This window comes from Paenibacillus sp. FSL H7-0942, from assembly GCF_045040715.1.
In the GTDB taxonomy this organism is placed as follows: domain Bacteria; phylum Bacillota; class Bacilli; order Paenibacillales; family Paenibacillaceae; genus Paenibacillus; species Paenibacillus amylolyticus.
This window is the reverse complement of sequence record NZ_CP150279.1, coordinates 4,671,382-4,729,052: the sequence shown is the minus strand read 5'-3', so window position 1 is coordinate 4,729,052 and position 57,671 is coordinate 4,671,382. Positions and strand designations below refer to the sequence as shown.

The following is a 57,671-nucleotide window of genomic DNA, read 5'->3' as shown; positions in this document are numbered from 1 at the left end:
TCCTCGGGAGAATTTTCGATCTGCCCAAGCAAGTTGCGCTATCGGACATAGTCTATAGTGTACTTCGATGAAGAGGGGAGTGTCACTGATGAGCGAACTCAAAGGTACAGGTTACGGATATTGCGGAGGCTTCGGTGGTGGAGCATGGACATCAACAGGTGCAATTCTGGTATTGTTCATTCTGTTAGTTATTATCTCTCGCACATTCATTCTGTAATTCGGTCAAATCCCGGGACGGGGATCATGCTGCAGAGGCAGCGCCCGAATAAAAAATGACCTTTCCAAAGAGACGCCGGTATATCCCGGCGTTTCAGGGGAACGGTTTTTTGACGTTTCCAGCATACGTTAAGTAATTGAAAAAGCAAAAACCTGCCCCTGAATAAGGTCAGAAGCAGGAGAGAGCCTCCTGAGCCATTAGCTGCACAACAAGCAGCTTACACCACAACAGCAGTTTGATCCGGATTACTTAACGATTTCCAGGCGATATATAGCCCGATGGCGGCTGCAATTAAGGAGAGTATTGCTGCAACAATAGCCAGCTGATCCAGTGTGTTGGGTGAACTGGAGTTAAGAGAACGCTGATTAGCCGTCTTACCGGATTTGTTTTTGATATGGACAGATGTTCTGGAAAGCCTGGAAGCCGACTGTAACTGGGATGTGTGAGGACGCGTAGGTATCGATTTTTTCTTTGAGGGATTCAATAGTCAACCTCCTTATAACGGAGTTCAGTGCTTCCATCGTTCATACTATGTTATGTCGATTTTCAGATTGAGTTCGCAAAAATGAGTGAATCCCCAGCCCGTTAGATGTTGAACCCGTTCGCTAGTATCAGCGAAGCAGGTAACCCATTATACGCTCTGTTAATACAGGTCTAACAAACGGTGTTTATAGTAAGGATCATAGAGTGAAGCTTGAACACAGGAGGCGCTGGAATGAGGAACATGGAGATTATTGCCCATCGCGGTGCATCTGCCGTATGCCCGGAGAATACGATGAGCGCTTTTGAACGGAGTCTGGAGCTTGGAGCAACAGGCATTGAAACCGATGTGCAGATGACGAGTGATGGCAGACTGGTACTGATTCATGATGAGACGTTAAGCCGAACTGGCGGCGCAGAAGGCTGGGTTAAGGATACGACTTACGATCAATTGCGCACACGGGATGCGGGGTCCTGGTTCCATGCTGATTTTACCGGGGAACGTATTCCTTCTCTGGAGGAATTATTCAAGCTGGTACAGGGGAAAGGAACACTGCTTAATCTGGAATTGAAAAATGGTATTGTGAGTTATAAAGGGATGGAAGAGAAGGTCATACAGGCGATCCGGGATTGGAATCTGGAGCAACAGGTTGTGCTGTCGAGCTTCAATCATGCTTCGCTCGTGAGATGTAAACGTCTTGCCCCGGAGATTCGTACAGCACTTCTATATATGGAAAAGTTATATCGTCCCTATGATTATGCCGCCAAACTCGAAGCTACCGGCCTTCATCCCTACAAGCTGGCAGTCACACAAGAAGATGTTGCTGCTGCACTGGCACATGGCGTTGTTACCTATCCATTTACGGTGAATGATCCTGCCGAGATGCAGGCCATGATTGATATGGGTGTGCAAGGGATAATTACCGATGTTCCGGATGTCCTGGCATCCTTACTTACGGTACATGCCCGTTAAACGAGTCTGTATTTTACATGTTCTACATATGCAATGATAAGGCTGTGTTCGAGCTTTTTGGCTCTTGCGCAGCCTTTTTGCGTGTGAAATTGTGTGCAAATATTCATATATGCAATAAACATGTCCTATTTGTCCATTGCCAGAGCCGGTGGATTCACTTACAATGGTCTATGGGAATGAGAATCAATATCATTAAAGTTTGGTATTTATAGAGAGGTGATTGTTATGTACATAGGTTTGAGCAGCTCCACTCATAACGAGGGTGGGCGCGTATGAGTTCACAAGCTTCACCAGAAAAACATAATCCGGATTCACCCACAGCGAAGATACACACTCGTCCGTGGGCGGCCACACTTATTCTTACAGGGGGAGTTTTGCTACTCGCTCTGGGTATGGCGTTGTCCATTTCTTTTGGCGCTGCTGATATTAAGCTTAGTGTAGTCTGGAAGGCTATCTTTGATTTCAATCCTGAGTTGACTCCACATCAGATCATATGGGAGATTCGATTACCACGTATCCTTGGAGGAGCAATGGTAGGTGCATGTTTCGCTGTAGCTGGTGCGATCATGCAGGGCATGACTCGTAACCCGCTGGCCGATTCAGGTCTGCTTGGGTTAAATGCAGGAGCTGGATTTGCACTTGCAGTTTGTTTTGCCTTCTTCCCTGGCTTGCCATTTATGTATATCATCATGTATTCCTTCCTTGGAGCAGGGCTTGGTGTCCTGTTGGTGTATGGTTTTGGTGCAGCTTCCAAATCGGGTCTTACACCACTACGCCTTGTGCTTGCAGGTGCGGCTGTATCAGCGATGTTGTCGGCACTCAGTGAAGGGATTGCATTATATTTCAGGATTGGACAAGATCTGGCTTTCTGGACAGCGGGTGGTGTAGCCGGAACGAAGTGGTCTCAACTTGAGGTCATGTTCCCCTGGGTACTCGCGGCACTGATCGCAGGTCTTCTCATCTCCCGTTCCATTACTCTGCTTAGTCTCGGAGAAGATATTGCGGTGGGCTTGGGGCAACGTACTGGGCTGATCAAGCTCATAGGCCTGATTGTTGTACTGATTCTCGCGGGTACGGCTGTATCCGTGGTGGGTGCGGTCGGTTTTGTTGGACTCATTATTCCCCATCTCACGCGGAAGTTGGTTGGGGTCGATTATCGCTGGATTATTCCATGTTCCGCTGTGATGGGCAGTCTGTTGCTTGTATTTGCGGATCTGGCTGCACGTATGATTAACCCGCCGTACGAGACGCCAATTGGCGCATTGGTTGCCCTCATCGGGGTACCATTCTTCCTGTATCTGGCGCGTAAAGAAAGGAGGACTCTGTAACGATGGAATCCTCAACAATAGTTGGAGCAGAGCGCAAGAAGAGAACCAAGAGCACGATTGTCCTCATTGTGCTTGCCCTATTAATTATTACGGCTTTTGTGGTGAGCATGAACACAGGTTTTACCAAGCTTTCGCCGCTTGAGGTGATGCGAACCCTGTTTGGTGGAGGCACGGCGAAACAGGAATTGATCCTGTTTGAATTCCGTCTGCCACGTATTGTGATTTCGGTGCTGGTCGGGGCCGGACTTGCGTTATCTGGTTGTATTTTGCAGGGCGTATCTCGGAATGCGTTGGCAGATCCGGGGATCCTCGGGATTAACGCAGGTGCTGGTCTGGTCGTCATGTTATTTGTTTCCTTTTTCCCAACAACGACAGCAGCGCCGGTATTTCTTTTGCCAATTCTGGCCCTGATCGGTTCCGGTTTTGCTGCATTTCTGATCTACATTCTCTCTTACAAAAAAGGAGAGGGTATCCTGCCTACGCGTATGTTGCTTACAGGGATCGGGGTAGCGGCGGGAATCAGTTCTGCCATGATTGTGCTTACATTACGACTTAGTCCGGAAAAATATCAATTTGTAGCTACTTGGATGGCAGGTAGCATCTGGGGTTCGAACTGGAAATTTGTAACGGCATTGCTTCCGTTTCTAATCATTCTTGTACCGCTTGTTCTGTATAAGGCACGTGTACTGAACGTACTGAATCTGGGGGACCAGACGGCAAGCGGACTCGGGACTCCGGTTGAGCGTGAGCGACTGATCTTGCTTGCGGCTGCGGTAGGGCTTGCCGGTTCTTGTGTATCTGTGAGTGGGGGGATCGGTTTTGTTGGTCTGATCGGACCGCATTTGGCGCGTCGTCTGGTGGGTCCAAAACATCAATTCCTGTTACCCGCGTCTGCACTGATCGGTTCATTGCTCGTACTGGTTGCAGATACGCTGGGTCGTGTCATCCTGCAGCCTTCGGAGATTCCTGCGGGGATTCTGGTTGCCATTATTGGTGCGCCATACTTCCTGTATCTCTTAAGCAAGACGAAATAGAACGTAATCATCATTGTGTGATTGCATAAGGAGGACTTCAGTCCATGCTTCGCCGTTTCTTTGCCTATTATAGGCCTTACAAAAAGCTCTTTATTCTTGACTTCAGTTGTGCGATTTTAGTCGCCCTGCTGGAGCTGGCTTTTCCACTAGCGGTCAACCGGGTAGTCGATGATCTGCTGCCAGGCGGCCGCTGGGACTGGATTCTATGGGCGTGTCTGGCATTGCTTGGCATCTACTTATTGAATTCATTCCTGAACTTCGTGGTTACCTATTGGGGACATAAGCTGGGGATTAACATTGAGACGGATATGCGTAAAAGTCTGTTTAATCATGTGCAGAAGTTATCGTTCCGTTTCTTCGATAATACAAAAACAGGACATCTTGTGTCCCGCATGACTAACGATCTGATGGATATCGGTGAGATTGCCCATCATGGTCCAGAGGATGTATTTATTGCGGTCATGACACTGATTGGTGCATTCAGCATCATGATGAGCATTAACGGAAATCTGGCGGTGTTAACCTTTATTATCGTGCCGCTGATTATCTATCTGTCGCTCTACTTTGGTAGCAAAATGTCCAAGGCATTCAGTCGAATGTTCGGAGATATTGCGGACTTCAACGCTCGTGTAGAGAACAATATTACAGGTATCCGTGTTGTTCAGGCTTTTGCTAATGAAGAGCATGAAAAAGCACAATTTGCTGTGAACAACGGTCGTTTCCGTCAGACCAAACTAATCGCATACAAAATCATGGCCTGGAACTCCTCTGTCAGTTATATGCTGATGAAGCTGGTATCCCTCTTTGTCCTGGTATGCGGAACTTGGTTTGTCATTCAAGGCAGTATGACCTACGGTCAGTTCATTGCATTTATTATGTTGTCCAATGTGTTCCTGACACCGATCCAGAAGATCAACTCGGTTATTGAGACGTATCCAAAAGGGATTGCAGGCTTCAAACGTTATACGGAGTTGCTTGATATGGAACCGGATGTGGAAGATCGTCCAGGAGCCGTTACGGTATCCCATTTGCGTGGAGATATCCGTTATGAGCAAGTGACCTTTGGTTATTCGGATCAGGAGCCTGTGCTCAAAGGTATTGATCTAAATGTACATGCAGGTGAAACGGTAGCCCTTGTCGGTCCATCGGGGGCAGGTAAAACAACGCTATGCAGTCTGCTGCCACGGTTCTATGATGTGCTGGAAGGTCGCATCACGATCGATGGGCAGGAGATACAGGACATGACGCTGGATTCCTTGCGCAGCCAGATCGGTATTGTACAACAGGATGTATTCCTCTTCGATGGAACCATTCGCGAGAATATTGCCTACGGTAAGCTGGATGCATCCGAAGAAGAAATCTGGATGGCTGCCAGACGTGCACAGATGGAACCATTAATTCAGTCCATGCCGGAAGGGCTGGATACGTTAATTGGTGAACGTGGTGTGAAGCTGTCCGGTGGACAGAAACAGCGTTTGTCCATTGCCCGTATGTTCCTGAAAAACCCACCAATTCTGATCCTGGACGAAGCCACATCCGCTCTGGATACAGAAACGGAAGCAGCCATTCAACAATCGCTGGCTGAGTTGTCCGAAGGCCGGACCACCCTGGTTATCGCCCACCGATTGGCTACGATCAAAAATGCAGACCGCATTATTGTCGTTGCCGAACAAGGCATTACGGAGCAGGGACGTCATGAAGAATTACTCGCTGCAGGTGGGGTGTACAGCCGCCTTCACTATGCGCAGTTTGGCGCGTAACCTATCCTATCCTATGTGGATGTAACAATGTAAATATGAGAAGTAACGCCATCGTTCTTGACTTGGAAGGAGTCAGGACGGTGGCGTTATTTTCTTTTTTATGATTAGGTGTGGGTCAGGGGTACTGTGCTCTTATCTACCTGTGATCATGGATATGGAAACGGGTAATATAGTAAAGAGAACGCTTAACGTGTAGGATATGTTCATCATCTTGCAAGATGTAGGAGGTACACGATATGCAGTTGAACGATATGCTGAAAATTCTTATAACCTGTCTATTATTTATTCTGATTTGGTGGCTACTGACTCAAGGGATTCGCAAACTTTCCAGTACTCGTGCGGGGTCCGGTTTCCAACGCTGGGGTGGATGGTCCATTGGACTTTTCATTGTTGGCGCGGTGCCACTCGGTTTTTCACTATACACAGAGATCTTTGATAAGCGCCTGGATGCCAACATCGGGTTGGGGCTTGCCATGTTTTTTGTATGGGCTTATTGTGTGATCTTGTTGTGTGCGGCGTTGGTGGTATGGGGAAGGTACGTGTATAAAGGAAGGAAGGGAAATTAATTCCGTAGACAGGTCGTTGGCTGCTCAGCGCCTGGTTGAGCTGTGGACTGATCAGCATTTTTAAAGGAACAGTTCCGTATTTATATAAAAAAACATTTAAGTTGTATTATGTATTAATTTATATTATATGGATTAAAGTTATTATTTGTAATTAATAAAAAACCTTAATAAAAGGAGTATTATAGATATAGCAACTTGAAACTGCGAGCCGTAATAATGAGCAGTATACCTATGATAAAGAAGCCGGTCGTTTGACGATGCAGTCAGACAAGGAAATCAATGCTATCAGCAGTGAGTATCAATATGAAACCCCAAGTCACGCAGGGCACGAAACAAGTGGGTTATGAGTACAAGGCTGACAATCTGCTGGTAGAGCGTTCCGAAAATGGTGTGAGCATCCGTTAGTACTATGATGATGAAGCTCAGATCATCGCTGAGGCCGAGGTACGTAACGGCACACCAGAACAGAAAGCAAACTATATTCGTGCAGCCAAGATGAAAGCCATTGCATATGCAGATGGTAGAAAGGCATATGTCCAAACGAACGGACACGGGGATATAACCGACTGCGTGATGCCAATGGTGTCCTGCTGAACAAGTATGAGTATGATGTCTGGAGCAATTTAGGAATCGAAAGAAGAGAAGGTACGCAACCCATTCCTGTACTCCGGTGAGCTGTGGGATGATACAACGCAGGTGTAGTATTTGCGGGAGAGATGGTACGATCCAAACACCGGAAGGTTTACAATGAGGATTCGTATGAGAGTGAACTGAACGATCCGTTGAGCTTGAATTTGTACGCATATGTGAAGAATAATCCAGTATTCTGTTTTTTTACGAGGTTAATTTAAAATATGGGAATCAGTAATAAATCGGTTTTAAAGGCCACCTTCTTAATCAAGAATGAAGGTGGCCTTTGGTATTACACCATATTTACGAGGAGAAATTGTTATGTCTCATGTCGCCAATGTTGTCGTCAATTATTTCGCTGTGCAGCTCTTTTGTCTTGTTCACATGATGAGGATTAACAGCGACTTAAATCTCTTGTCCTTGCAAGGAGGGGCTAACGGGAACGAGTAGTTTCCAGTAGATAGGTTTTTTGTCGTTGGAACACCTATCCTGTCTTCTAGCCTTAGGACAAATTGACCGATATTGTCTAAGGTTGTCTTGATTCCACGTGGTAATATTTGTATGATAAAAGGGTGTCAACATTAGTGTGCTGTGTAGGTGAGTGACAAATAATTTATATTTAAAATGCAAGCAAAACTTTGTATTCTCGGGAAGGAAGCAAAAATGAACATTAACATCCATAATTGCAATAATATTGACTCGGGTAATATACATATTGAAAATGGAAGACTGAACATCAAATATGCTATCAATGGCACTGGGAAATCAACGATTGCTCAAGCCATATCTTTACATGTTTCAGGGCAGTCACTCAAAGACTTACGCCCGTTTAAATATCTGAATGATGGAGAAGACGATCATAATCCAAGTGTTATGATATCTGATACCCTTCAAAGGGTAGCTGTTTTTAATGAGAAGTATATTGAAACCTATGCTTATCAAAAGGATGAGTTAGTAGCAAATAGTTTTGAGATATTTGTGAAGACGCCCAAATATGAAGAGCATATGCGAGCAATCTCTGAATTAATCTCAGGCATACAAACTGCTTTTCGTGACGATCCAGAACTTGATGCCCTAATTAATGATTTGACAACCTTTATTGAGGGCTTTGGTAAAACACAAAATGGATATTCAAAAACAAGCGAACTGGGCAAAACTATCGGAAAAGGTAATAAACTAGAAAATGTGCCTTCTGAACTTGCTCCATATGCTCCATATTTAAGAACCGTCGGAGTGAATTTGAAATGGTTGAAGTGGCAAACCGAAGGGAAAGACTACTTGGAGATTACTGATAAATGTCCTTATTGCGTATCCACTATTTCAACGCCTAAAGAAACAATTTTAAAAGTAAGTCAAGAGTATGATACTAAATATCTTTCTGCGTTAAGTAAACTGCTTGATGTGTTTACTTCTTTAGAAGCTTATTTTTCAGAATCCACAAAAGAAGCCGTTCAAATTATATCAAGAAATGCTACTGGTATAACACCAGAGCAAGTTGAATTCCTTAAACGCTTAAAAGAAGAAGTAATTACATTAAGAGATAAATTAATAGGTCTAAAGAACCTAGGTTTTGCTTCATTAAGCAATGTGGATCGTGTAGCTGATGCATTGCGTGAAAATAAAATTGAATTAGCCTTTTACCCTCAGTTAGAGAGTGACTATACAAAATCTAAAATAGAAACAATTAATGCTTCACTAAACGATGTAATTACTGTTGCAGGCCAGTTACAAGGACAGGTTGCTCAGCAGAAAATAGAAATAAGAAAGACTATAGAAAAACATAGTAAAGAAATAAATGGGTTTCTTGAATCCGCAGGTTATCAATACAAAGTTTCAATTGTTCAATCAACAGGAGAAACTTATCGGTTAATTTTGACTTTTACAGATCAAAGTAGTGGTATTCAAAATGTTAAAGACCATTTAAGTTATGGAGAGCGGAATGCTTTCGCCTTGGTATTGTTTATGTATCAAACGCTCAAAGAGAATACAGATTTCATTATATTGGATGACCCTATATCTTCTTTTGACAACAATAAAAAATTTGCAATTATTTCTATGCTTTTTAGAGGTGCAAATTCATTTCAGGGAAAAACCGTATTAATGTTAACTCATGATTTCGAGCCAATCATTGATATTGTTTGTACTCTGCGACATATCTTCTCACCTGCAGCAAAAGCATACTTCATTTCAAATATTAACGGAACGCTAGATGAAAAAGGTATTACAAATGCAGATGTCAAATCTTTTGTGTCAGTATGTGAAAGTAATATTGCTGATTCCTCTGATATAGTTCATAAACTAATATATTTAAGGCGACTTCTTGAAATCAATAATCAGAAGGATGCAGCTTGGGAATTGCTTTCCAATATATTTCACAAAGGAAGGGAAGTTCCTAAAACCAAAAATGAAGATGAAAATCTCAGAGATATGACTGCTGACGAACTTGTACAATCAACCGCAATGGTTAAAGAGTACATCCCTGAATTTGATTATCCAACTGTATATGCACGTACCCAAAGCATTACTGAAATGGTTGCATTATATCGTTCATCTGCTAGTGGTTATGAAAAGGTTCAAATCTATAGAATGTTGAAAGATGGTGAAATGGAGCGCGGGAGTGCAATGAAAAAATATGTTGACGAAACATTTCATGTTCAAAACGACTATTTATTTCAACTAAACCCAAGAGAATACAAAGTTGTACCACAATACATTCTCAACTATTGTGATAATGAAATTAGTGAAATTGAAGAATGTTTGATTCAACCAGTTTTGTGATTTTAAAAGATGAGGGGCTTTTTGGACACTACTAACCTCGCTATGAAGTTAATTAAATAACAAGATTTTCACCAAAGGAAAATTCTAAAACGGAGGGAAAAGTAGTATGGGTTTTATTTTTACTCTTCTTGGTGGATTCACAGCCTTTAGATTATGGGAAGAACATATGGTTTTATCTATTATTGTAATTGTGTTGAGTCTTTACCAAGCATCAACACTATTTAACATGAATCGAAACATTGAAACTGTATGGGAAACACTTCTTAACATGATTGCTTCTTTTGCTATATTAGCGATATTCATCATATCATTCTTTATTTGACTATAGGAGGCAATGTAATATGTCAGTTACGTCGGAAATACTAGAGGAATTAAGGTATACTGTGACACACTACAAAAGGAATCTTAGGGAAGCAGAATCTAAAGAGAATATTTTGACCGGCTGGTTAAGCCTAGAAAGCAAAGACAAGTCAGTTCTTTACAATATTAAAAATGAAAGATATATAAAAGAAACACTCGAAAATAGAGCTGAACAGCATTACAATGAAGCGCATCGTTTATTCGACAGACACAAAGATGATTTTGAGCCTAATGAGCTGAAAGAAGCCGAAGCGTTGATGAATAAGCTTGAAGAGTTTTCGAATTAGTGTTTCTACAATTAAAAAAGGATTTAAGGGACAAGAATATATCAACACGATGCCGCTAATATTAGTGGCATTTTTAGAGAGTAATGAGCTAAGTGAAGCTGTTATTAAAGTCGCTAGTATTTGCGGCTTTTTGTTTTGTATACCTTGGGTTGCTGGCTGGGGTTTCTGAAATGAGCATTCTGAAAGTTAAATCTGCAAGCTCATTATCAAATATTCCTTCGCTTAAATGTCTAAAGACAAGAACATAATACGATATTTTTCTGGGGATAGTAATACGAAAGGAGGGTTAAATAATTGAAAACAACAAATATAAGAAGAACAAATGGTGGAGATCTTGCCACTGAGGGAATGTTGTTTTGTGCAACACCAGATCAATCAAACTTCATCCCTTATGGAACGGTTTGGGAACAATCTACACTACGCTTTAAAATCGAAAAATTTAGTACTGCGATTACGAGTAGTGCACAAACCAATGATATAACTAACGCATTTAACGCTTGGTCTGCTGTTGTACCATTAACTTTTATTGATGTTACAGGCACAACACAAATTGCTGACTTTAATATAGGATTTTATGTTAAAGATCATGGTGATGGAGCGGCTTTTGATGGTACTGGCCGGACAGTTGGAGGCAAGGTTGTAAATACCTTAGCACATGCTTTTTATCCATCCGTTGGGAAGATTCATTTTGATGATGATGATAATTGGACTACATTTAACTTATTTGTTGTTGCGCTGCATGAAATCGGACATGCATTAGGGCTAGAACATTCTTCGATTCCAAATACAGTTATGAACAAATATTACAATGCGGCGATGATTAATTTATCAAACGATGATATCTCCGGAATTAGGTTTGTGTACAAAAAGCATATCTGGGTTGCATCGTTATACAGAGATATTCTAGGTCGTCGATTTGATGTTGAAGGACTTGATGGATGGATTAAAGCACTCTACAAAGGTAAGGGTATAATTGATATCTCACGTGGCTTCGTTTATTCGGAAGAATCCTCAAATATAGAAATTAGTAAGCTCTATCACTTAATTCTCGAACGTGAAGCTGAACCAGCAGGATTAGCTTCTTGGGCGAAAGAATACCGAACAGCAATGAGTTTACAACAGATTATGATTCACTTTTTTAATAGTCCTGAATACAAAAACAATTACCCTGAAAACAACATTTTTATTAATTCCTTATATACAAAGCTGCTAGATAGAGAACCTGATCCGTCAGGCAAAGAATTTTGGATGCAAAAAATGATAAATGGAATGTCACGGTCTGAAGTAGCAGCGGGTTTTATTAAATCGGAAGAATATTGTAGAAAGCTATCTAAAAGCATGTATCAACATTTTCTTAGAAGGGAACCTGAAGAAGCTGGGTGGAAAGTTTGGACTGACCAATTACAGAATGGATTGTATTATCAAGAATTAGTCGTCGGATTTGTTACATCTAAGGAATATCAACAAAATACACAGGGTTGGTGGAACTGAGATCTATCCTTACGCCTAAACATATATGAAGCTTTCAAGAAAGAAACGTCAACAAAACAACAAAGAAGAAGTCGCTATTATAGCGGCTTTTTAATTTATCGTTACAGAGAAGAGGGGCTTAACTTATTTCGGAACTTGAGCACAAAGAAGCTCTGACTCAGGTGGACCTATTAGAAGATGAAAATAGTCCTGATGAAGCAAGCTATATTCAGTACTACGTTTAAGATTATGTAAGCAGTAAAGCATTTTATTTTCTTGTGCACGGCAGGTTAGTAAAATGGTAGAGTTATCTAAATTAGAATCATGATGGAGATCAAATTGCTAGAAATGAATTGTCCAGATTGAGTTTTCGAAGCCGTTAATCTGAAAAGATCGACGGTTTTTGTGTTTTACAGTGAACCGTCAGGAATATGAAGGGAAATATACGGAAAACGGTACAAGTTCAAGTGTCCAGGGACAAGGATATATCCCTTAGAAAGTAAAAATGTGTTAATTTATATCCATATCATCTAAAATAGTTCATTATTTATAACTGTTTTTCCGATATACAGAGTATAAAAGAGAGGGGATATAAAATTAGACAAATATAGATTAATGCAGATTTTACATTCTTTAATGTTTGTAATACTTTGAAAACTCAATAAAGTCGAGGGCAATCCACTTTCTAGCTTGTATTATTAAGTGATTATGGTTAAATAATATATCCGGTAACACCAAATTTATTACAGGTTTGATATCAGTATCACTTATTAAGGTCGGAGGAAAAAGTTATGAAACACATACATAATAAATTTTTTGAAGAAAATCCGAATGAACATAGTAATTTAGATGAGCATAAGGCATTATTATTCTTGGAGAACGAAAAACTTCTACAAAATTTTATAAACTCATATGGTGAGGAATTTAAACAAATAACAGGTGAGCATGACGCAGAGACAGCTGTTAGAAAGAGATTAAACGAAGTTGGTGAAATTCTGCTTGAAAGATATCCTGTATTCAGCAATGATACATTAGTTGATGACATTATTTGTACATTTATAGAGAATGCAGACCAAGAAACAAAAAGTAAGCTTAAACAGATATACTTTGGTAAAAAACTAACCACAGATGATGCTAATGCAATAGCACATAATTCCGATCCGAACTACGATGGTTTATTAATTACATCCAACCTTAGATTCGATACTGTTTTAATGCTTCTCTCTGATATTTTTGCTGCTCTTTGTACTTTAAGAGTTCATATAGATGATGATCTTTCTCTATCGAGATTGTTAGTGATGAAATTAAGAGCTTTAGTAGATTTAAATGAGATCAGTATTGGTTTAGAAACTCAATTGCCTAATAAAAAGCATAGAGACTATTTTCAATTTGTGTACTGGAAGACCTTTGGTTCTGCACAGACTTTTGTGGTTGGGCATGAAGTTGCGCACCATTTGCTTAATCACACGAGTGGGAGTGAACCTTGGAAATTTTCAGGGTTCCCATCACAGAACATTTATCATGATTCAGAATTTTCAGCTGACGACTTAGCTTTAGATTTAATGTTTAATGTAGGAATTGATTATAAAGAAATTGACATAGATTTTGATTGTTTGATGGGTCCGATTATAAACATGATATTAATTTCAATGCAAGCTATTGATCCAACTGAACCAAGTGAACAACACCCTGCACCGTTAGACCGACTTAAAAGGATACTAGATTATTCCAAAGAAACATTCTCAACAATGCAATACGATCTTATACGTTCGAACACAAGAGAACTCCTTGAACTAATAAATGCAATTAATCATTTTTGGGACAAAAGATGGTGGGATGATTTAGATCTTATAGTCTACAAAAAAAGAAAGTCTAAGGAAAATTTGAAGTTGGATTCCAATTAATTAATCAAAATTTTGAGCCATTAATCTGATAATGATTAATGGTTTTCTGTTAGAAGCAGGCTAGAGGTTATATTCTTGATTATACTATCACAGGAAATTATTAGATCTTAAAGTCCTAAACGAACTCCCTGCTGTAGAATTAGCCTGAGCAATCGCCACATTTCGTTCTAACTCTTCAGCTAGCTGCTGACGATATCTTTGACATGATGAACAGAGAGTAATCAATGCCCAGGGCGAGAGCAAACATCACCGCAAGCCTAATGGAGAAGGATATAAGAAAGGTTACCCAAACGTTCAACCAACGAAAAACGATAGCTCAGAATAGGATGGGGATATAATAATGCTCACATGGTTCTTTCAAGGTTAGTCAACTAAGAACTGGCTGGCCTCTTTAGTTAATCTAAAGTCATCTGTTCACTAGGTGTTAACTTTGGAGTACACAAAAGTACATTGTGGGGCGCACAAACCATAACAAAAGAAATCATGTCTTGCGAATAAATTGACTTTTTGTGCCAACAACAACTATACTATTATTGTTGGCACAAAAAGTGAGGTGAAGCAATGTCCGCCAAGAAGATGGGACGTCCGCTATCTGACAATCCCAAAAGCGAAACTATCAAAATTCGTGTTGATCAGGAAATTATGAACAAGCTCGATATTTCGGCTGAGAAGCTGAATACGAATCGATCAGACATCGTTCGCAAAGGGATTGAGAAGATTTACGACGAACTCCAAAAATAAAAAAGGAAGCAGCGCTAGTCCCACGAAGAACACGCTGCTTCCTATCCCGCAATCACTTGTTGAATGAGCGACTGCATAAATATCCTACCATGTGCAGAACGTTCATTCAAGTGAGGTGCGAATTGATATACAGGAGGATGCACATGAATTCGATATTAGAAGCATTATATAATGGACGACTTCGACCGGATGAGATGATGATGCCGACACATCCTGAATACCAAGCGTTAGGACGGCAGATTGCAGCTCTGACAGAGCAGTGGAAGAATCGATTAAGCGAGGAAGAATTCCGTGAGCTTGAACAGTTATTTGACTTGTGTGGCAGATGTGAGGGCATGCATACGGAAGCAGCGTTTGCACAAGGTTTTCGCCTGGGTGCCAATATGTTGATTGAAGTCATGAGTCAGCGTGAGGAATCGGTGTTGGAATTTAACTAAGTTTAACGATGTGAGCAGAGATTCGGTTTACTTTTACAGCTAAATTCTCAGGAAATGACGTGCATCCAACATACTTATTTTGCATCATAAAATTGTATCAAAAATTTAGTATAACAAAGCCCTCGAATCCTCTCTGCATTCAGCAGCAGGGTTCAAGGGCTTCACTTAAACATAGAGTTAACAATTTATATATAGGGAAAGAACCTGTTAAACCAATTGTTCCTTAATCCGCAATATTCCCCGCCATCTTCAGACGACGTGCAATCTCTTTGAAGTCTTCTTGCGATATACCTGGTGCGAATTCTTCCTCGACCGCAGGGGCTTCTGGAATCGGGAATCCTTCAGGTATCCCTTGGATGACTTCAAGAGGTTGTCCATCTTCGGGGTGAGTTCCTTTCCAGATCTGACCGATCGTGTTGAAATCTTTATCACTATAGGTGTACAGCTTGGTGTGTACCCCTTTTTCTTCATATTTGCGAGCCTCGTTGAAGGCTTTGTTGTTCAGTGAAGGAATAGGAACCAGCTTGGTCACATTTACGCCAGTTGCAATCTCAAGCGCCTTTGCATAAGCAACCACATGCACACCACCGCGAACAAGCAGGTAACCAACCACTTCCCGGGCGGCCGGATGATCCGTCATTTCATACACTTTCATTTTATGGGTACGGGCGCCACATTCTAGGAAGAAGTTATGCAGCAGGTCCTCGACCAAGTTGCCACTGTTGAAGACGTTTGCTCCCGTCCAGGGATTACCCATAGAGTCGAAAGGCATTGCGCCTTGTGCTCCTGCAAGATAGTGATACGACAGACGAGCATCCTTCACGGAACCTAGCGGTGTATCGTCCGGTTCTTTGTATTCTGTAGAACCCCGCAGACAGTGATTGATGCCATGAGACACGAGCTCAACATGACCCAATTCTTCGGCCGTAATACTCATGACCAGGTCATAAAAGGGCTTCAACTTTTCTTTGGATCGAAAATTAAACGATTGATAGAGGTAGTTGTTCAACGTTGACATTTCTCCGAATTTGCCGCCGAGTAATTCTTGTATGGCTGCCGCAGCATTCGGATCTGGCTTCTCGACATTGGGAATCTCAATTAGGATTTCATCCAAGCGTTTGAACATTCGGGTGTAACCTCCTCAAATTGGTATTGCAGATCGTGTAGAATTTCAGATCGTTAAGTCACTCTGTCATGGCCTATTACACGTCTATTGGTTTTTTTAAACAAAAAATCAACCAAATGGGACTTAAGCATCGCATAACGCATGCCTAAACTCTTCTCCCATTTGTTATTTCCAATATGGTGAATTTTATGTATAATCAAACATTCAAACGAGTCTTCACGTACAAGAGAAGAGAGTCATGAATCCATAAAGGAGTAAGAGATGAACAAGCGTTGGATACAAAAAGTTGGGATTGTAATGTTTCTAATGATTCAGATGTACATAAGCAGCGAGCCTGCCACAGCATATGTCGTTACAAACGAAGTTCAGGTGGATGAAGAAACACGGCAGTTACTTGAAAAGAAATACGGATTGGATCGTCCTCAGGAACCACAGACTCAACAACACGTTCTCTCGGGTGACTGGGGAATGAGTTTCCGGACGGAGCCTCCTGATTCGTTTGACCGACTTGTTCATGTGGTTCCTTTTTCCCTACGGCCACTGGCATGGATCTTTCGTTTATTCGTGTAAAATGAAACCCGGACGGGCAATATAACAGAAACATATTGTCCCAAGGAGTGAGTGAAATGAGAATGCTCATCGTTACCGTCATGTCGGTAGTTCTGAGCTTAGCCGGAATTACATCAGGCACAGGCGCCGCCATCCCTGATTATGCGAAGTGGGGAATTATTGCGGTCAAAGAAACACAGACCAAGTATAATGTGGATATTTTGGACTATAAGCATATCGGTCGCACCTCTCTAACAGCGGATCAATCACGGGAACAGTTCAAGCTATGGGTTCGTGCTAAAGACGGCAAGCAATTCGCAGTTTATGTGAATGTCGATTTTAATCCATCTACACAGCAATTAAAGAAAGTACAATTTTCGGAATCGGATCGACACTGATCCGTTGCTGAACTGGGTCAGTACAAGTCATGTTTTCATATTAGCTATACTATGGGTTGAACCAGACTGCCTTAATTATTAAGGCAGTCTGGTTTTTTTATTTTACAAAATCCTTTTTTTACTATTGAATAAAGAACTTATGTTCGCATATAATATAAAATACAAACAAACGTTCTTATCGGAGGGATGATTATGCTAGGGAAATATATTGGCCAGATGGTGGAGCTTGTCTACATGGATCGTGCAGGGCAGATAACGCAGCGACAGATTCGAATTAACAGTGTACGTGGCGGGATGATTAGAGCATCAGCGGGAAAAGAAGGCTCACCCCGAACCTTTCTGGAGCAAGGTATTCTGGCATGGCGTCCTGTTAAGGACCTTAATGGGGAGGTAAAGTATGCTGAACGACTTTGAACGCAAGATTTTACGTATTATGGTGAACTATGCAGGACAACGGCGCAGGCTGCCGCGTATGGATGAACTGGAGACCAAGACGGGACGAAGCAAAGCTTACATTCATGAGTCATTGCTGGAGCTTGAACGCACCGGGCACATCGCGTGGGAGAACCGATCTAGTCTTGAAGGGATACAGATTTTGCAGGCATGGGAACAGGCACAACAGCCGATTCGCAAAAGCCAACCTTCCGGTGATTCCGTAAAATATTTTACGGACTATTAATTCTAATAAGAAAACGCCAACCCGGATATCCGGATCGGCGCTTACTGTGTCACACATACGACATGTGCATCTATTTAGAAATGGGGAAGTTGGTCCAGGTTGTTGGTTGGGTCACCGTCGGCATCGCCGCGAATGTACATTTCGCCATCCTTGCCTTTAAATACATTCACACCGGCAATAGCGCCAGCCTTTACTTCTGCAAGTGCCTGCTGATAATCCAGTACACGTCCTGCTGAAGTCTGAAAGGCTGTCAGGTCACCGTCACCATTTTTCTGTACTGCTGTGAAACTCTCGCGTGTTGTTTGATCCATGATGTCACACTCTCCTTATATGACGAGATAGGAATCTGCTTACCTGATTAGCCTATCCGAATTCATCGGAAGTATGCACCATATGCTGATAAGACCAGCCAACGTCGAGGTATTACAGGCTCTTTCTCATACGAACATGCAGAATATCTGCATCATAAAAAGGTTCTTCCGAAATCACTTCATAACCCAGTTTTTCATAGAATTTCTGTGCCTGACACTGCGCATCCAGTACAGAATAGGATAAGCCGAGTTCACGTGCCAGCTCCTCCATCGCGAGCAGAAGCACACGTCCATAACCAAATGAACGATGAGATTCAAGCACTGCGATCCGCTGCATTTTGGCCGTATCCTTGCTGTAATAGATCAGACGTCCTGTGGCTACAGCTTGGCCATCCGTACTTAACAATACATGATGCACATCCGGGCTGATGACATCATATTGATCAATCTCAATCTCGGCAGGCACCTGTTGCTCGATCACAAAAACGTGATGGCGAATTCCCAGGGCTTGCTCCAGTTGTTCTTCTGTCGATACATAACTAATCTCAGCTGCCAATTCCATTCCTTCTTTCTGCTCTTGCGCGACATATCAGACTGAATTATACAAAAAAATGTTTTTCCTGTATAGTGAAGTCTGGAACATATTGGGAGAGGAGGGGGTAGTGATGGGCATGACAGGCATCATGGTAATTACATTACTAATGTCGGCGGGAATGATTACTCTGTTGTATTTCGTTACGAAGAAAGCATACTCACGCAAGTGGGATGAAGACGAGTAATTCACCTGTTAACCTTCACGGCAAGACTTCACTGCTTCCTCGCGGAGAATACACATCTTGAATTACGGATTTGGAGTATACGTCCAGCCAAACGGGCAGAGATTCATCATTTTCATTGGGCTGTTGTAATTGTTGGAATTGTACCGTATGTTCATCCCTCTCCAAGCCGCAACCTGTAACGGTAGTAATGAGAATCATAAGCCCAGCAAAGAGAAAGAAGCATTTGGTAAATGTATATTTATTGGATTTTGACCGTTTTGTTAAGTTTCTCATAGGGAATTCACCTCGTTGTGTAAATGGTAATCTTTCCTTTATTGTGCACCATTTCGGATGAATTATAACCAAATAAATCATTGACAATGAACACGGTTACTTGATATGATACTGTTACTTGATTGGGAAACAATTATATATCATGATCTGTTAGCTCAGCTAAAGATAGTAGTATGACCGTAATGGATACATCTTAATTATTACAGGGCGATAGCTCAGCGGGAGAGCATTATCTTGACAGGGTAAGGGTCGTGGGTTCGATCCCCACTCGTCCTATATTTAAAATTAAAGGCAACTTCTTTTGAGAATTATATCTCAAGAGGAGTTGTTTTTTTATATAATAATATGGCTACCTCCAATAATATGTGTAGGTGGTTTTTGTTGATAATAAATATACTTAATGGTACAATTTGGATAAAATTAAGCAGTTAAAGTAGTTACGACTATCGATAAAAATAATACAGAAAAAAGATATGGTGGTTGATGGAATGGGACAAATAAAGCGTGTTGCGGCACTATATCGAGTGTCCACAAAAGGTCAGATGGACGGGAACGATATTCCAATGCAACAACGAGCATGCAGGAAGATGGTAGAGAAACAAGAGGGATGGAAGCTAGTTAAGGAATATACCGAAAAAGGGGTATCAGGTTTTAAAGTACCTGCCTCGAAGCGTGATATTATCCAAAAGGCTAAAGAGGATGCAGAGAATGGTTTATTCGATGTCTTGTTGGTATTTATGTTTGATAGGCTTGGAAGAAAAGATGATGAGACTCCCTTTGTACTTGAGTGGTTTGTAAACAAAGGGGTAGAAATGTGGTCTGTAATAGAAGGTCAGCAAAAAATTGAAGCATACACCGATCGGATGGTCAACTACTTAAGATTTTGGCAGTCAAGCGATGAAAGTAGGAAGACCTCTGAACGAGTCAACGAAAAACATATACAGATGGTCGAAGATGGTATTTTTAGGGGAGGAGGTATTCCCTACGGGTATAAAAGTGTTGATTCCGGTAATGTAAATAAAAAAGGAAAAGCACTGCAAAAACTGTGCAAGCACGAAGAAGAGTCAAAGATCGTACAAGAAATATTCCGACTAGTGCTTGAAGAAGGTTACGGACAATTAAGAATAGCTAAACTTCTAAACGAAAAAAATGTTCCGACAAGAAAAGCAAAACAATGGGGTGCTCCTACTGTAAACGTTATACTTAAGAATCCAATTTACAAAGGAGTAATGAGATACAGAAAAGAAAAAGGAGACGATATATTTTCAAAACCAATCCCTGAATTAATGATAGTTTCAGAAGAGGATTGGAATAGTGTACAGGATATAAGGGATAAAAAGAACCCTAAGAATCCAAAAAGAAATGAAAATTCCATTCCCATAAGCACTAAAGGAAGTTTACTTTTAACTGGAATAGCCAGATGCGGTTGTTGTAATTCTAGATTGACCACGACTACATTTGTAAATAAATACAAAGCAGCTAATGGAGAAATAGTCAGATACAATCAGAATAAAAGTTACCGTTGTAGTGGAAAATTGCAAGGAAAGACGGATTGTAACGGACAGGCAACATTTTCTTCAAAGAAGGTAGAGAGACAAGTCTTAGAAAGAGTGGATGTATACTTAAGTCAACTCAGAACAATAGATTTCCAATCAAAAATTGAATCATTAAAAAAGAAGGTTTCTAACGAAGAAGAGGAAAAAATAAAAACAATGCAAAATTTACTGGAAGAGAACTACGAGGAGCTTGTGACATTAAACGCTGAGGTTCCAAAATCTATAATGGGTAAGAGCGCATTCAAACCAGAAATGCTCAATGGTCTTATCGAGAAAAAAGAAAACGAAATTCAGAAAACTACTGAAGACATTAAGGGAATAGAGCAATTGTTATCCTCCAAAAAAATGGAGATATCAGAGATGGAGGCTCTAAAAGATGATCTCCCAGTTTGGGGGGAGATATTTACAAATGCATCTACAGAAAAGAAGAAAATGATGTTAAGCACATTGCTAGAGGTGGTCTACATTAGCAAAGATAAAATATTGGTTGAAATCAAGGGTGGAATAAAAGAATTACTCGGTCATCTATACAGAGAGAGTAAGGATATCAAGAGCTCACTTATTTGACAGGGTAGGGGTCAGTGGTTCGAGCCCACTACAGATCATACACGAGAAGCCTTACGATGTAAGGCTTCTTTTCTTTTTTTTCACATACAAACATGAGACGTTTCCGAGTGCTTCATTTTTCTCTCTTTTTAAACAAAACTTAAATAAAACATAAATTCAGCGTAAGGTTCGTCTTCTATACTTGGTTCTGAGGTCAACATAGAACAGGAGAAGGAGAGAACTTATGAATTATTCAAACCCATTTACATCAAAGTTAGCCAGAGTAGGGATCGCGGGTACACTGGCTTTAATACTGGCAGCAAGCCCACTTGCCAACATGGGGGTTGTTGCCGCGGAAGCAGGCCCAGCACCTGTATCTACGAAGATATATAACACACCTAAAGACTCTTTAGAGCAGACGCCGATTCAATACCAGATTCAGGCTCGATTAAATGAGAAGGACATGACGATCCAGGGGAGCGAGAAGGTAACGTATCGCAACACAAGCAAGGATGCACTCCAACAGCTGGTCCTTCATACATATGCTGACGCAAACCTTTCCAAGTCTACACAGGCGAGCATGTACCAACAGCATAATGAGAAGATTAGTGAAGATCACCCGGAGAAGACAGCGGAGGACTTTCTGGGTGGCATCGATATTCAGGCTGTAAGCGCAGATAGCCAATCGCTGGACTTCCATAAGGAAAACCAAGCGTTGACCGTGCAGTTGAAAAAGCCCGTACAACCAGGCGAATCAGTATCATTCCAACTGGAGTTTCAGTTGAATATACCCTATGGCTCACAGCGAGTTTCCTACTACAAGGACATGATCAATGGTGCACACTGGTTCCCGGTGATGTCTGTATATGACGAGGTTAAGCATCAATGGAACAAGGCGCCGTATAGTCGAACATTTGAGAGCGATTATTACACCTCATCGGACTTTGAAGTTCAATTCAATGTTCCTGATGAGTATCAGGTAGCCATGCCGGGCACGATCACCACTCAAGACAGTACAGAACATGGTCGTAAGATTGTGTCTGCTGTGGCCGAGAATACAAGGGAGTTTGTATTCTTTGCTAGTCCAAACCTTCAATTGGAGAGTGTTACCCGTAACGGTCTGACGGTGGAATACTACTATTATAACGATGATCCATCCAAGAAAAAGATAGTTGACCGGTACATTAATCAGGCATTCAAGGTCATCGATTTTTATAGTGAGAAATATGGCAAGTATCCCTATCCAGAGTTCCGAATTGTCGAGACGTATGTACAAGGCGTTGCCGTGGAGTACGCGAGGCTCATCCAGATGGGACAGATTCAAAATGGTGCTATTCCAGAAGAAGACACAACATTTATTCATGAAATAGCACATCAGTGGTTCCATGCATTGATCGGTAATAACTCGGAGACAGAATCCTTCCTGGATGAAGGCTTTGCCGATTTCTCCATGGTGTATTTTGCCGAGAAACAGGGAGACAAGCTAAATGGGTTCAGATCCATACAGTTTGATACTGCGCCCGTAGATATGGCGATTGCGTCAACAAACGATGAAGCTGGGGATTTGGCCGGTTTGGTGTATTATCAGAAGGGAAGACAAGCGATCTATCAGCTTTACCGTTCCGTCGGTGAAGAGAAATTTGACGAGTTGATGAGGACATATTTCAAACGCTACGTGTACCAAAATGCAACGGTAGAGGGGCTGCTTCAAACCATTGAAGATGTGCTTGGTAAAGAAGTACGTTCAGAAATGCAGATGGCCCTATATCAGCCTGATTTTGTCTTAAAGCCGGAATACCAATTATCACAGGAAGAGACCGCCGCCTATGTGCATGATGTCTTACAAGTGCAATATCAGGCTGTCATGGGCATGATCCCTGATCTGCCTTATGAAGTGATGAATCGATTGATGGACAAAGCCCTTCAAGGCGAGGAATTAACCATTGTGCTCAGCGATCAGGTGAGTGAACTTGCAACTAAACAGCAGGAAGATATGGTTAATCAGTTGACCGGATTCCTTGATATGACTGGTATGAGATACGACATTATAAGGGATCGCAAGGAACTGAAGCAAAAGATGAAAAAAGAGATCGGCAACAGCAACCTTATTGTCATTGGCAACGCCAAGTCAAACGGATTGGTGCAGGCTTTAAAATTTAACATTATTGATCGAACGAAACAGACGGGTTTTCCTTGGAAAAATACCATGAATCAATCTCTCGCCGCGGGTGCATATGTTATCAAACATCCCTATAACCAGAATCGATTGATGCTTCATTATTTCTGGAATGAGGATCATCTGAGTGATGCGGCATTTGAAGCTTTTAAGCTGAAAATACAGGAGTCTATCGGATTCACTAACGACTTTTACCAGTACTATGTATTGGATAACCAAGGCAAGGAGAAATCCAATAAAAAAGTTGCGAATCCCATATCTTCACTTTTTGCGGAGTAATAAGTAATTGGTTTTGCAGTTTCTTCGTTCAAACAGGTTAGCCAATTTGTATTGGTTAGCCTGTTTATGTTTTATATGAAAACCAGACTTAGAATAATAGGCTGCAAGATGGGCATAATGCTTTAACAGAAAGGCAACTTCATGAATATACTTATCGGGAGAAAACAATAGGAGGGATTAATATGAAGGATCAACATTATCCGGGCGTACCAATGAAAGGGACAGTTGCTGATTACAACTGTAAAGGAAATAAAGGAATGAACAAAATGAAAGCGTATTCATATAATGCTAGAATTTGTCCTATCATTTGTATTACTCAGGAGCCGACTGCGAATGAGGGTAATGTTGTTGATTTTTCAATCCTATTAAGGGACACTTCGGATGTTTTATATTCGCGACCGGTAATTGGTAATACCTTGTTCACAAAGGAGTTGAGTTCCCATGTCTATGACTGAAAATATTGCTCAGACAGCACTCGACGCAGCGATGAAGGCAAACAGGGCCGTTGCGCCTTATGATTATTGCGATGCAGAAACCAGACGAATGTACACGCCTCAATTTGATAAAAAAATGGACAATCCTATGTATACCGCTGCAATGGCGGGCCTTCAATCAATCTATTGGTTTCGGGCGATCAAAGTAAAGGGGCTTATCCCTGATGCAAAAGCAGATTATTATGCTACGTATTCTACCAACCATAATCACATCGGAGGAATTGGACTAGCCTACTCGAACAGCCCGACAGGACCATGGACCAAACACGGACAGGTGTATCTCGATACTGTGGTTGGGAATTCGACGGAAACTCCATTTGTGATCTGGAACGATGAAGAACAATTGTTCTTTATGTATTATCAACAAAACGGACTGGGGATCAATCAATCAACGGCACTTGCGACCTCTGTAGACATGATTAACTGGACAAGAGTGGGTTTGATTTTGGACAAACCTCCCGGGTTCCCAGGTGATGGTCATACCGGATATTTCTCGTGTTTCAGAAATGGTGGCAAATGGATCGGTTTCTCAGTGATGGGCGGTGGGGACTTTGGTCGTAAATGTATCTGGCATTCGCATGACGGACGTAGCTGGTTAGCTGATCCAAGACCATTAATGGGTGGGAATGATGCCACTTTAAGTGCAGGAGAAAACATTTCGAGACCCAATGCTGGTGTATTTATGTACAAAGGGAGCATGTGGTGGCTGGGCATGTTATCGGCTTATGCTTCCGGTGGGGTTACGACTGTAGCTCGGCCTGCCATTGCCAAGATCAGCGCAGACTTTCGTCAACTGCTGGACAAACCTACAGATATATATTTTCCGGCATTGACTTGGGAAACGACCAACATGCAATCCTTGATGGTGTCCGTTATGGACGGTGTAGTGTACGTGTATTATAATACCGATCATAATATCGGTGTAGCCTATTCGGTGGGGGTGTAAAGATGATTATACGTGATGCAGCGGGTCAGATCGTGCCCTTTGGAAAGGTCCACAAACAGCTTGTGGCCGATTTTCTTTACGGAACGTTACCGGATTGGGTGGAGGTGGTGGGCAACCCTACGTTTGAGCCTTTGCCCGACAGAGGAACCATAACCGTTACAACACCGACAACAGCAGGAGCCACGGCAGAGTTGAAAATGAAACATCTGATTGACAGCTCGAAAGTAACCGCAATTGCAATCACTTTGGAAGCGCTACAATTAAACGGGAACATTGGAATCTCAGTTCAGGTTGGCATTAAATCAAAGGATAGCAAGGCCGGAATCACCTTTTTTCAAAACGTAAATCAGAAGTATGGTATGGTCCGTGCCTATAAAGCAGATGGAACGTACACGGATTTTAATCAAAATATGGTGTTCTTCACCACACATGGCGTAGCAGGAGATGAAGCACAGAACCGTAAGAATCTCACTGTGCTGCTCTGTACAGGGTTACAGTTCTCAGCTGGGTTCGAGAGACCGTCCGTATGGCTTGGTGCGGATGATCAATATGGCGGTGTTGCTGCTGACCTTAGCGGTGGGTTGTTCCAACATGGAGAACTGCAATGTCTGTTAAAACTGACTACAAGTAAGGCCGAGGCTAAGTATTTCAAATGTGCACAGATGAAAGTGGATATCTGGAGTAATTAATCAAACTGGGATGATGTCTGAAGATGAACAAGGTGCATGATTTGTATTGGAATGACGACGAGAATAGATAGATTATCTGCATGGATCAATAAAAAGACATACGTGCAGTAATTTGGTACCTAAACACGGACACTTTGAAAATGAAGTGCAGTGTTTGGGTACCATTTTTATTTAGAGAATGAAGTCAGGCCAAGTTTATTGGATACAAGCGAACAACTCAGAAAGTGCTCTGACTCTATGTTTGGGCTGTCCGGGCTTAGAGATGAATTATTCTCCAAACGTGTTTTAAACTATATTTTTTTATATTAACTATTTACATACACAATTAAATTGTGTACAATGTAATTGTTAGCGATACAACAGAAGTCAAAATTAAGTCAAAATAAATCTAATCAACTAAAGGAGTTTTCACAAATGAAAACATTATATGAAACAACAGTCATCAATACAGGTGGACGTCAAGGCATCGTACAATCCCCAGATAACGTGTTTATGTTGGATGTTGCTGCACCACCTGAACTCGGAGGACAAGTGACGACAGCTACCAATCCGGAGCAGTTGTTTGCAGCAGGGTATAGTGCTTGTTTTAACTCCGCACTGGAGTTTCAATTGAAGAAACACAAAGTTGAGATTGAAAGAAGTACCGTAGCTGCAACGGTAATGTTGGTGACGGACTCTGAGGATAACGGCGTGAAGCTTCAAGTAGATTTGGAAGTTAAAATCCTTGGTCTGGATGAGGAGACAGCACAGAAGTTTGTGAAACTTGCCCACGACTACTGCCCATATTCCAAAGGAATCAAAGGAAACGTGAATGTTAACGTGGAACTGGCGTAATCACTGATACTAGTTGTTGTTGATAAGAAGCCTCCGAGAAATCGGAGGTTTTTTTGGTGTTTTATGCATAAAAATCAATTTCACACTCAATTGTGGGTTATAATGGTATTAAGTTTACACAAAACTGCTGAAAGGGGAATGTACTTATGATGGATTTTAGCAAACCACCCCATGGCTCTGAGACCGATACCCACCGTCAGCGTCATCAGGAGAATGAACAGAAATACCTGTCCGGAGGCAAGAGCATTTGGTATGAAATCAGCAACTGGCTCATTCTCGGAGGTATCCTCCTTGTCATATTTTTATTATTTAAATACGTTTTTTAAATAGACACACAACCGGGCGAATCCCCATATGATGCATTACATCAGTAAGCACTTGGGGAAATGGGGAATCCGGGATGGCAAAAGCAAAGGGTAAGAAAGCTCCCGCATTAAAGAGTGATAAAATACGTGTATCCATGAAGTTGGTCACATCGGATGTATGCGAGAGATGTAAGACACCATGTACACGAGGCATGGATTACGCTGCACGTATGAGAATTGAAGGGGCTTTAGGCAAGGGCGTTCCCTGTATATTGACCCGCCATACTTCTTCATAAACTCTTCGTATAATCCCGTATATATAACAATTATAGATCAGGGGCATCCTTTAATGAGGATCGCCTCTTTTTGTGCATTCCAAGGGGTGGAAAAAATTCTGGATAAAAAATGAAAAATGATGAAAAACAGCGCAACTTTGTGGATGAATCTGCAGTATAAATGTACAACAGCTAGCAGCAGGGGAGGGAATATTGACGGGATGAAATGGAAACGAATATTGCTTTGTGTCACGGTATTCTCCTTGCTCGGCGGGTCTTTATTGTTTGCAGATTCGGTGAACGAGAAGATTCGTGTTCTCATTAACGGCAAGGAAGCAGCTGATGGAGGTTATCTCATTGATGGAACGACCTATGTACCTGTCAGGGAAGCCGGAGGCGTCGTCAAATGGGACAGCAGTAACAAGAGAGTAACGGTGATCAAACCGAATGTACATATTTTTCTCTTCAAGGGAGACACTGTATTTGGCAACGTTAACGTAGGTAAGCTGAAATTTAATGTATTTTCACAAGTGGACAGTCTGACAGCAGATGTAGCTGCCGTGAAAGTAACAATCACTAACCCGAGCGGTCAGGTGAAGGATATCCAGTCCCAGGAGCTTACAACCCAGAAGGATAACTTCTGGTTCCGCACATATGATTTTACGTACGATTTCAGTCGTGCCGGCAAGTATCAGGTCGGCTTTCATATTAAAGAAAATGCAAACAGCAGCTACGTCCTGGTAGCGGAGAAAATCATTACAGCGCTGAACGATTGAAGCGAAAATTACCCTGTGAGTTAAATTGACCTGGGTCATTGAACATGTTACGATATGCAAGGTTACACAATTTCTATTTATAAAGCGAGGTATTTCAATGAGCGATCACACACATGAACACGGCGATGGCTGCGGATGCGGGCAAGACCACGACCACGACCACGAGCATGAAGAAGTCCTTCTCACATTAACAGACGAGAACGGCCAAGACGTGGAGATGGTTTTGGTGGAGACGTTTGACGTGGAGAAGCATGTTTATGCGCTCCTGCTGGAACGTAACAATCCTGAAGCTGACGGCATCATCCTGCGTATGGAAGAAGAAGACGAGGAAATGGTGCTCTACAATATTGAAGACGAAGAAGAGTGGAACCGCGTTGAAGCGGCTTACAACGAACTCGTTGCATCACAAGAATAGTCATTCTTTTGGAACATAACATGAAGGCTCCTTGATCTCAGGGGGCCTTTTGTTTGTTTTTTAAGAGGTATACGAGCATTTACACCACCGGTTTGAACGACGAAATAGACGGGAAAATGCAAACTCGCTTGTCCCATAAAATAAAAAAGGACCAAGCTAGGGCTTGGTCCTTTAAGTTTATCCCATGCACAGCGCAAGGGGGGTGTTTTAGAAAATGGCATCGGCTTCCACGATCACTTTAACGTTGGTTACGCTGCGATCTTCGGGTCCTTTGACGGGTAATCCAACTTCGACATGATCGATGATGTAGTCGATATTTTCCTGGGTGATAACCTCACCCGGCAACAGGATCGGAATGCCTGGCGGATAGACATAGATGAATTCCGAGATAATACGTCCTGCGGATTCCTTAAACGGAATCACTTCGGTATCACCGTAGAATGCATCACGTGGAGTAAGCATCAACTGTGGAATATCCGGAACTTTTACGACCAGTTCATGTGCCGGGTTCACTTGATAATAGGTACGGGAGAGATCCTGCAGAGCGTTCAGCAAGATATCCACACTGTTATCCGTATCTCCTGGCGTAATGAGACACAGAATATTGTACATATCACTAAGTTCAACCTCGATGTTGTAATGTTCACGCAGCCAGTTCTCTGTCTCATACCCTGTAATGCCCAGATGGCGAACATGGATCGTTACTTTGGTTGGATCATAGTTGAAGGTCGCTTCTGTACCTAGCAGCTCTCTACCGAAGCAATACAGGCCATCCATATCGTTAATCGAACGTCTGGCAAATTCAGCTAGTTCAATCGCCTTCTGTGCAATCTCACGACCGTGGAGAGCCAGGTTACGTCTTGATGTATCGAGTGAAGCAAGCAAAATGTATGAAGTTGATGTTGAGGTGAGCAGACTCAGGATCGTCTGTACACGCTGTGGATTCACGAACCCGTTCTTTGTGTTCAAGTTGAGTACGGAACTCTGTGTCATGGAGCCACCAAGCTTGTGAACACTGGTTGCAGCCATATCGGCACCTGCTGCCATCGCAGACAACGGCAGATCCTCATGGAAATGAATGAGCACACCATGTGCTTCATCAACAAGTACAGGGACTTGGTAGCTGTGTGCCAACTCAACAATCTCTTTCAGATCGGTAACCACGCCGTAATAGGTCGGGTTAATTACAAGCAATGCCTTGGCATCTGGATGACGCTCAAGTGCGCGACGGATAGACTGTGTAGTCACTCCATGGTCAATGCCCAGATTGGCATCTTGTGAAGGAGAAACAAATACGGGTTTGGCGCCTGAGAAAATAATGGCGGACAGAACCGATTTATGCACATTACGGGGCACAATAATTTTGTCACCCGGTGAACATACAGACAGAATCATGGTCATAATGGCACTGCTTGTGCCTTGTACACTAAAATAGGTATAATCGGCTCCGAAGGCATCTGCTGCCAAAATCTGTGCTTCCTGAATGACACCGGTTGGCTGATGCAGGTCATCCAACGGTGCGATGTTAATCAAATCTATGGAGAAGGCATTATCGCCAATAAATTCACGGAATTCGGTATCCGCTCCCAATCCTTTTTTATGGCCCGGAATATGAAACTGTACCGGATTGAGTGCCGCATGATTTTTTAAAGCGGTAAACAGCGGCGTACGGTGGTGATTCATCAGTGCTGTCACAACCCTTCCTAATAAAATTGGTAAACAAAGATGAGTATAGCAAATTAAGAACCGAATGCAACAGTATAAATCGACAATTTTTTAATTTGCCGAGATTTGGGCACATTCCCCACGGTTACACTAAGGATAGGGAATAGGCAAATGAACACCGAAAGGGGAAAAAGAATGCAAACCGATACAAAACCAGCCAAAATTTTGCGATCACCATTTTTTATCGCGATGTGGCTGACACTTTTTCTAGTTGAAATTATCAAAGGGGCTCTGTTGGTAGCTGTTTTGCCCGTGTATATGGACAATATTCTGGGTCTGTCCGCAGGCGTTATTGGTGTGGCATTTGCTCTTCAATATCTGGGAGATAATCTGTTCCGTGCACCTTCCGGCTGGGCAGCAGAACGGATCGGGTTCCGCGCAACGATGGTTACAGCATTAATCTGTACCTTAATCGCTGTTATTATGATCCTTTTTCTCAAAAGTGCCGTTGGACTGGCCATGGCCTGTCTGATTCTTGGCATTGGTACGTCACCGCTCTGGCCTTGCGCCATGACAGGGGTGACGGCGATGTCAGGCCCACAGAACAAGAATGGTACAGCAATGGGGGCGCTGGAGATGGCTGCTCTGGGTGGTACAGGACTTGGACCTATAGGCATGAACTGGCTGCTGGAGCGCACGCATCATGATTATAGAACTATATTCCTCGTGCTGATGGGTTGTGCCATTCTCGTTATTCTGGTGGCCATGATTCTTCCTGGACGTGTCATTGTTGAAGGAGAGCATGCCGAGCAAGCAGCGAAGAATAGTGATGTGAAATATCCAGCCAAACCGAATTTGCTGACGCCGTTCATCCGGCTGCAAAAGAGTGTGAAGGGCACACTGCAACGGGTACGCAGCACGCTTAATGTTAATCCACTGGTGTATCCTGCCTTGTTTATGCAGTCGTTTGTCATCGGGCTGCTCAGTCCAGTAATCACGCTATATACACGCACAGACCTGCACATCTCACCAAATCTTTACAGTTTGTTGCTGATTGCGGGTGGTGGAATAACCGTTATTGCCTTGCTGCCTGTTGGTAAAATGGTAGACAGGTTTGGCACGAAACCGTTCCTGAACGTTGGTTTTTTGATGGCGGCAGCGAGTCTGTTCGCATTCTCCTCTATAACATCCATTCCGGTGGTGTTTGGTGTTGTCATGCTGGTGGGCATCAGTTATGCCATGATTCTGCCCGCCTGGAATGCTTTTGTAGCCACACTGATTCCCAAAGGAGAGCGGGGAGCGATCTGGGGATTTTTCCTTACATTGCAGGGATCAGGCATGGTTGTAGGCCCTATTGTTTCCGGACTGCTGTGGGACCACGTTAGCCATCCGGCTCCATTCATTGGCAGTGCCATCGTCATGGCAGGACTTGCCGTTGTGCACTTTGTGTTATCCCGCAATCCGTTTCGCACCGCTCCGGCCAAATAAGCAAAAGAAAAGGGAGTTCCACCAACCATCTTGGTTGTGGAGCTCCCTTTTTCGCGTCCGTTATATCACGATAATCGGGGGCTTGCCCCTGTGCGTCTGCGGAAAGCTGCAATCCGGCGGTCCTTTCGGTGAAAAATAGTCAAATAACCAAGTACCCTTACATAAAATGAAGTATAAAATAGGGTAAGCCGATTGAGTAGAAGCGATTGAAGACGAGGGCCGGAGTTGATCCGGTACAGATGGAGGGAGTGCCGTGAATAAGAGTTATGAAGTTGAATATTGCAATCTGGAGCTGCGGTTCAACCGTCGGCATATCCAAAATTTGATCAGAGACCTTATTCGTGAGGGATATTCACTATATTGGAGCGAGGACGAATCCTTTTTTATCCTGTCAGTCCGGACCGGTCGCAAGCTGGTAAAGCTCCGCTTTCAACAGACACGCACGGGGAACTACAAGATGACTGGAGATTATATCATTAAGGATGCAAAACTTGCAGAGTGGCTGGAGAAGCTGATTGGAGATACACGCGGGCATGCAGTTGTGAAGCGGTTCAAGGATCAGCAGATGACCGTGGAGAACATTTTATTCGGCGAAGTCATTCGGCTTGTGGAAGTGTCCGGGTTCAAACAACGTGTCATTTTTCAAAAGGAACCTGCGCCGACGGCGGAAGAGATGGAAGAAATGTTCCTCTCGCGTGAAGGCGAGGAAAGGCTCATGTTGTTGCGCATGGAAGTGGACGATGAACTGGAACGCCTGCATACGGCAGTTCAGCTGAATAATACAGAAAAGGCAAACGCCTGCCGCGAAGCATTGAAACAGTTGTCCGGACATCTGTTAATGCTGGAAGGTTGATGAATATCGCTTTTGAAAGTCATCTACATTAGAGCCCCGGCGCAAGCCAGGGCTCTATTTTTGTGCCTGACGGGCATCACGGACGACAGGGGTTGATGATGGAATATTGCGAGCTTTCAATCCAGGCATCAAATTCATCCAATCCTTTGGTGAGCAACAGGTTGGCTTCAAAAGAAGTGATGGGTACTGCCCACAGTAATGCTATCGTTTCATGACCCACATGAATCTGTTCGAGGGATTCTTTCTCTCCCCGCAATTCATCAATGAGAAAGGCAGTCGCATTCCATCGGGCTGGTGCTAATTCGCTTGATTCCATCACACGGGGAACCGTTGAATCCGGCACGTTTTCGATGTGATGGGAGATCAGATCGACCAGGTAGGTGTTGACACGCTCCACCTCTTCACCGCCAAGATCCGGTTGCAGCGCAAGCATCCATTCAGCAGCTACAATCTCTCCTGAGGGCCGTGTTGCCTGAGACAACCCAACCGTCACGAATCTTGCGATGCCAGATTGAATTGTGGCAGGAAAATAATAGATTTCTACATGAATGTTTCTTTCTGGCTTCGAAAGAACGATCCTGAGCTCTGGCACCCCCCATTCATTCATATACGCCCCCAGAAGAAATGTTCTTCGAATATCCAGGGAAAACCGTTCCTCTTTTGAGAGCTGCTCTAAGGCCATTATGTACACTCCTCCTTTTTGTTCGAATTTCATTGGATATAATTATAACATTGTACAATACAATATTGGATTAATAGGATTACTTTGGCATGATCTATTGTATTCACGGTTCTATTTATGAAAATACGATGAACACCTCAGCAGATTGGGGTGTTTTCTCGTTGCGTACCTGTACCACGGGGTTCACTTCTATACATAAAACCGTTAAAATGGGAGTATTGTTGAGAATTTATTTCAATAAAATTAATTGGAGCAAAGGATGGAGGACCAGATGACAAAACAACAAATTGGCGTAATTGGCCTGGCTGTCATGGGCAAAAATTTGGCCCTTAACATTGAAAGCAAAGGTTTCTCAGTATCGGTATATAACCGTTCCCCGGAGAAAACCAATGATCTTCTGAAAGAAGCTGAAGGTAAAAACCTGACAGGCTCATTCTCCATTGAAGAGTTCGTAGCATCCCTGGAATCCCCGCGCAAAATTTTGATCATGGTACAAGCCGGTAAAGCGACCGACGCTACCATTGAACAACTGCTTCCTCACCTGGATGAGGGCGACATCATCATTGATGGAGGGAACGCATACTTCCCTGACACGCAACGTCGCAGCAAAGAGTTGGAAGACAAAGGCATTCGCTTCATCGGTACAGGTGTATCCGGTGGTGAAGAAGGCGCACTGAAAGGCCCTTCCATCATGCCTGGTGGACAGGAAAGTGCTTATAAACTGGTTGAACCGATCCTGACGGCGATCTCAGCCAAAGTCGGTGACGATCCATGTTGTACATATATTGGACCTGATGGTGCCGGACACTATGTGAAAATGGTGCATAACGGTATTGAGTACGGAGATATGCAGTTGATTGGTGAAGCGTACCACTTGCTCAAATCCGTATTAAACGTTTCTGTTGAAGAGCTGCATGCGATCTTTACGGAATGGAATCAAGGAGAGTTGGATAGCTACCTGATCGAAATCACGGCAGATATCTTCTCCAAATACGATCCTGAAACGGGCAAACCGATGGTTGACGTCATTCTGGACGCGGCTGGACAAAAAGGAACAGGTAAATGGACAAGCCAAAGCGCGCTGGATCTCGGCGTTCCATTGTCCATGATTACGGAATCCGTATTCTCCCGTTTCCTGTCTGCGATGAAGGACGAGCGTGTAGCAGCTAGCAAAATCCTGAATGGACCAGCAACTGAAGAGTTCTCCGGTGACAAAAAAGCGTTCATCGAGAGCGTTCGTAAAGCCCTCTTCGCAAGTAAAATCGTATCCTACGCACAAGGATTTGCACAAATGCGTGCAGCTTCCGACGAGTATGGCTGGGATCTGAAATACGGCAACATTGCCATGATCTTCCGCGGTGGCTGCATCATCCGTTCGCAGTTCCTGCAAAACATCAAGGAAGCTTATGATAAAGACGCAGCACTGAAAAACTTGCTCTTGGATCCTTACTTCCAAAACATCGTTGAGTCTTATCAAGGCGCATGGCGTGAAGTTGTAGCGGCGGCTGTAAAACAAGGTGTTCCGGTACCTGGCTTCTCCAGCGCTCTTTCTTACTACGACAGCTACCGTACAGAGCGTTTGCCAGCAAACTTGCTGCAAGCTCAACGTGACTACTTCGGTGCTCACACGTTCAAACGTGTGGACAAAGAAGGTAGCTTCCACCACAACTGGATGGAGTAGTACCACATATACAAGTCTATTAGATTTGGTCAAAGCGCCCTTAAGCAGGAGCTATGGCCTGCTAAGAGGCTCAAAAGAGGTTTGGCGTTCCGGTGATTGCCGGTTAACGCTAGGCCTCTTTTTTACTTTGTTATACAGTAATAGTGTTGATGGAGAAGATATGTAGCTGGTTCTAGACCTAATGAACAGGAGACACTCTATTTTTGTAAAATGAGCCGGTTCTATTTTTTAACGAACTCAGATGGCCCTATTTCAATAATTCGCAGTGAGATGTCGAGGTTTTGACGGTGATTTTTTGAAATAAGTTTACTGAGATTCGTTAGAAGTTTAACTGCGACTATTTTAGGTAAATAAGCTCATTGGTGTTCGTTAAGTTACTAGTTGGTCACTGATTGAAAACGTTTGGGGGCTCAAAACTGTTTGAGGGTGATCTGACGTAGGCTTAGATGCCGGGAGTTACTTAATCTGTCTTGGAAGTACTTGCGGATGGTCGAAAGGAAGTCAGTGAGGAGATGGTCTTTCCCAGTCCGCAGGGCTGTGTTATGATAGGACAAAAGTGCTCACGAATTGCTTGAATTAAAGGAGTGTACACCTTGAGCAAGTCTAACAATATTATTCTCATCGGTATGATGGGAACCGGCAAATCAACCGTCGCTGACATGCTTGCACGCGAGCTTGGTTATCGATTGATTGATGTAGACGCCGCGGTGGAAAAAGAGGAAGGCTGTACGATTCCGGAATTGTTCACTGGCAAGGGAGAGACGTATTTCCGTGATGCCGAGAGCCGCATGTTATGCTCGGTGCTGGAGAAGAAGTCACAGGTCATAGCGACCGGAGGTGGCGTGGTGCTGCGTTCGGATAATTGTGACGTGATGTTGAAGAATGGTTGGGTTGTTGCCTTGACTGCTGATCCGGCAGTGATTGTAGAGCGTGTTAGTGGCTGTGACAATCGCCCACTCCTCGCAGGCAATGCAGAGGAACGCATTCAGGCAATTATGGAAGAACGGAAAGACGCATATCGGTTCGCACATTATACGGTGGATACAACCGAGTTATCCGCTGCTGAAGTGACTCGTTTAATTTTAGCGCATTACCGCGTCTAAGCTTGTTATCATCGAAGTTTGATGGGTGATAGGTGGTGGCAGATATAACAAAACGGGCCATATAGGCCCGTTTCTAGGAGTGGAGCAGAGCTGAGGTCACAAGGTTACAAATGACTTCGCTTCTCTCCGAGCTTCTCTAGTCTTCCTGTTGCCACTGAAGCATACCGCCGACCATGTTTGTACAGCCTTCATATCCCAGTTGCTGCAGATATTCACATGCACGCTCACTGCGGTAACCGCTACGACAGATGATCACGATCTCGCCTGATTTCTCAATCTCAGACAGACGGTCCGGAATCTGTCCAAGCGGAATATGCTTGGCTCCTTCGATCATGCCTTGCGCGACTTCATCGTCCTCACGGACGTCTATCATCTGCAACTTCTCTCCCGCCTGTAAACGGCGGCGCAGCTCAGACGTTTCAATTTCAGCTATTTGTGTCATATTCAGGTCCTCTTTTCTGTATGGACTTAACGCTATAATGATACCCAAGCGATGCACGGAATGTCAATTTGGCCACAATATAATCAATGAAGGAGAATTTCATCCATGGACGTTATTGTTAAACCAACCCCCACTCTGAACGGGGAAATCGGGGCTCTGTCCTCTAAAAACTACACGACTCGCTATTTGCTGGCTGCTGCGCTGGCGGAAGGCACAAGTACCATTCATTTCCCGGCACACAGTGAAGACAGTGACGCCATGCGCAGATGTATTCGTGATCTGGGGGCAGTACTTGAAGAAGACGACAGCAAGATTGTGATCCAGGGTTTTGGCAGTCATCCCCGTGATGTGCGTGAATTAAATGTTGGGAATGCGGGTGCTGTACTTCGTTTCCTGATGGGCGTTACAGCGCTCTGCCCTGAAGTTACTTTTGTGAATACGTACCCGGATTCGCTGGGCAAACGTCCACATGATGACCTGATCGATGCGCTTGGTCAATTGGGTGTAGATGTACAGCATGAACAAGGACGCCTGCCGATTACAATCAAGGGTGGCAATGCCAAGGGTGGACACATTCGTGTATCCGGCTCCGTCAGCTCCCAATATCTGAGTGCGTTGTTGTTTGTAACTCCGTTGCTTGCAGAAGACAGCACCATTGAAGTACTGAATGACCTGAAGTCCAAGGTCGTTATCGGACAGACGCTGGAAGTGCTGGAGCAGGCAGGTATCGTTATCCATGCAAGTGATGATTATATGTCCTTCCGTGTACCAGGTGGACAGGCTTACCAACCAACGACCTACACAGTTCAAGGGGATTATCCCGGCTCAGCAGCGGTTCTTGCCGCAGCAGCGGTTACACAGTCCGATGTGAAAATTCTGCGCCTGATGGAGCAGAGCAAACAGGGTGAACGTGCCATCGTTGACGTGCTGCGCATGATGGAAGTGCCATTGACACATGAGAACGATGTTGTACATGTTCAAGGTAATGGCAGACTGAAAGCGATCGAATTCGACGGGGATGCCGCGACGGATGCCGTTTTGGCTATGGTAGCCGCAGCTGTGTTTGCGGAAGGCACGTCACGGTTCTATAATGTAGAGAACCTGCGTTACAAGGAATGTGACCGAATCACCGATTATTTGAACGAACTGCGGAAGGCAGGAGCGAACGTTGAAGAGCGTCAAGCTGAGATTATCGTTCATGGACGTCCAGAAGGCGTTGAAGGCGGCGTTGAGATTAACGCTCACTACGATCATCGCGTAATTATGGCGCTCACTGTTGTTGGTCTGCGTTCCAAGGAGCCGCTTCGTATTCGGGATGCACACCATGTAGCCAAGTCTTATCCGCAATATTTCGATCATTTGCAGGCGCTTGGCGCCTCGGTTCAATGGGTAAAAGAGTAAATAACTGAAAACCTGTTTTTTTTGAACACGCACTTTAATCAGAAAAGGATGGTGCTTGAACATGGAATTTAACAACCCTACTCGTGAAGAAATTGGACAACTTTTGCGCAAGGCAGGCAACATCGCAGTCGTCGGCTTATCAGACAAATCAGATCGCACTTCCTATATGGTGGCAGAAGCCATGCAGAGCAGAGGTTATCGCATCATCCCGGTTAATCCACAGGTGCAAGGTGAAATCCTGGGAGAGACGGTATATGCTACACTCGCGGATATCCCAGAGCCGGTAGACATTGTCAATGTGTTTCGTCGCGAAGAGTTTTGCGCGGATGTCGCTCGTGACGCCGCTGCCATCAAAGCAAATGTTCTATGGTTGCAGCTTGGCATCCATAGTGATGAAGCGGTCCAGATTGCTGCAGAGAACGGCATGACAGCGGTAACGAATCGTTGTATCAAGGTAGAGGATTCCATCGTTCTGCGCGGCGCTGGACGCGGCTGAGAGGCTCGTTCACCTGTGATCGGATGATCTCCTGATCTGTCCCAATTGAATGAACATAGGATGAATCCCGTTAACTTGAAGTTGACGGGATTTTTTCTGTTCTATTTTTGACGTATTAATTACCAATTGGTTACTGTTTTGCTTTGACAAAACGTTGCGTAAAGCTTACCATCTAGGATAGAAAGGAGAGGTCGCCATGAATTGGCTCGGATCCTTGCAGCAGCTCGGACGAGCGGTAATGCTGCCTACAATGGTCCTGCCCGCCGCCGCAATTTTGCTCAGTGTTGGCAGTCTGCCTTGGGACGCCTGGGGATTGGATATTGTCGGTGAAGTGTCTACCGTGGCCGGACACGGTATTTTTTATTTCTTACCGTATCTGTTCGCTGTCGGTGTAGCACTGGGACTCTCCAACCAGGCCGGACAAGCGGGACTTGCTGCTCTGGCTGGTATCGTGATATATGATCAGGTGACTCGGAACTTCGGGGATGGCACCGTTCAGCCCGCTTCCTTAATCGGAATCATACTCGGCGCGCTTGCCGGTGGGATGCATAATCGGTTTAAAAGCATTAAACTGCCTGAAATTTTACAATTTTTTGGAGGTTCAAGGTTTGTTTTGCTCATTGTCGGACTCTGTTCGGCATTGTTCTCCTGTTTTATGTTATGGCTCGCTCCGATCCTACAGCATGGACTGAACGGCATTGCTACCTGGGAATACAGTCTCGGGGGTTTTGGACTATTCATCTACGGAGTGTTATACAGGGTGCTGGTTGCTTTTGGGCTTCATCACCTGCTTAACAATGTGTTTTGGTTCCAGTTAGGGACGTTTGAAACGCCTGATGGTAACATTGTGCAAGGGGATTTGCCCCGATTTTTTGCAGGTGATCCAACAGCAGGATTCTTTATGGCGGGTTTGTTTCCCATCATGATGTTTGCCATTCCGGCAATAGCCTTTGCTATTATTCAGGAAGCCAGGGAAGATCTGAAACCAAAAATCAAGAAAACTTTTCTGACATCGGCACTCGTTTGTTTTCTAACCGGGGTATCGGAACAGATTGAGTTTGCTTTTTTGTTCGCAGCACCTTATCTGTTCATCGTGCATGCAGTGATGTCCGGCGTTGCCATGTGGATTAGTTACTGGCTTGATATCCGGCATGGATTTTCTTACTCCGCAGGTATTATTGATTACATACTCAATTTCCATCTATCGGAGAATGCTTGGAAGCTCATTCCGATTGGCATACTATATGGGCTGGTTTACTACTTCCTGTTCCGATGGGCGATTCGTACGTTCAAGATTCCAACACCAGGACGTGAAGAGGGCTCCATGCTGGAAGATTGGGTAGGTAACATTCCTTATCAGGCACCTTTAATCCTCGAGGCATTGGGTGGGAAGAGTAACATTGTACAGGTTGAAGCATGTATTACACGTCTTCGCCTGACTGTGCATGATGACCGCCTGATCGACACGGGTGCCATGAAGAGTATGGGGTCTGCTGGACTGATCAAGCTGGGTGGCGGTAACGTACAGGTGGTATTCGGTACCTACTCGGAATTGATTCGGGAAGAAATCGCGAAGCTGCTGGAAAGAGATCTGCAACAGGTTCTGTTCTGTGCTCCCGTTCAGGGCAAAATGCTCCCGATTGAAGAGGTGCCGGATCAGATCTTTGCAGCCAAGCTTGTCGGTGATGGTGTAGCCTTTGTTCCGGAAAAGGGAGAGCTGGTCTCACCCGTGTACGGAACGATTATGCACTTGTACCCGACCATGCATGCCTTGGGTATATCTACCCGTGAGGGGCTTGAAGTGTTACTGCATATCGGCATCGATACCTCTCAGTTGAAAGGCCATTTTGAAGCTTTTGTTCAGGAGGGCGATACGGTGGAGCCGGGGCAGTTGTTGATCAAGTTTGATCTGGCAGTACTCCGCGAGCAAGCGGCGTCACTAACAACACCAATGGTAATTACGAATCCAGATCGTGTAAAATCATGGAGTTTTGCTCCATTTAAGCAAGTTAAGAAAGGTCAGGCATCCGTTATGTCCGTGGTGCTCTATGACAGGAACGTTGGAGGGGTAGAATGAAGATACAAGGCATCAACGGAGCTGCAGGCATAGCCATCGGCAAAGCATTTGTCCTGCCCAGTTGGGAATGGGATCTGCCGGATCAGAAGATGGATTCGGTGGATCTCGCCCAAGAGTTCGAACGGCTGTATGAGGGCATACGGACATCAAAGGATGAGATCGAATATATCAAAAATGAGTTCAAGGAAGTTGTTGGTCCAGAGGAGTCCAGTATCTTTGATGCACATCTGGCAATCCTAGAAGATCCGGTATTCATGAACGAAATTCGCGGCATTATTGAGCGTCAATATAAGGCAGCAGAAGTGGCGGTCAAAGAAGCCATAGACCATTTTGTCACGATGTTTGACTTGCTGGAAGACGAGTATATGAAGGAGCGGGCCATTGACATCAAGGATGTGGGTAACCGTCTGCTCAAGCATTTGCTCGGTGCACCGGAGATTACACTTCCTTCCGATACCCAGCCGTATGTACTTGTTGCCAAAGAACTGTCGCCATCTCAACTGGCGCATCTGAATCCCACCCATGTGCTAGGTATTGTGACCTTGATTGGAGGGAAAACATCACATTCCGCGATTATGGCTCGTGCCCTTGGCATTCCTCTCGTTTCCGGTCTGGAAGCGAGTCTTGGCATGCCAGTAGAGACAGGGGATATGCTTGTGGTGGATGGTGACAATGGCTTGGTATTTACGGACCCGGATCGCAAGACAATTGAACGGTATACCATGCTTCGCAGCAAACAACTGAAGAAAAAGGAACAACTTCAAGTCCTTGCTACCGTGGATGCCGTAACCAAAGATGGGGCCGTTTTGCACTTGGCTTCCAATATCAGTTCGGTGAAGGAATTGGACCTTGCTTTGAAACAAGGTGCCAAAGGTGTGGGCTTGTTCCGAACAGAATTCTTGTATATGGACCGTGCTACTTTCCCGGGTGAGCAAGAACAGTATGAGGTGTACCGTCTTGTGGCAGAGAAAACAGCAGGACAATCCGTTGTTATTCGTACACTGGATATCGGTGGTGACAAGCAACTCGATTACTTTGAATTGCCGGAGGAAGACAATCCGTTTCTGGGTTACCGTGCCATTCGGATTAGTCTCGACCGCAAGGATCTGTTCAAAACACAGCTTACAGCCATTCTGCGTGCCAGCGCGGCCGGAAATGTCAAAATTATGTACCCTATGATCTCTTCGGTGGAAGAACTTCAGCAGGCCAATGAGATTCTTCGTGAGGCGATGTCCGATCTGGACGAGCGGGGATTATCATACGACCCTCACATTCAGGTGGGAATTATGATCGAAGTTCCTGCAGCGGTGATGATTGCTGATCTGCTCGCAGAGGAAGCTGATTTCTTCAGTATTGGTACGAACGACCTGGTTCAATATGTACTTGCAGTAGATCGAATGAATGAGCAGATTGCTCATATGTATCACCCCTATCATCCGGCTGTTCTGCGGATGCTTCGTGCGACAGCAGATGCGGCTCATACGGCTGGAATTGATGTCAGTGTGTGCGGAGAGATGGCAGGGGACGAACGTGCCATTCCGCTTTGGTTGGAGCTTGGCATTCGCCACTTGAGTATGTCTCCACAATCCTTGTTACGTGTGAAGCACAGAGTGCTGAACACAACAGCATCGACCGCCAAAGAAGAAGCGCGAAAGTGCTTCGCCTTACGGACCAGCGGAGATATTGAGGAGCGACTACAAGTCTTTAATGACTCTACGGGAAGTCCAGATGAACAAAGTGGTTCGAACGCATCGTAATTAGGGAAAATGGATATAAATACCTTTAAGTTAATATATTTACATTTGTGATAATTATTTGTCGGAAACCTTGTTATATAAAATAACCCCACTGTGCATGAGAGCACAATGGGGTTATTTTTACTTGTCAGCGAGTGCATCACAGAATGCCTTGCCATAAGGGGGAAGGTCAGGCGGACGACGTGCTGAGATGATATGTCCATCAACAACAACGGCTTCATCTTTCCAGATGGCACCTGCATTTTCCATGTCATCCCGAATGCCTGGTGTAGAGGTTACTGTAACTCCGTCCAGAATTTTGGCAGAAATCAGCACCCAGCCGGCATGACAGATCTGTCCAATCGGTTTCCGGTCTGCATTCATTTCCTTTACAAGCTCCAGTACTTTGGGATAACGACGCAGCTTGTCTGGTGCCCAGCCGCCTGGCACGAGAATGCCATCGTAATCTGAACTGTCGAGTTCATCGAAACTGTATTCGGCTTCAGCAGGCACACCATATTTGCCAATATAGGTTTTTCCTTTTTTCTCTCCAGCAAGATGTACTTCTGCACCTTCTTCACGAACCCGATGTACAGGGTACCACAATTCTAAATCCTCGAATTCTTCATCGACCAGAGCGATGACTTTTTTGCCGGTTAATCTCATGTCCATCTCTCCTTTTTGTGGTGATTAGGTCTGTTGCGTCTTTAATTGTAACAGATTCTCCAAGGGACTTCATGGAAGTGCATATTCAGTTTGGAGGAAGCGATTACAAGTCAGTAACTGCCTGCATTCGACAACCTTCATCTGGAGGGAGTGGTAATTTGTGCAACCTTTCGTTTATAGCAGGATTTGAGCCGAAATAGGTCGAATGGTACTTATATAGAGTATAGAACGAATGAGGTGATGGTGGTGCGCAAGTCGTGCAGATGTGGACATGTAATGGAGTTGGAATTAAGAACAGTGGTGTACGCCAAAAAAGTGGAGATTCGAAACGTACCCGTATTTGCGTGTACAGACTGTGTATCATATGAAGTGCTTCCGCCGGTCAAGCCGGACTTAACAGAATGCATTAACACATTGGGTGAACAGCCCGTGAAGCAAGACGTATCTTTTGGTGAACGTAATGAACTGGCAGACCTGTTTCATGAGCTACTGCTGGCCTGGCCGGATGCGACTGATCGGGAGATGGAATATCGAATGCAGCAAGCAGTGGAGGAGCGTATCAATCTGCTGCTGGACATTATGGGTTACGCAACGAAGTCTGGTGATGCAGCGTGGATGGAGACCACGGAGCGTAGATTAAGTCAATTATCCGGATTTGTGTGGCAGGAGTACTTCTCAAATGCTGTCTAATTTTGACGTGTAAAATGCTTGTTTTCATGAAAATTGGCTTTTTCGCGCACTTTTTGTTAAGATATCGAAGAGTGAAAACGCTCAACATAGCGGTATTCCTGGTAAAGGGGGATGTATATCTAATGGCTGACATGACTAAAATGACAAGTATTGAACAGCTAAACTCCGCAGTGGAGGCTACCAAGGATCAACCCTTGCTTCTGTTTAAGCATAGCACGCGCTGTCCGATCAGCTCAAACGCTTATCAGGAGATGAACGATTATTTGCTTAACAATGCCAATGAACAAGTGAAATATGGCATCATCTATGTTGTGGAAGATCGCGCGGTATCCAATGAAGCAGCAGACAAGCTGGGTGTTAAGCATGAATCTCCACAGGCGATCCTGATTAAAAAGGGAATTCCTGTATGGCATACTTCCCATTCAGATATTACTAGAACCACACTTACGAATGTTTTGAGTGAGTCCTAAAGCCTATTTTAATTGATTAATGCAAAAATTTGTCGTAATATAAATCTTAATGAAAATGGTATGAAAATTTACTGGTAATGGAGAGAAGTACTGTGACGGTAACCATTTATGATGTGGCACGTGAAGCTGGAGTGTCTATGGCAACGGTATCACGGGTAGTTAATAATAACCCTAATGTCAAACCGCAAACGCGGAAAAAAGTATATGAAGCCATCGAGCGGTTGGGATATCGTCCGAATGCGGTAGCCAGAGGTCTGGCAAGCAAGAAGACAACCACGGTCGGGGTTGTTATTCCGGATATTTCGAACTCAACCTTCGCGGAGATTGCCCGCGGAATTGAAGATATTGCGAATATGTATCACTACAATATTATTTTGTGTAATGCAGACAAGAAGAAAGAAAAAGAAATTCGTGTTATTAACACGTTGCTCGAAAAACAAGTAGACGGACTGCTCTTCATGGGCGGAACAGTAACGGACGAACACATTCAGGCGTTCCAGTCTGCGGCTGTGCCGATCGTACTTTGTGCAACGAGTGATGAGAAGGGCACATTCCCTTCGGTGGATATTGACCATGAGGCGGCTGCGTTTGACGCGGTAAACACCCTGATTCGTCATGGACACAAGGAAATTGCGATGATCAGTGGTACACTGCAAGATCCGGCGAATGGATATGCCCGTTTCCAAGGTTACAAAAAAGCACTGGAAGCAGCGGGGATTGAATACCAGGAGGATCTTGTTCGAATCGGTAACTATCGATATGAATCCGGTGTGGAAGCAATGAAATATTTCCTTGGACTCAAGAAAAAACCATCAGCTATCTTTGCTGCTACCGATGAAATGGCCATTGGTGCCATTCACAGCATTCAGGATGACGGTCTGAAAGTACCGGATGACTTCTCCATTATTAGTGTGGATAACATCCGTATGGCTTCCATGGTGCGTCCTCAGTTGACAACAGTGGCTCAGCCAATGTACGACCTTGGCGCAGTAGCGATGCGTTTGCTGACCAAGTTGATGAAGAAAGAAAATGTGGAGAACCCACGGGTTATTTTGCCGCATGAAACGATTCTTCGTCTGTCTGTAAGTCATGCAGATGTAGTTTAATCGGGATTATATACAGTAAGGGAGAAGTCATTGTTCTCTCTACATAGTGGATATGCGAAAGCTCCGGAGACGGAGCTTTTGTGCTGAATGAGGTTAAAAGTGAAAACAGGAGGTATTCGGAAGATGCGTGAAACGATTGGGATTATCGGAGCGATGGATGAGGAAGTCGAGCTTCTGCTGGCAGGCATGAAGCAGCTTGAGACGGTCAAACAAACCGGGATTACATACATTGCAGGCGAGTGGCTGGGCAAGCAAATTGTTGTGTGCAAATCCGGCGTAGGTAAAGTAAATGCAGCGGTTACAACGCAGATCTTGATTGATCGTTTTCAGGTTAATCGGATTATCTTCACAGGTGTTGCGGGTGCAGTTAACCCGGAGTTGAACATTGGAGATATGGTTATATCGTCTGTATGTGTTCAGCACGACATGGATGTAACGCCACTGGGGTTTGCACGCGGGGTTATTCCTTACCAGGAGACATCTGCATTCCCTGCCGAGGCTTCGCTTATTACACTGGCTGAAGAAGCGTGTAAAGCTCAGGGAGCCAATTATCTGGTCGGTAAAGTGTTATCTGGAGACCAATTTATTGCGAATAAAGATACGGTTAACATGTTATATACTGAAATGGACGGTGCATGTGCCGAGATGGAAGGGGCAGCAGTTGCCCAGGTCTGTTACATGAATCGAGTACCGTTTGTTGTCCTGCGTGGGATGTCAGATAAAGCGGATGGTTCTGCGCATGTTAACTTTGCTGAATTTACCGTGGAATCTTCTCAGCGTTCACACCGTATTGTGGAGCATATGTTAGAAAATATGTAATGGCATAAATTACGATTGCAATGCCAACCCAAAATCAATGAAAAACCGCCTTTTGATTAGCTGTTCCATGAAGTATGGAGCAACGCTGCGAGAGGCGGTTTTTGTTATGTATATCGTTTGGAACAGATCATTGCATTAGTACATAAACCGGTGGCGGAAACGCACACGATCAAACTGTTCTTCCGATGTTATGGGTACATGACTTCCGATTCGTACCATCAAACAGTTCGCAGGATGTGAACAGATTTCGGGGTCGTCTGTTGCATACCAGGTCATGTCGATCGTTTGCATCAGCCTCTCCATCATTTTGCGATAATCCCATACGTTTAGTCCGCTGCCCTTCAGATCCCAATGCCAATAATATTCTGTCGTGAAAATAATGTAGTTCTCCATGTGTTTATCTTCCAGAGCTGTGAGCAACATCTCACGTCCAATGCCAAGCGAGCGATAGTTGTCCGCAACCTCAATTGCCCCAAGCTCAATCAGATCAGTCATGTTGCCCTCGGACCAGCGTTCACACTCATCCGCATAGTGAAAGGTTACATAGCCGATAATGGTTTCATTTTCGTGTGCAATGATAATTCGCCCTTCAGGCAATGCTGCGATCTCGGCCAGAGCTTCCTGCTGCTCCGTTGGGCGCCGAAAGGCATCCAGATCTGGATGGAAGGCAAGACGGGTTATCTCCTCGGCTTGCACGGGGCCTTCAACAGTAATTCGGTGGCCGGACTTGAAGATGGAACGCATATGATGTTCTTTGATATGTTCCATGGTTCATGCTCCTCTCTTTCCTACTTTTAGAGGTTGTTCTTCAAAAAGAACGCTATAGCAAAAATCCAAAAAATTGAAAAGCCATAGACGACAATTGAAAAGATTTGCTATAATTGCGTAGACAAAAAATGTTCACAATTCAATACAGTATAGTTAACATCTGTTTGGCCGAGCAAGTACATGATGAGAAGTTCTCTCTACTAATGTAAGCGCTAACTGGAAGTTCAGTCAACACAAAGGCAATGAGAAGTGACCCCTAACGGGAATCGAAATGTCGAGTTGAAGGAGGCTGGCAAGCATGAGTCAAGCACATGGTGAGATGCTGCAAACGGTTGTGTCTGAATCTAATCTGGGCGATTACACGGAGGCGAGAAGCCGGTTCGATTGGGAATCGGTGGAAAGGCACTTTACGTGGCACGCCAGCGGAAAAGTAAACATGGCGCATGAAGCGATTGATCGTCATGTACTGGAAGGAAGGGGCGGGAAAACCGCTTTATTGTATAGCGATGCTTCACGCGAAGAGTCCTATACTTTTGCTGATCTGAGTGAACAGTCGAGTCGGTTCGGGAACGTTCTCCGCAAATATGGCATAGTCAAAGGGGAACGGGTGTTTATTTTTATGCCTCGAAGTCCTGAGCTGTATTTTAGTCTCCTGGGCATATTGAAAGCTGGAGCCATCGCGGGCCCGTTGTTCGAAGCTTTTATGGAAACGGCTGTGAAGGATCGGCTGGAGGATAGCGGAGCAGTAGCGCTCGTCACCACTCCGGAATTGCTAAAACGCATCAAACGTTCCGAATTGCCCGAGCTCAAACATATATTTATTGTGGGTGGGGGCGCGCAGACTGAGGAAGGACTCATCGATTTTGATGCAGAGATGTCAGCCGCTTCGGATGAGATGGAAGTAGAGTGGCTGAATCGTGAGGATGGTTTGCTTATTCACTATACCTCAGGCTCTACGGGTAAACCCAAAGGGGTGTACCATGTTCAAAATGCTATGATTCAGCACTATTATACAGGTAAGGTTGTCTTGGATTTACGCGAGGATGATGTATACTGGTGCACTGCTGACCCTGGTTGGGTGACAGGCACTTCTTACGGTATCTTTGCTCCATGGCTCAACGGAGTGACCAATGTGATACGGGGTGGTCGTTTCAGTCCTCAAGATTGGTACAGCACCATCCAGAAGAACAAAGTCACGATCTGGTACAGTGCACCAACGGCCTTTCGTATGCTGATGGGAGCGGGAGAAGAGACCATTGCCCAGCATGATCTGAGCAGTCTGCGTCATGTCATGTCTGTTGGTGAACCGCTCAATCCGGAGGTTGTTCGTTGGGGATGGAAAGCCTATGGTCAGCGGATTCATGATACATGGTGGATGACGGAAACAGGTGCACAGCTAATCTGTAACTATCCCGGAATGCCGATTAAGCCTGGCTCCATGGGACGTCCGTTGCCTGGAATCGAAGCAGCGATTATTGATGATCGCGGGCAGGAATTACCGCCGTACAGTATGGGTAATCTGGCCATACGGGCACCTTGGCCATCCATGATGGCGAAGATCTGGAATAACCCGGTGAAATACGAGGAGTATTTCAGGCTTACGGGTTGGTATGTATCCGGTGATTCCGCTTATATGGATGAAGAAGGATATTTCTGGTTCCAGGGACGTATTGATGATGTGATTAATTCGTCAGGCGAGCGTATTGGCCCCTTTGAGGTCGAGAGCAAGCTCGTGGAGCATCCTGCGGTAGCAGAGGCGGGTGTAATCGGTAAGCCGGATGTGACACGTGGGGAGATCATCAAGGCCTTTGTGGCGCTTCGTGAAGGATATGAGGCGACACCGGAGCTGAAAGAAGAGATCTATCGTTTTGTCAAAGAGGGCCTGTCTGCCCACGCTGCTCCGCGTGAGATTGAGTTCAAGGATAAACTGCCCAAGACACGTTCCGGCAAGATCATGCGCCGTGTGCTGAAGGCCTGGGAGCTTGATCTGCCAACAGGAGATCTATCCACCATTGAAGACTAACGCGATAATGCTAGGATCATCAATGTGGTGCTATCGATACCGATACATTGAGTAGTGGGGAGAAGTTAATACTCTACGAAGCCAAATACAGTGACTCTACCCATTAAAATGGATTGTAAAAGCCTGCTTTATGCCAATGGCATGAAGCAGGCTTTTTGGCTGCTGTAAATACAAATAAAAAGCCGCACACTCAGATACAGTCTGAGGATGCGGCTTGTTTTGGAACGCTATGCCTGAATCAGGGTTGAAAATGTAGGGCTGCAGAAGGCTCGGATTCACCCGCACTGTTGCTGGCAGATACCTTGAACCATCCACTGGTCGATGCGGGTACTCCATAATCCATGGTATTTCCCGCTGTTGTTCCAATTTTGGTGTAAGGAGCCGAGCCTGTTTCACTGTAATATACAGTATAACTATCTGCGTTTGGACTGGACGCCCATTGAATACGCAGTCCTTGCGTGAGGGCAGATACGCTGACTTGACCAGGTGTGCCTGGGGCTGTCGTTGTTGTATTATCGGTCTGCGTTTCTCCCGGCGTAACGACTGTACCTGGAACTTCAATCGGTTCATCAATCTCTTCTTCCACAGGAGGAGCTACACCAGCACTATTTACTGTAGCGCTAGGAGCAGATTCTCTGCCGGCAACATCCACTGCCGTTACATAGAAGGCGAAGTTACCGCCTTGCGCTGCATATGCAGAGAATGATCTGGATTCACCAGTCAGGACAACCTGACCCTGGTTCTGGAATCCTCCACCGTTTACAGAACGGTACAGACGATAACCCACGACATCATTTTCAGGTGTGGCATTAAATGTAATGACAGCTCTGTCACCTGAGGTTGAGATGCGTACGTTGCTTGGTGCATCAGGAGCTTTTCCGTTATCTGTCCTTGGATCAATCTGTGTTGGCATGTCTGCACCAGCATCTTCAGGAAGATAATAAGCAAGTGACTCATGTCGACTCATACGTGAGAATGCATTTTGCAATTCTTTGATGAGATCCGAGATTGGTTTTTTACGCTTGATTACTGTTTTTTCCTTCAACATGTCCGAAGGTGTTCCGTCACGCGGAATATAGTTTACACCATTGTAAGTAATGTACTTGGCTTTGGCTACACCGTCATCGCTATCCTTCGGAACAAACTTGCTGTTGAAAATATCCGTAACAAATTTATCAGTCATGGATGTTGGCAACTTGCCACTGTATGCAGACACCGTGCGCGTTTCGATGCCAGACGGTTTTTTGAACGAATCCGTAACGAACAGATCTTTTTGCGTATCGATCACTTCGTTCAGGATTTTCGACCATAGTTGCTGCGCACGTTTTCTCTGTGATTTACTTTCCAGCGTATTCACGGGCTGTTTGTATCCAACCCACACGCCAAGTGTGACATCTGGTGTATAACCTTCAAACCACACATCTGCGTAGTTTTGAGTGGAACCCGTTTTACCTACGATTGGCACACTCTTGGAATATTTGTAATTTTCACGTACTTTATCTGCCGTTCCTTCTGTAATAACGGTCCGCAGCATATCGGTCATCAGGTATGCTGTCTGCTCCGAGAAGGCTTGGACAGGTTCAGTATCGTGTTTATAAACGATGTTTCCTTTGGAATCTACAATTTTGCTAATCATGTAAGAATCGTTATATACACCATTATTGGCGATAGCACCATAGGCACTGGTTAATTCTTCAACGGTTACACCGTATTGGAGACCACCGAGAACACCGGTCTGAGCCTGATAGTCTTCCTTCTGAATGGTGGTAATCCCCAGTTTCTTGGCGAAGGTCCAAGCCTTCTCGATCCCTACTTCTTCATTAAACAACTTCAGAGCCGGTATATTAAGAGAATAATTCAGTGCTCTGCGGGCAGTGACGAGTCCCTGATACCGGTTGTTGGCATTCTTGGCAATGTGGTATCCGCTCGGACCATTTTTGAGAATGATCGGTGAGTCATCAATAATTGAAGCTGGCTGAACAAGACCTTCATCTAGCGCAGGAAGATAAGCGGCTATAGGTTTCATCGTTGAACCTGGCTGGCGTATCATCTGCGTTGCGTAGTTCATCTGTTCATCCTGGAAATCCCGTCCCTCAATCATCCCTAGAATTGCACCGGTTTTGTGATTAATCAGCATAGCAGCAGTTTGTTCTTTTCCTTTGACAGGATCATCTGCTGAGAAATTGCTGTCATCTTCCGCAATGGTACGCATCGTTTTGTAGATACTTTTGTTGATGGTCGTGTATATACGATATCCACCTGTCCGCAGTTGCGTCTGAGCTTCCTCTAATAATGCACTGCTTTCCTTCTGAGGTGTGTCTGCATCCGTAGCTTTGTCTGTAGATTCAGCTGTGTCGGAATTCAACTGTTTCATCAAAATCTGTGCAGCTTGTCGTTCTGTTTCCATCATAAGATATGGATAAGTGTTGTAAGCCTTGATGGTCTTCGGAGCGAGAGAGCTTTTGATATCAAAAGCAAGAGCTTTGTCATACTCGGTCTGATTGATTTTGCCCAGTTCAAGCATACGGCGTAGTACCAGATGCTGACGGTTGATTGCGCGGTCAAAATTCTCCTCTACAAAATCACCTTTACCGTTAAAAGCGGAGTAAGAGGAGGGGAGTTGTGGCAATCCAGCAAGATAAGCAGCTTGAGCGATGTTGATTTTTTCCAGATCGTTAATATTGAACAATCCTTTGGCTGCCGCTTTGATTCCGTAAACGTTGTATCCGCTGGAACCATTACCAAAAGGAACTTTGTTCAGATAGGCAGTCATGATCTCGTCTTTGGTCAGGAAACGTTCGAGTCGGAGTGAGAGCAAAATTTCTTTCACTTTCCGATCTTCCGTGCGATCCAGATTCAAAAACACACGACGCGCCAATTGTTGAGTCAGTGTACTACCGCCGGTTTGTACTGATTCTTTCAGCACTTTCTGTTTCACGGCACGTAGGGTTCCGCTCATGTCTACACCTTTATGTTCGTAAAAATGATTGTCTTCAATCGAAATGACAGCATCAATAACCTTCTGTGGGATCTGGTCCGTAGTGACCGGACGCCTGTCTTCTTCCGTACGTAATTGACCGATCGGACTGCCGTCGGCAAAGTAAGCAAAGCCTGTGATGGAGTTTTCGCTGACTTTTTGTTCAATCAGGGCCCTTGAACGGACAGGCTCGTCTTTCACAATGGAACTGACGTATCCCATCAAAGCACCGCCTACAAATAGTGCCCCCATAAATCCAAGGACAACCATCCATTTGACGAAACTTCCCAGTCTGCGGGCAAAGCTGCGTTTGCGTACAGGCTGTTCATCGGGCTTTTTCTTATTAACATCAACCATTCAGTGTCTTCCTCCTTTTAACAGCACTTATTATAGCATAAAAAGGCGGGTTTGCATGCCTGAGAAATACAAGTAATGGTCGAAATTTGCCATTCTGCCATGCATTATGCTATATATCATACGATATTGAAGCACATTTCATGAGTTGTAAGCCAAAATAAGCAGGCCACCTCCATGCTGAGGTGCATAGGGTGACCTGAATGATTAGTCGTATTGGAGCTTCTACATTAGGTTTTGAAGCGTTGAATCAGCTCTAATAATTCCTGGGTAAGATTAGCCAGTGAGGCAGACGCCGCCGTAATCTCTTCCATGGATGCGAGTTGTTCCTCAGAGGCAGAGGCAACACGAGTTGCATGATCTGCTGTCTCATGACCAATGGTTTTGAGTTGCACTAACGTGGCATCAACCTGCTGTGATCCAGCCGACATCTGCTGGGCAATGGCTGAGACATGCTCAATCTGCTCATTAACATCTGAAATCTGTGATGAAATCGAGAGGAATAGTTCACCACTCTCATTAATCACTTCCGCTATATGGCTCACCTCGGCATTCCCTTGTTCCATATTTTCAACGAGAGAAAGGACCTCTTGCTGAACGCTATGAATTAACGCTGCAATCTGCGCTGCTGATACTCTGGATTGTTCAGCCAGATTACGAATCTCGGAAGCAACAACACCGAACCCGCGCCCGTGTTCACCTGCTCGCGATGCTTCAATGGAAGCATTAAGTGCAAGTAGGTTGGTTTGACGGCTAACTTCCGTGATCATGCCTGTAATATGGCCAATCTCTTCCGAACGTTGGCGGAAATTCTCCAGTGCGGTCATCGACGTCTGCACAGAAGAAGTGGCACTATCGACCATACGCATAGCGGACTGAATCTTATCGGTTCCGATGGTTGTTCGTTCGGCCACAGTTCGCGATGAATCGGATACATCGGAGGCGGCCTTTGCAATTCTTCCGATCCCTGCAGATATTTCATTCATGGAACAGGAGGACTCTTGCAGCTCCTGCACCTGTTTACCTGCTTTATCTGCAAGTTCGACTCCTGTTAATGCAATCAGTTCGGCTGCTTTACCTGTTTCTTCGGCACCTGCGGTCAATTGTTGAGAGGTGGAGCCGACAGATAAAGCATGTTCGGATATAACCGATATGGTATGACGTAGGGTATCCATCATCTGATTCATATGACCCGCCATGATGCCAAATTCATCTTTGGATCGTACAGGTAACTTTTGTGTTAAATCCCCGCCAGCCAGCTGTCCAGCGACGATATTAACTTGATTCAACTGTTTAACAATGGAGATGATGGTGTAGGTAACCACACTTGCAAGCAGAAGTACTGCCATTGCGGCAATCAGTATGGACCAGTTCAAGCTGTCATAGAAGGGTTGAAGGATATGGCTCTTTGGCAGCGCCGATACAAGGTACCAGTTTGAATCTGTTCCTTGTAACCTGGCAGGCTCGGCAATAAATAGTTCTTCACCTACTTCAGGGTCTGTAGCGTAAAACTGAGACTCGCCAGACTGTATACGCTGAATGACTGTCTTCATTTCAGATGGAATTACGGCTCCTTCATGAGCCAGCTCCGGTTTGGAGCCGTGTGCAGCAATCTGTCCTTCGCTAGTAATAAGCATGGCATAACCCTGATCCGGATTAAGTGATGCTATATTTTGCTGAAAACGATCAATGGTAAAGTCGGCCCCCACAATGCCCAGAAAAGTTTTGTTTTCATCTAATAGAGGGAGGACAATCGAAACGAGCAGTGTTTCTTTTCCGCCAACCGTGTAGGTCACAGGCTCGGACCAATAGATGGATTTGGTTTTCTTTGGTTGCTGATAGTAAGTACTAGTTTCACCGCTTCCCTCATAAGTAGGCATAGGTTCAAAATGCAGGGAGTTGCCATCACGTATAACGTATGGAACGAATCGACCCGTAGCATCATCATATTCTTTTTTGTTGATGTGCTCCGCATCGTTTCCATCAAAGGCATTTGGTTCCCAGCCCGTATAAAAGCCAAAAACTTTCTCGTCCTTCTTCAGATATTGTTCAAGGAGTCTGACGACTTCTTCACGGTTGAGTGATCCGTTCTGAGCTGCATCCAATAACGTGGTACTCATGGTGTCCAACGTGTTTTTCACCTGATTAATGTCAGTCATAAATTCATTCGTAGCCCGGTTTGCTGCCTGTCCAGCAACGGTTTCGCCGTACTGGAGGCTTTTGTCGTAAATGGATTTGGTATTAAATGCAATCAGGGCTCCAATACAACAGAGTAATACGATCCCGAGTAAAAGTCCAAGCTTAACAGCGAGCTTGCGATTGCGAAAAAAATGCATGTTTTAATCCCCCTCGATGTCATTCTTGTGATGTATATATGGATGTGTGCTTCTCCTGAAGGGAGTCTATATTTTATATCGTTATTTACGTTCCTATAATGAAGATAATTAAAAAAAAGCATAGAAAAACAGCTGTCGAGAAAATCTCGACAGCTGTTTGGGTTGAAACTTTAATGTGATTGCAACGATTAACGGTTGTAGAACTCGACGATTTGTTTTTCATCGATGTCTTGGGACAATTCAGCACGCTCAGGCAAGCGGATGAATTTACCTTCTACAGCTGCTTCGTTGTATTCAACGTATGCTGGAAGATGCGAACGGCCTTCCAAAGCTTCTTTAATGGAAGAAAGAGCGCGGCTCTTCTCACGCAAGCCGATTACATCACCAGTGCTTACTTGGTAAGAAGCGATATCGACTTTTTTGCCGTTTACAGTTACGTGACCGTGTGCTACCAACTGACGCGCTCCAGCGCGGGAGTTAGCAAACCCAAGGCGGTAAACGAGGTTGTCAAGGCGGCACTCAAGCAAGAACATGAAGTTCTCACCGGCAATACCTTGCATTTTTTGAGCTTTAGAGAACAGTGTGCGGAATTGCTTCTCGCCCAAACCGTACATGTGGCGCAATTTTTGTTTTTCTTGCAATTGCATACCGTAGTTGCTGATTTTTCTGCGTTGGTTAGCTCCGTGCTGACCTGGAGGGAAAGGGCGTTTCAATTCTTTGCCTGTTCCGCTAAGGGAAATGCCGAGGCGACGGCTCAATTTAAATTTAGGACCAGTGTAACGTGCCATGTTTAAAGTAGCTCCTTTTTAGTTAAAGTTCATATTAGGGCTCTGTTTGCGCTCCAATTTGTTGATGCGGGCTTGGCCTCGCATAGAACGATCAGGAAAGTTCAGCCGCTGTCCTGAAAGCAACAAAAAGAATGAGGGTGACACAACCGGTAATGCCCAAATTTAAAGACCCATTAGTAGTCTTCATCAACAATTTATATTACAGTTTAAGAGAAACAAAGTCAAGCGTAGAATAAAAGCAAAAAAACGTCTAAATTTGTCGATAGGTCATTGGGCCTAAAATAATGGGACAATTTTCTGAAATATGGATGCAAAAAAGCTTTAAACAGAGTAAAATAGATTGTATCTTAACTTTAAATCATCTTTATGTAACAAGGTTATCGCAACAAATTTGCAGGTTTGCGATAACGTCTGCAGATTAATGCATCCTGGTGGATGCAAAAACGGTGCAAAGGAGCGCCTGACATGTTAGAACATCTAAGAAGTTTACCTGCCAGCTTGAATTCACGAAGTTCGGGCGATTCCGCATCTTTTGCCGCTCCTCATTCTCATGAAGAGCATGTGTTGTGGATGCAAAAAATGGATATCACACCTTTTGATTTTTCATATTTAGGTAGCTTGCTAGAGCAGGCATACAGTGACTGGAACTCCAAAGTGGGTTCAAGGCTGGCCAGAACATCAACCTTTTACAGCGTGTGGAACACGGAAGGTGATTGCATAGGATACGATAGCGATCATGAAGCTGATCCGGGCGTAAATGCACGCAGGCTGGTATTGGAATGTTTGGATAAGAGACAGGCCCTGTCCCTTAAAGGGACAAGCGAACACGGACAATATCTTATAATAACACATCCCTTATTCTCCAGAACTAACAAGGATATGTTTGCCGTATTCACCGCTGTGATCTATGAATCCAATGGATATGAAACGTCTGAAGCTGTGGTTCAATCTGAGGCATTGCATTATCACACCTGCTTTTACCGAAGATTCGAATACATATTTATGACGGACCTGTTACATGCTCATGAACAAACAGCTCGTGAGGAACACCGGAGGTCCATTCTCTTTCAGATTGTTCAGCGAATGCATGACAAAATGGATGTCGAGGCCATATTGGATGAGGTATTTGACAGTATGGACTACTTGTACCCGGCCACTTATATCAAATTGTATATGTCTCAGGATCAGAACAACTCTGATCCACGGATTAAACCGTTGCTTGTCCACGAGCGAGGAGAAGATATTTGTGTGCGTTCATTTATGGAAGGTAAGCTGATCGTTGCTCGCTCAGATGATGCAGAGAACCGCATTGTAGATATAGGGATTCCGCTGAAAGGCAAACAAGGCATATACGGTGTGTTCCATATCGAAATGAATGAAGAGATTATGGAAGAATCGGACTTGCAATTGATTACGATGATGGTAGACACTGCAGGAACGGCCTTTGAGAACGCCAAGCTGCATGAACAATCCAATATGTTAATTCAGGAACTTCGTTTAATTAATGATCTTACACAGCGGTTGAACAAAAGCCTGCATCTTTCCGAGATCTATCAACTATCCGAGCAAGAGTTAAAGGAAATATTCCAGGCTGAAACGTGTTGCATTCTTCAACTCAATGACAGTACCAATGACTTCGAAGTCATGTCATCTAACGTGAAAGATGTTTTTCACCAATCCTTTTCTGTAGACTACGGTATCGCAGGTTTGGTCTATCGAACAGAGGAACCGCTCATTATAGCCAATTATGCGCAATTTGATAAAGTGTCCTCCTTTTTCATGGAAGATACGGGATCCATGTCACTGATTGCATCACCGATCAGAGTCAATGGTGAAGTGAAGGGTGCCATTTTGCTGGGACACAGTAGAGAGCACTACTTTTCATATGATAACTATAGGCTCTTGCAGATGTTATCCATTCATATCGGGCTTGCCCTGTCAAATGCCACGCTGCATGCCGAGGTTCGGCGCTTGGCTAATCTGGATATGTTGACAGGTCTGTACGTGAGGCATTATCTGGACAGTGTGATTCACGAGCGACAGGCTCATGAATTCTGTGGCTCCCTCATTGTGGTGGATATTGATCAGTTCAAACAGGTGAATGACACGTTCGGACACCAGACGGGGGATCAAGTATTGAAGCAAGTGAGTGAGATCGTCACCAGCTCTGTTCGCTCGGAGGATGTATGTGCCAGATGGGGTGGAGAAGAACTGGCGATCTATATGCCACAGGTGAGTGTAAGGCAGGCGTTAGATTATGCGGAAGTGATTCGAAAGAGAGTCGCAGAAGAGACCAGACCGCCCGTTACGGTATCCAGTGGCATCGCAGAGTGGAATTGGATGGATGAAAAGGTCAGTGTAGAGTCCTTGTTTTATCGGGCTGATATGGCTTTGTACAGCGCCAAGAATGGTGGTCGGAACAGAATCGTTGTAGAGGAACAGGAAGTAACACGTTAAGAGAGAACAATTCCAAGCGGAGTCGTTCTCTTTTTTTTGTGCATCGCAGATCAAGATGTGTATAGAAGGAAGTATAAGCATATACGGGCGGGGCAATCTATGGACAAAGTTCACGGAAGGGTGAAGATAGACATGTTTAACCGCCATTCGGTACGTACATTATGGTTATTTGTGAGCATCGTGATTATTGGTGTTCCGGGTTGTGGATTAATGCAGCGAGAT

Annotated in this window: 53 protein-coding genes and 1 tRNA gene (1 of these 54 running past the window's edge); 41 read left to right on the top strand and 13 right to left on the bottom strand. The window is 44.3% G+C overall.

Features of this window, described 5'->3' with window-relative positions; translation table 11 throughout:
- The first annotated feature begins 88 nt into the window (after nucleotides 1-88).
- Nucleotides 89-217: a hypothetical protein gene (locus tag MHI48_RS21045; protein WP_255319930.1), complete on the top strand. Its 129-nt coding sequence runs from the start codon at nucleotides 89-91 to the stop codon at nucleotides 215-217.
- 217 nt (nucleotides 218-434) lie between these two features.
- Here the strand turns inward: MHI48_RS21045 and MHI48_RS21040 are convergent, their stop codons facing one another.
- Nucleotides 435-701 (bottom strand): hypothetical protein, encoded by a 267-nt coding sequence (locus tag MHI48_RS21040; protein ID WP_036674861.1) that lies wholly within the window; start codon nucleotides 699-701, stop codon nucleotides 435-437.
- A gap of 231 nt (nucleotides 702-932) precedes the next feature.
- On the opposite strand from MHI48_RS21040, the gene MHI48_RS21035 reads away from it, so the two are divergent.
- From MHI48_RS21035 to MHI48_RS20985, 11 genes are all read left to right on the top strand, one after another.
- A complete protein-coding gene (locus MHI48_RS21035; protein WP_076250811.1) occupies nucleotides 933-1,670 on the top strand; it encodes a glycerophosphodiester phosphodiesterase in 738 nt (245 codons plus the stop codon).
- Between the two features lie 272 nt (nucleotides 1,671-1,942).
- Complete coding sequence (locus MHI48_RS21030) at nucleotides 1,943-2,998, top strand: iron ABC transporter permease (RefSeq protein ID WP_036614761.1); 1,056 nt, start codon at nucleotides 1,943-1,945, stop codon at nucleotides 2,996-2,998.
- A gap of 2 nt (nucleotides 2,999-3,000) precedes the next feature.
- Nucleotides 3,001-4,032 carry an iron ABC transporter permease gene (locus MHI48_RS21025; protein WP_074095819.1) on the top strand — a complete coding sequence of 344 codons (1,032 nt, stop codon included), beginning with the start codon at nucleotides 3,001-3,003 and terminating at the stop codon, nucleotides 4,030-4,032.
- 44 nt (nucleotides 4,033-4,076) lie between these two features.
- Nucleotides 4,077-5,792, top strand: a complete 1,716-nt coding sequence (locus MHI48_RS21020; RefSeq protein ID WP_076328068.1) for an ABC transporter ATP-binding protein — start codon at nucleotides 4,077-4,079, stop codon at nucleotides 5,790-5,792.
- 236 nt (nucleotides 5,793-6,028) lie between these two features.
- Entirely contained in the window at nucleotides 6,029-6,358 is a 330-nt protein-coding gene (locus MHI48_RS21015) for a hypothetical protein (RefSeq protein ID WP_076328067.1), read from the top strand.
- A gap of 1,293 nt (nucleotides 6,359-7,651) precedes the next feature.
- Complete coding sequence (locus MHI48_RS21010; protein WP_076328066.1) at nucleotides 7,652-9,766, top strand: AAA family ATPase; 2,115 nt, start codon at nucleotides 7,652-7,654, stop codon at nucleotides 9,764-9,766.
- A 341-nt stretch (nucleotides 9,767-10,107) separates the two neighbouring features.
- Nucleotides 10,108-10,413, top strand: a complete 306-nt coding sequence (locus MHI48_RS21005; RefSeq protein WP_076328064.1) for a hypothetical protein — start codon at nucleotides 10,108-10,110, stop codon at nucleotides 10,411-10,413.
- A gap of 294 nt (nucleotides 10,414-10,707) precedes the next feature.
- Nucleotides 10,708-11,904 (top strand): DUF4214 domain-containing protein, encoded by a 1,197-nt coding sequence (locus MHI48_RS21000; protein WP_076328063.1) that lies wholly within the window; start codon nucleotides 10,708-10,710, stop codon nucleotides 11,902-11,904.
- A gap of 770 nt (nucleotides 11,905-12,674) precedes the next feature.
- The gene (locus tag MHI48_RS20995) at nucleotides 12,675-13,787 is read left to right on the top strand and encodes a hypothetical protein (RefSeq protein ID WP_076328062.1); all 1,113 of its coding nucleotides are present in this window, start codon (nucleotides 12,675-12,677) and stop codon (nucleotides 13,785-13,787) included.
- A gap of 561 nt (nucleotides 13,788-14,348) precedes the next feature.
- Nucleotides 14,349-14,528, top strand: a complete 180-nt coding sequence (locus tag MHI48_RS20990; protein ID WP_076328061.1) for a ribbon-helix-helix protein, CopG family — start codon at nucleotides 14,349-14,351, stop codon at nucleotides 14,526-14,528.
- A gap of 143 nt (nucleotides 14,529-14,671) precedes the next feature.
- Nucleotides 14,672-14,965 (top strand): DUF6809 family protein, encoded by a 294-nt coding sequence (locus tag MHI48_RS20985; RefSeq protein WP_074095811.1) that lies wholly within the window; start codon nucleotides 14,672-14,674, stop codon nucleotides 14,963-14,965.
- Between the two features lie 223 nt (nucleotides 14,966-15,188).
- Here MHI48_RS20985 and MHI48_RS20980 read toward each other — a convergent pair whose 3' ends face one another.
- Nucleotides 15,189-16,091, bottom strand: coding sequence for a manganese catalase family protein (locus MHI48_RS20980; protein WP_017687384.1), 903 nt, complete (start codon nucleotides 16,089-16,091; stop codon nucleotides 15,189-15,191).
- Between the two features lie 261 nt (nucleotides 16,092-16,352).
- Here MHI48_RS20980 and MHI48_RS20975 point away from each other — a divergent pair, with 261 nt between their 5' ends.
- The 4 genes from MHI48_RS20975 to MHI48_RS20960 all read left to right on the top strand — a co-directional run bounded on the left by MHI48_RS20975 (nucleotide 16,353) and on the right by MHI48_RS20960 (nucleotide 17,717).
- The gene (locus tag MHI48_RS20975) at nucleotides 16,353-16,661 is read left to right on the top strand and encodes a hypothetical protein (RefSeq protein ID WP_076328060.1); all 309 of its coding nucleotides are present in this window, start codon (nucleotides 16,353-16,355) and stop codon (nucleotides 16,659-16,661) included.
- A 56-nt stretch (nucleotides 16,662-16,717) separates the two neighbouring features.
- Nucleotides 16,718-17,038: a DUF3889 domain-containing protein gene (locus tag MHI48_RS20970; RefSeq protein ID WP_036614744.1), complete on the top strand. Its 321-nt coding sequence runs from the start codon at nucleotides 16,718-16,720 to the stop codon at nucleotides 17,036-17,038.
- Between the two features lie 192 nt (nucleotides 17,039-17,230).
- Nucleotides 17,231-17,452 (top strand): hypothetical protein, encoded by a 222-nt coding sequence (locus tag MHI48_RS20965; RefSeq protein WP_076328059.1) that lies wholly within the window; start codon nucleotides 17,231-17,233, stop codon nucleotides 17,450-17,452.
- Nucleotides 17,436-17,717 (top strand): hypothetical protein, encoded by a 282-nt coding sequence (locus tag MHI48_RS20960; RefSeq protein WP_076328058.1) that lies wholly within the window; start codon nucleotides 17,436-17,438, stop codon nucleotides 17,715-17,717. The genes MHI48_RS20965 and MHI48_RS20960 overlap by 17 nt, the downstream gene beginning before the upstream one ends.
- Before the next feature lie 74 nt (nucleotides 17,718-17,791).
- Here MHI48_RS20960 and MHI48_RS20955 read toward each other — a convergent pair whose 3' ends face one another.
- The 3 genes from MHI48_RS20955 to MHI48_RS20945 all read right to left on the bottom strand — a co-directional run bounded on the left by MHI48_RS20955 (nucleotide 17,792) and on the right by MHI48_RS20945 (nucleotide 19,080).
- A complete protein-coding gene (locus tag MHI48_RS20955) occupies nucleotides 17,792-18,028 on the bottom strand; it encodes a DUF3892 domain-containing protein (protein WP_017687389.1) in 237 nt (78 codons plus the stop codon).
- A gap of 112 nt (nucleotides 18,029-18,140) precedes the next feature.
- The gene (locus tag MHI48_RS20950) at nucleotides 18,141-18,584 is read right to left on the bottom strand and encodes a GNAT family N-acetyltransferase (protein ID WP_036614958.1); all 444 of its coding nucleotides are present in this window, start codon (nucleotides 18,582-18,584) and stop codon (nucleotides 18,141-18,143) included.
- Between the two features lie 238 nt (nucleotides 18,585-18,822).
- Complete coding sequence (locus MHI48_RS20945; protein WP_076328057.1) at nucleotides 18,823-19,080, bottom strand: hypothetical protein; 258 nt, start codon at nucleotides 19,078-19,080, stop codon at nucleotides 18,823-18,825.
- 204 nt (nucleotides 19,081-19,284) lie between these two features.
- On the opposite strand from MHI48_RS20945, the gene MHI48_RS20940 reads away from it, so the two are divergent.
- The 10 genes from MHI48_RS20940 to MHI48_RS20895 all read left to right on the top strand — a co-directional run bounded on the left by MHI48_RS20940 (nucleotide 19,285) and on the right by MHI48_RS20895 (nucleotide 28,371).
- A tRNA-Val gene (locus MHI48_RS20940) sits at nucleotides 19,285-19,356 on the top strand.
- A 197-nt stretch (nucleotides 19,357-19,553) separates the two neighbouring features.
- Nucleotides 19,554-21,203 (top strand): recombinase family protein, encoded by a 1,650-nt coding sequence (locus tag MHI48_RS20935; RefSeq protein ID WP_405141653.1) that lies wholly within the window; start codon nucleotides 19,554-19,556, stop codon nucleotides 21,201-21,203.
- Nucleotides 21,204-21,426: 223 nt separating this feature from the next.
- Nucleotides 21,427-23,637: a M1 family metallopeptidase gene (locus MHI48_RS20930; protein ID WP_076328055.1), complete on the top strand. Its 2,211-nt coding sequence runs from the start codon at nucleotides 21,427-21,429 to the stop codon at nucleotides 23,635-23,637.
- 182 nt (nucleotides 23,638-23,819) lie between these two features.
- Entirely contained in the window at nucleotides 23,820-24,092 is a 273-nt protein-coding gene (locus MHI48_RS20925) for a hypothetical protein (RefSeq protein ID WP_076328054.1), read from the top strand.
- Entirely contained in the window at nucleotides 24,079-25,077 is a 999-nt protein-coding gene (locus MHI48_RS20920; RefSeq protein WP_076328053.1) for a hypothetical protein, read from the top strand. The genes MHI48_RS20925 and MHI48_RS20920 overlap by 14 nt, the downstream gene beginning before the upstream one ends.
- Before the next feature lie 2 nt (nucleotides 25,078-25,079).
- Nucleotides 25,080-25,766, top strand: a complete 687-nt coding sequence (locus tag MHI48_RS20915; protein ID WP_076328052.1) for a hypothetical protein — start codon at nucleotides 25,080-25,082, stop codon at nucleotides 25,764-25,766.
- A 414-nt stretch (nucleotides 25,767-26,180) separates the two neighbouring features.
- Nucleotides 26,181-26,600 carry an organic hydroperoxide resistance protein gene (locus MHI48_RS20910; protein WP_017687397.1) on the top strand — a complete coding sequence of 140 codons (420 nt, stop codon included), beginning with the start codon at nucleotides 26,181-26,183 and terminating at the stop codon, nucleotides 26,598-26,600.
- A 146-nt stretch (nucleotides 26,601-26,746) separates the two neighbouring features.
- A complete protein-coding gene (locus MHI48_RS20905; protein WP_017687398.1) occupies nucleotides 26,747-26,926 on the top strand; it encodes a hypothetical protein in 180 nt (59 codons plus the stop codon).
- A gap of 475 nt (nucleotides 26,927-27,401) precedes the next feature.
- Entirely contained in the window at nucleotides 27,402-27,956 is a 555-nt protein-coding gene (locus tag MHI48_RS20900) for a copper amine oxidase (RefSeq protein ID WP_036614723.1), read from the top strand.
- Between the two features lie 97 nt (nucleotides 27,957-28,053).
- The gene (locus tag MHI48_RS20895; RefSeq protein WP_036614722.1) at nucleotides 28,054-28,371 is read left to right on the top strand and encodes a DUF1292 domain-containing protein; all 318 of its coding nucleotides are present in this window, start codon (nucleotides 28,054-28,056) and stop codon (nucleotides 28,369-28,371) included.
- A 207-nt stretch (nucleotides 28,372-28,578) separates the two neighbouring features.
- Here the strand turns inward: MHI48_RS20895 and MHI48_RS20890 are convergent, their stop codons facing one another.
- The gene (locus MHI48_RS20890) at nucleotides 28,579-30,054 is read right to left on the bottom strand and encodes an aminotransferase class I/II-fold pyridoxal phosphate-dependent enzyme (RefSeq protein WP_026080977.1); all 1,476 of its coding nucleotides are present in this window, start codon (nucleotides 30,052-30,054) and stop codon (nucleotides 28,579-28,581) included.
- Nucleotides 30,055-30,231: 177 nt separating this feature from the next.
- Here MHI48_RS20890 and MHI48_RS20885 point away from each other — a divergent pair, with 177 nt between their 5' ends.
- Together MHI48_RS20885 and MHI48_RS20880 are read left to right on the top strand one after the other, a co-directional pair.
- Nucleotides 30,232-31,524, top strand: coding sequence for an MFS transporter (locus MHI48_RS20885; RefSeq protein ID WP_076328051.1), 1,293 nt, complete (start codon nucleotides 30,232-30,234; stop codon nucleotides 31,522-31,524).
- A gap of 253 nt (nucleotides 31,525-31,777) precedes the next feature.
- The gene (locus tag MHI48_RS20880; RefSeq protein ID WP_076328050.1) at nucleotides 31,778-32,377 is read left to right on the top strand and encodes a hypothetical protein; all 600 of its coding nucleotides are present in this window, start codon (nucleotides 31,778-31,780) and stop codon (nucleotides 32,375-32,377) included.
- 76 nt (nucleotides 32,378-32,453) lie between these two features.
- Here the strand turns inward: MHI48_RS20880 and MHI48_RS20875 are convergent, their stop codons facing one another.
- Nucleotides 32,454-33,059 carry a suppressor of fused domain protein gene (locus tag MHI48_RS20875; RefSeq protein ID WP_076328049.1) on the bottom strand — a complete coding sequence of 202 codons (606 nt, stop codon included), beginning with the start codon at nucleotides 33,057-33,059 and terminating at the stop codon, nucleotides 32,454-32,456.
- A 271-nt stretch (nucleotides 33,060-33,330) separates the two neighbouring features.
- Here MHI48_RS20875 and gndA point away from each other — a divergent pair, with 271 nt between their 5' ends.
- Nucleotides 33,331-34,740, top strand: coding sequence for an NADP-dependent phosphogluconate dehydrogenase (gene gndA, locus MHI48_RS20870; protein WP_047843706.1), 1,410 nt, complete (start codon nucleotides 33,331-33,333; stop codon nucleotides 34,738-34,740).
- A 593-nt stretch (nucleotides 34,741-35,333) separates the two neighbouring features.
- Entirely contained in the window at nucleotides 35,334-35,843 is a 510-nt protein-coding gene (locus MHI48_RS20865; RefSeq protein WP_036614703.1) for a shikimate kinase, read from the top strand.
- Between the two features lie 136 nt (nucleotides 35,844-35,979).
- Here the strand turns inward: MHI48_RS20865 and MHI48_RS20860 are convergent, their stop codons facing one another.
- Nucleotides 35,980-36,285 carry a rhodanese-like domain-containing protein gene (locus tag MHI48_RS20860; protein ID WP_017687407.1) on the bottom strand — a complete coding sequence of 102 codons (306 nt, stop codon included), beginning with the start codon at nucleotides 36,283-36,285 and terminating at the stop codon, nucleotides 35,980-35,982.
- 105 nt (nucleotides 36,286-36,390) lie between these two features.
- Between MHI48_RS20860 and aroA the strand changes: the two genes are divergently transcribed.
- The 4 genes from aroA (at nucleotide 36,391) to ptsP (ending at nucleotide 42,016) form a co-directional block, all read left to right on the top strand.
- Nucleotides 36,391-37,686 (top strand): 3-phosphoshikimate 1-carboxyvinyltransferase, encoded by a 1,296-nt coding sequence (gene aroA, locus MHI48_RS20855; protein WP_017687408.1) that lies wholly within the window; start codon nucleotides 36,391-36,393, stop codon nucleotides 37,684-37,686.
- A 61-nt stretch (nucleotides 37,687-37,747) separates the two neighbouring features.
- Nucleotides 37,748-38,182, top strand: coding sequence for a CoA-binding protein (locus tag MHI48_RS20850; RefSeq protein ID WP_017687409.1), 435 nt, complete (start codon nucleotides 37,748-37,750; stop codon nucleotides 38,180-38,182).
- Nucleotides 38,183-38,378: 196 nt separating this feature from the next.
- Entirely contained in the window at nucleotides 38,379-40,259 is a 1,881-nt protein-coding gene (locus tag MHI48_RS20845) for a glucose PTS transporter subunit IIA (protein WP_036674872.1), read from the top strand.
- On the top strand, nucleotides 40,256-42,016 hold the full coding sequence (gene ptsP / locus MHI48_RS20840) for a phosphoenolpyruvate--protein phosphotransferase (RefSeq protein WP_036674873.1): 1,761 nt from the start codon (nucleotides 40,256-40,258) through the stop codon (nucleotides 42,014-42,016). The genes MHI48_RS20845 and ptsP overlap by 4 nt, the downstream gene beginning before the upstream one ends.
- A 120-nt stretch (nucleotides 42,017-42,136) precedes the next feature.
- Here ptsP and MHI48_RS20835 read toward each other — a convergent pair whose 3' ends face one another.
- Nucleotides 42,137-42,661: a type 1 glutamine amidotransferase domain-containing protein gene (locus MHI48_RS20835; protein WP_036674874.1), complete on the bottom strand. Its 525-nt coding sequence runs from the start codon at nucleotides 42,659-42,661 to the stop codon at nucleotides 42,137-42,139.
- Nucleotides 42,662-42,937: 276 nt separating this feature from the next.
- Here MHI48_RS20835 and MHI48_RS20830 point away from each other — a divergent pair, with 276 nt between their 5' ends.
- From MHI48_RS20830 to MHI48_RS20815, 4 genes are all read left to right on the top strand, one after another.
- The gene (locus tag MHI48_RS20830; protein ID WP_083669816.1) at nucleotides 42,938-43,351 is read left to right on the top strand and encodes a hypothetical protein; all 414 of its coding nucleotides are present in this window, start codon (nucleotides 42,938-42,940) and stop codon (nucleotides 43,349-43,351) included.
- 122 nt (nucleotides 43,352-43,473) lie between these two features.
- Nucleotides 43,474-43,821, top strand: a complete 348-nt coding sequence (ytxJ, locus tag MHI48_RS20825) for a bacillithiol system redox-active protein YtxJ (protein ID WP_076250848.1) — start codon at nucleotides 43,474-43,476, stop codon at nucleotides 43,819-43,821.
- Nucleotides 43,822-43,913: 92 nt separating this feature from the next.
- Nucleotides 43,914-44,927 carry a catabolite control protein A gene (ccpA, locus tag MHI48_RS20820; RefSeq protein ID WP_036614690.1) on the top strand — a complete coding sequence of 338 codons (1,014 nt, stop codon included), beginning with the start codon at nucleotides 43,914-43,916 and terminating at the stop codon, nucleotides 44,925-44,927.
- A 123-nt stretch (nucleotides 44,928-45,050) separates the two neighbouring features.
- Nucleotides 45,051-45,746, top strand: coding sequence for a 5'-methylthioadenosine/adenosylhomocysteine nucleosidase (locus MHI48_RS20815; RefSeq protein WP_076328045.1), 696 nt, complete (start codon nucleotides 45,051-45,053; stop codon nucleotides 45,744-45,746).
- A gap of 135 nt (nucleotides 45,747-45,881) precedes the next feature.
- Here MHI48_RS20815 and MHI48_RS20810 read toward each other — a convergent pair whose 3' ends face one another.
- A complete protein-coding gene (locus MHI48_RS20810) occupies nucleotides 45,882-46,514 on the bottom strand; it encodes a GNAT family N-acetyltransferase (RefSeq protein ID WP_076328044.1) in 633 nt (210 codons plus the stop codon).
- Nucleotides 46,515-46,812: 298 nt separating this feature from the next.
- Between MHI48_RS20810 and acsA the strand changes: the two genes are divergently transcribed.
- Nucleotides 46,813-48,537, top strand: a complete 1,725-nt coding sequence (gene acsA, locus MHI48_RS20805) for an acetate--CoA ligase (RefSeq protein WP_076328043.1) — start codon at nucleotides 46,813-46,815, stop codon at nucleotides 48,535-48,537.
- A gap of 238 nt (nucleotides 48,538-48,775) precedes the next feature.
- On the opposite strand, the gene MHI48_RS20800 is transcribed toward acsA, so the two are convergent.
- The 3 genes from MHI48_RS20800 to rpsD all read right to left on the bottom strand — a co-directional run bounded on the left by MHI48_RS20800 (nucleotide 48,776) and on the right by rpsD (nucleotide 54,992).
- On the bottom strand, nucleotides 48,776-51,871 hold the full coding sequence (locus MHI48_RS20800; RefSeq protein ID WP_076328042.1) for a transglycosylase domain-containing protein: 3,096 nt from the start codon (nucleotides 51,869-51,871) through the stop codon (nucleotides 48,776-48,778).
- 227 nt (nucleotides 51,872-52,098) lie between these two features.
- Nucleotides 52,099-54,204: a methyl-accepting chemotaxis protein gene (locus tag MHI48_RS20795; protein WP_076328041.1), complete on the bottom strand. Its 2,106-nt coding sequence runs from the start codon at nucleotides 54,202-54,204 to the stop codon at nucleotides 52,099-52,101.
- Nucleotides 54,205-54,392: 188 nt separating this feature from the next.
- Nucleotides 54,393-54,992: a 30S ribosomal protein S4 gene (gene rpsD, locus MHI48_RS20790; RefSeq protein ID WP_017687421.1), complete on the bottom strand. Its 600-nt coding sequence runs from the start codon at nucleotides 54,990-54,992 to the stop codon at nucleotides 54,393-54,395.
- Nucleotides 54,993-55,457: 465 nt separating this feature from the next.
- Between rpsD and MHI48_RS20785 the strand changes: the two genes are divergently transcribed.
- Both MHI48_RS20785 and MHI48_RS20780 read left to right on the top strand, forming a co-directional pair.
- Complete coding sequence (locus tag MHI48_RS20785; RefSeq protein ID WP_076328040.1) at nucleotides 55,458-57,449, top strand: sensor domain-containing diguanylate cyclase; 1,992 nt, start codon at nucleotides 55,458-55,460, stop codon at nucleotides 57,447-57,449.
- 99 nt (nucleotides 57,450-57,548) lie between these two features.
- Nucleotides 57,549-57,671, top strand: the beginning of a protein-coding gene (locus tag MHI48_RS20780) for a hypothetical protein (protein ID WP_405141643.1). 768 nt of this gene lie beyond the right edge of the window; 123 of the gene's 891 nt are visible here — the first part of the coding sequence; its start codon is at nucleotides 57,549-57,551; its stop codon lies beyond the right edge, outside the window.

Coding starts and splice junctions, on each gene's coding strand:
- MHI48_RS21045 (WP_255319930.1), top strand. CDS start 89: ATGAGCGAACTCAAAGGTACAGGTTACGGATATTGCGGAGGCTTCGGT.
- MHI48_RS21035 (WP_076250811.1), top strand. CDS start 933: ATGAGGAACATGGAGATTATTGCCCATCGCGGTGCATCTGCCGTATGC.
- MHI48_RS21030 (WP_036614761.1), top strand. CDS start 1,943: ATGAGTTCACAAGCTTCACCAGAAAAACATAATCCGGATTCACCCACA.
- MHI48_RS21025 (WP_074095819.1), top strand. CDS start 3,001: ATGGAATCCTCAACAATAGTTGGAGCAGAGCGCAAGAAGAGAACCAAG.
- MHI48_RS21020 (WP_076328068.1), top strand. CDS start 4,077: ATGCTTCGCCGTTTCTTTGCCTATTATAGGCCTTACAAAAAGCTCTTT.
- MHI48_RS21015 (WP_076328067.1), top strand. CDS start 6,029: ATGCAGTTGAACGATATGCTGAAAATTCTTATAACCTGTCTATTATTT.
- MHI48_RS21010 (WP_076328066.1), top strand. CDS start 7,652: ATGAACATTAACATCCATAATTGCAATAATATTGACTCGGGTAATATA.
- MHI48_RS21005 (WP_076328064.1), top strand. CDS start 10,108: ATGTCAGTTACGTCGGAAATACTAGAGGAATTAAGGTATACTGTGACA.
- MHI48_RS20995 (WP_076328062.1), top strand. CDS start 12,675: ATGAAACACATACATAATAAATTTTTTGAAGAAAATCCGAATGAACAT.
- MHI48_RS20990 (WP_076328061.1), top strand. CDS start 14,349: ATGTCCGCCAAGAAGATGGGACGTCCGCTATCTGACAATCCCAAAAGC.
- MHI48_RS20985 (WP_074095811.1), top strand. CDS start 14,672: ATGAATTCGATATTAGAAGCATTATATAATGGACGACTTCGACCGGAT.
- MHI48_RS20980 (WP_017687384.1), bottom strand. CDS start 16,091: ATGTTCAAACGCTTGGATGAAATCCTAATTGAGATTCCCAATGTCGAG.
- MHI48_RS20975 (WP_076328060.1), top strand. CDS start 16,353: ATGAACAAGCGTTGGATACAAAAAGTTGGGATTGTAATGTTTCTAATG.
- MHI48_RS20970 (WP_036614744.1), top strand. CDS start 16,718: ATGAGAATGCTCATCGTTACCGTCATGTCGGTAGTTCTGAGCTTAGCC.
- MHI48_RS20965 (WP_076328059.1), top strand. CDS start 17,231: ATGCTAGGGAAATATATTGGCCAGATGGTGGAGCTTGTCTACATGGAT.
- MHI48_RS20960 (WP_076328058.1), top strand. CDS start 17,436: ATGCTGAACGACTTTGAACGCAAGATTTTACGTATTATGGTGAACTAT.
- MHI48_RS20955 (WP_017687389.1), bottom strand. CDS start 18,028: ATGGATCAAACAACACGCGAGAGTTTCACAGCAGTACAGAAAAATGGT.
- MHI48_RS20945 (WP_076328057.1), bottom strand. CDS start 19,080: ATGAGAAACTTAACAAAACGGTCAAAATCCAATAAATATACATTTACC.
- MHI48_RS20935 (WP_405141653.1), top strand. CDS start 19,554: ATGGTGGTTGATGGAATGGGACAAATAAAGCGTGTTGCGGCACTATAT.
- MHI48_RS20930 (WP_076328055.1), top strand. CDS start 21,427: ATGAATTATTCAAACCCATTTACATCAAAGTTAGCCAGAGTAGGGATC.
- MHI48_RS20925 (WP_076328054.1), top strand. CDS start 23,820: ATGAAGGATCAACATTATCCGGGCGTACCAATGAAAGGGACAGTTGCT.
- MHI48_RS20920 (WP_076328053.1), top strand. CDS start 24,079: ATGTCTATGACTGAAAATATTGCTCAGACAGCACTCGACGCAGCGATG.
- MHI48_RS20915 (WP_076328052.1), top strand. CDS start 25,080: ATGATTATACGTGATGCAGCGGGTCAGATCGTGCCCTTTGGAAAGGTC.
- MHI48_RS20910 (WP_017687397.1), top strand. CDS start 26,181: ATGAAAACATTATATGAAACAACAGTCATCAATACAGGTGGACGTCAA.
- MHI48_RS20905 (WP_017687398.1), top strand. CDS start 26,747: ATGATGGATTTTAGCAAACCACCCCATGGCTCTGAGACCGATACCCAC.
- MHI48_RS20900 (WP_036614723.1), top strand. CDS start 27,402: ATGAAATGGAAACGAATATTGCTTTGTGTCACGGTATTCTCCTTGCTC.
- MHI48_RS20895 (WP_036614722.1), top strand. CDS start 28,054: ATGAGCGATCACACACATGAACACGGCGATGGCTGCGGATGCGGGCAA.
- MHI48_RS20890 (WP_026080977.1), bottom strand. CDS start 30,054: ATGAATCACCACCGTACGCCGCTGTTTACCGCTTTAAAAAATCATGCG.
- MHI48_RS20885 (WP_076328051.1), top strand. CDS start 30,232: ATGCAAACCGATACAAAACCAGCCAAAATTTTGCGATCACCATTTTTT.
- MHI48_RS20875 (WP_076328049.1), bottom strand. CDS start 33,059: ATGGCCTTAGAGCAGCTCTCAAAAGAGGAACGGTTTTCCCTGGATATT.
- gndA (WP_047843706.1), top strand. CDS start 33,331: ATGACAAAACAACAAATTGGCGTAATTGGCCTGGCTGTCATGGGCAAA.
- MHI48_RS20860 (WP_017687407.1), bottom strand. CDS start 36,285: ATGACACAAATAGCTGAAATTGAAACGTCTGAGCTGCGCCGCCGTTTA.
- aroA (WP_017687408.1), top strand. CDS start 36,391: ATGGACGTTATTGTTAAACCAACCCCCACTCTGAACGGGGAAATCGGG.
- MHI48_RS20850 (WP_017687409.1), top strand. CDS start 37,748: ATGGAATTTAACAACCCTACTCGTGAAGAAATTGGACAACTTTTGCGC.
- MHI48_RS20845 (WP_036674872.1), top strand. CDS start 38,379: ATGAATTGGCTCGGATCCTTGCAGCAGCTCGGACGAGCGGTAATGCTG.
- ptsP (WP_036674873.1), top strand. CDS start 40,256: ATGAAGATACAAGGCATCAACGGAGCTGCAGGCATAGCCATCGGCAAA.
- MHI48_RS20835 (WP_036674874.1), bottom strand. CDS start 42,661: ATGAGATTAACCGGCAAAAAAGTCATCGCTCTGGTCGATGAAGAATTC.
- MHI48_RS20830 (WP_083669816.1), top strand. CDS start 42,938: ATGGAGTTGGAATTAAGAACAGTGGTGTACGCCAAAAAAGTGGAGATT.
- ytxJ (WP_076250848.1), top strand. CDS start 43,474: ATGGCTGACATGACTAAAATGACAAGTATTGAACAGCTAAACTCCGCA.
- MHI48_RS20815 (WP_076328045.1), top strand. CDS start 45,051: ATGCGTGAAACGATTGGGATTATCGGAGCGATGGATGAGGAAGTCGAG.
- MHI48_RS20810 (WP_076328044.1), bottom strand. CDS start 46,514: ATGGAACATATCAAAGAACATCATATGCGTTCCATCTTCAAGTCCGGC.
- acsA (WP_076328043.1), top strand. CDS start 46,813: ATGAGTCAAGCACATGGTGAGATGCTGCAAACGGTTGTGTCTGAATCT.
- MHI48_RS20800 (WP_076328042.1), bottom strand. CDS start 51,871: ATGGTTGATGTTAATAAGAAAAAGCCCGATGAACAGCCTGTACGCAAA.
- MHI48_RS20795 (WP_076328041.1), bottom strand. CDS start 54,204: ATGCATTTTTTTCGCAATCGCAAGCTCGCTGTTAAGCTTGGACTTTTA.
- rpsD (WP_017687421.1), bottom strand. CDS start 54,992: ATGGCACGTTACACTGGTCCTAAATTTAAATTGAGCCGTCGCCTCGGC.
- MHI48_RS20785 (WP_076328040.1), top strand. CDS start 55,458: ATGTTAGAACATCTAAGAAGTTTACCTGCCAGCTTGAATTCACGAAGT.